We start from the raw sequence: 56,221 nt of genomic DNA on the forward strand, positions 1-56,221 counted from the left end.
TGAGGAGCATCGCTTTGCTGCAGCGGAGCAGTTGCGCGAGATTGGTCACGGTGCCCAATCTATTTTACTGGAGCCCTGTGCGCGCAATACGGCACCCGCTATCGCTCTGGCGGCCCTAGCAGCGCTTGAATCTGGTGAAGACCCCTTGCTACTGATACTGCCGGCGGACCACGCGGTGGCCGATGTGGCGGCCTTTCAGGAGGCACTCAAGCCTGCCCGGGCATTAGCTGAGCAGGGACATTTGGTGACTTTTGGTATTGTTCCGACAAGAGCTGAGACCGGTTACGGTTATATCCGCCGCGGAGAAGGGCTTTCTGCTGGTGCCTGGGCAGTCGCAGAATTTGTTGAAAAGCCTGATGCCGAGACAGCTGAGTCCTATCTGGCCGATGGCGGTTATTCCTGGAATAGCGGTATGTTCCTGTTCCGCGCTTCCCGTTATCTGGAGGAACTGGGCCAGCATCGAGAGGATATTCTCGGTGCCTGTCGCACAGCCTATGAGCAGGCCGCTCGAGATCTCGACTTTACCCGGGTGGATAGAGAGGCCTTCGCCGCTTGTGCCGATGAATCTGTGGATTATGCGGTTATGGAGCCTACGGAGTCGGCGGCTGTAGTGCCTATGGATGCTGGCTGGAGCGATGTGGGCTCCTGGCTGGGTTTGTGGGAGCTGGCCGAGCGGGATGGCGACGACAACCTGCTGCAAGGAGATGTGTTGCAGGAAGACAGCAGCGGTTGCCTGGTGCGTGCGGAGAGTCGCTTGGTCAGTTTACTCGGTGTAGAGGACCTGGTGGTGGTGGATACCGACGACGCCCTGCTGATTGCTGACAAACAGCGGGTTCAGGAGGTGAAAAAACTGGTGGGGAGCCTCAAGCGCTCCGGCCGCAGCGAGGCCCAGCGACACCGCAAGGTGTATAGACCTTGGGGCTACTACGACTCTATCGATGCGGGTCCGCGTTTTCAGGTAAAACGCATCGTGGTTAAGCCTGGACAACAGCTTTCACTGCAGATGCACCACCACCGCGCGGAGCACTGGATTGTAGTGCGTGGCACCGCAAGGGTGACCCGCGGTGATGAAGAGCTGCTGGTTACCGAGAATCAATCCACCTATATCCCCCTGGGGGTGACGCACCGGCTGGAAAATCCCGGCACCATCCCTCTGGAGCTGATCGAGGTGCAGTCCGGCAGCTACCTGGGTGAGGACGATATAGTCCGTTTCGATGACGACTATGGTCGAGGCTAGATCTCCGCGAAAGTTGTACTGCTCCCACTACAGCCCGGCGCTCACTCGCTGTACAATGCGCGCCCACTTTGACGCTGTTCCGGGAGCTGCATGAATTCTATTGAGCGCCGAGCCCTGGGTGGGCTGGCTTCCCTTTATGTGTTTCGCATGCTCGGCCTGTTTATGGTGCTGCCGGTGCTCACGGTGTACGGTGAAGGTTATCGTGATAGCACTCCGATGCTGCTGGGGTTGGCCATGGGTGCCTACGGTTTGAGTCAGGCCTTATTGCAGATTCCGCTGGGACTCCTGTCTGATCGCTGGGGCCGAAAACCCGTAATTTATACCGGCCTGGCGCTATTCGCCCTAGGCAGTATCGTCGCTGCTCAGACAGATTCCGTATATGGGCTGATTGTCGGCCGGGTGTTACAGGGGTGTGGAGCGATCGCTGCCGCAGTGATGGCGCTGGTGGCTGATTTGACCCGGGATGAGAAGCGCGGCATTGCCATGGCCGTGATCGGGGCCTCGATCGGTGTGGCCTTTATGTTGGCGGTAATACTGGGCCCGGCACTCGCGGGTGTTGGCGGACTGCCAGCCATTTTCTGGCTGACAGCAGTACTGGCCGTACTCGGCATGTTGCTGGTATGGCGGGTGGTGCCAACACCTCAAGTAGCAAAGCGCCCTGCGGTATTTAAGGGCGGTTTCCGCAAAGTATTGGGTAGTGGCCTGACTTGGCGCCTGGTCAGCGGGGCCTTCTTTTCTCACTTACTATTGACGGCGCTGTTTGTGGCATTGCCACTGGTGCTAGTCGATCGCCTGGATTGGCCGGCGGATGAGCACTGGAAACTTTATGGTCCACTAATGCTGGGCACCTTTATCATTATGCTGCCCTTAATGCGAATGGCCGAGCGCACTGGCAAAGTGCCGCTTGCGCTGAACCTGGCGGCGCTTGCTCTGGTTGCTGGCAGCGCGGCGTTACTGCCGATGAATGGAACAATAACAGTTGTACTGCTGCTGAGTATTTTCTTTGTGGGCTTCAATCTGTTGGAGGCCCTGCTGCCGGCCCAGTTGACTCGCAAAGCCCCGGAGGATGCCCGTGGGGCAGCTTCGGGCCTGTATGCGACGCTACAGTTTTTTGGCACCTTTGTCGGCGGCAGTCTGGGTGGATATCTGTATGGACTCGGTGGCACCAGTGCTGTAGCGGGGCTCGGTTTTGCTGTAGTGGCAATTTGGATACTGCTTTGGTGGGCTCTGCGCGAGCGGCTCTCCGACATCCGTGAGGGTAGCGCTTACTAACAGTGGGTGTCTGTTGTATGCTGCTGTATAAAAATACACTGTCTGCAGCTGTAAGTGGCTGCGTGCTTACATACTCAGAGTACGAGTGAAACCGTACCTGAAATTTAATATTGAATGATTAGTGCTCCGGGTGGGACCCGGGTCGAAGAGAGGAGAGGGCCATGGCCAGGGGTATCAACAAAGTAATCTTAATTGGCAATCTGGGTAATGACCCGGAAACCAAATATATGCCGAGCGGTGGTGCGGTTACCAATATCAGCTTAGCCACCAGCGAGAGCTGGAAGGATAAGCAGACTGGCCAGCAGCAGGAGCGCACTGAATGGCACCGCGTAGTATTTTTCAACCGCTTGGCAGAGATTGCCGGTGAGTATTTACGTAAAGGTGCAAAGGTCTATGTAGAAGGTTCGCTGCGCACGCGTAAATGGCAGGATAAGAATACTGGTCAGGATCGCTACACTACGGAGATTGTTGCCAGCGAAATGCAAATGCTGGATGGTCGCGGAGAGCAGGGCGGTTTCGGTCAGGGTATGGGCGGTGCCGCAATGGGTGCGGCAGGTGCAGCTATGGGGAGCCAGATGGGCGGTCAGCAAGGCGGTTACGAACAGCAGGGCGGTTTCCAGCAAGGTGGCTATCAGCAGGGTAATCAGGGGCGCCCGGCTCCCAGTAACCAACAGCAACCTGCGCAGCAGCAAAGCCAGGGCCCTGCCGGTGGTTTTGATAATAGCTTTGACGACGATATCCCCTTCTAAAACAGGCCTGTCCTGTGTCTGATCTACATACCGGATATAAGCCGGATCGGGTTGCGCTAATTCGCGCCGGAAACGATATCGATAGCGCGCTGCAGAAACGCCTGCAGCGTGCTGGTTTCCGTATACAGCTGCTTGCACCCGCAGAACTCGATAAGTTGCGCCCCGCCTCTATTGTCATTAATGCGTCGGCATGCGCGGATGACCAGGGTATGCCGGAAGCCCTAGAGATTGCTGAGTCATTGGCACAGTGCTCCTGTCAGCATGTTATTCACCTCTCTTCCTATGCGGTCTTTGCCGGTGGTGAACCGAGGAAATACGATGAGGATGAGGTAGCTGCACCTCAATCTCACAGTGGGCGGCAATGGCTGGCTTGTGAGGAAGCCTTATCAGAATTAGAGAATCTGACAGTTCTGCGTTTTGGCTGGATGGTGGATAGCAATCCTGATGCTCTGCTGGGGCGGGTGTTACGGGGTTTTGTGACGGGTGAGCCGGTCACACTGGATGGCTGTAATAGCGGTAACCCGGTCACGGCCCTGGATCTGGCTCGTGTTGCAGTTGCAGTGGCGCAGCAACTAGCCAGTGGTGCTGAGGCTAGAGGGATCTATCACTACGGCAGCTCGGATGACTGTACTGCGGTGGAGTTTGCCCTTGAGGTTGTGGAGCGAGCCCAGTCACTCTACGACGAGGGCAGGTTCGCACAATTCAGCGCACTGGAAACCGGGCCGGACCAGAACCGGGGGGTGGTGTTGGCCTGTGGTAAGTTGCGCGATGTCTTTGGCATACAGCAGCATAGCTGGCGTCAAGGTCTCACTAGGCAGGTGGAGCTGTGGCTGGAGCGTCTGGACGCGGAGATGCAGGAATAGCTCTATAAGCGATTATAAAAAGGGCGCCACATTGGCGCCCTTTTTATTTGGATCAAGATAACGGCTTTAAACTTTATCGAAAATTAGGCAAGCGTTGGTACCACCGAAACCAAAGCTGTTGGACATGGCACGCTTAATCTCGCACTCGCGCAATTCAGTAACTAGATCCATCCCTTCCGCTTCTGGGTCCCGGTGCTCCACATTGGCGGAAGCGGCAATAAAGTTATTTTGCATCATTAGCAGACTGTAGATGGCCTCCTGCACGCCGGCAGCGCCGAGGGAGTGTCCGGTTAGAGACTTGGTGGAGGCAAATGCGGGCACTTTGCCGGCAAAGACTTCGCTCATGGCTTTTAGCTCAGCGATATCGCCGACCGGGGTTGAGGTGCCGTGGGTGTTGATGTAGTCCACACCGCCTTGCAGCCCATTGCCATCCATGCCCGCTAGGGCTTGCTTCATGCAGCGCACTGCGCCTTCTCCACTCGGGGCCACCATATCGTATCCATCAGAAGTTGCGCCGTAGCCAGTGAGTTCGGCGTAAATGGTTGCGCCGCGGGCGAGTGCATGGTCCATTTCTTCCAGAATCAGACAGCCACCACCACCGGCGATAACAAAACCATCCCGATCGGCATCGTAGGGGCGTGAGGCCTTAGTGGGGTCGTCGTTAAACTTGCTCGATAGGGCGCCCATGGCGTCGAACAGGTGCGTGAGACTCCAGGCCAGTTCCTCACCGCCACCGGCGAAGACAATATCCTGTTTGCCCATCTGAATCAGTTCGGCACCGTTGCCGATGCAGTGGGCACTTGTGGCACAGGCGGAGGAGATGCTGTAGTTCACACCTTTGATTTTATAGGGTGTGGATAAGCAGGCTGAAACGGTGCTGTTCATCACCTGGGGAACTCGGTAGGCGCCGACACGGCGAACCCCCTTTTCCTTGAGCGTGTGTGCGGCATCAATAATATTTTGGGTGGAGGTGCCGCCGGAACCCATCACAATGCCGGTTCGAGGGTTGGAGATGTCTTTCTCCTCCAAGCCGGACATTTCGATTGCCTCTCGCATGGCGATGTAAGCATAGGCGGCAGCATCTCCCATAAAGCGCAGTTGCTTGCGGTCTATATGTTCTTTGAAATCGATATCCACAGGGCCTGCAACCTGGCTACGCAGGCCTAGCTCTTTGTACTCCTCCTGGAAGCGGATACCGCTGCGGCCTGCTCTTAGTGAATCGGTAACTTCTTTTGTATTGGTACCGATACAGGATGTGATGCCCATCCCGGTAATGACTACCCGACGCATAGTGATCTCCAACAGTACTTGGTAGTAAAGGCCTTTAAAGTTTTGCCCGCCTGAGCTTTATAAAGTTAAAAGTTATCAGTACGAGTAAATAAACCAACGCGAAGGTCTTTTGCAGTGTAGATTTCACGCCCATCCACTGACACAGTACCATCGCCAATACCCATAACCAGCTTTCGTTCAACAAGCCGACTCAATTGAATGTGGTAGGTTACCTTCTTGCTGGTAGGTAAAATTTGACCGGTAAACTTTACCTCCCCACAGCCGAGGGCACGGCCATGCCCGGGATTACCCTTCCAGGCCAAAAAGTAGCCTAGGAGCTGCCACATGGCATCGAGCCCCAAGCACCCGGGCATTACCGGGTCACCGGGAAAGTGGCAATCAAAAAACCAGAGGTCGGGGTGTATATCCAGCTCGGCGATGACTTCACCCTTATCATATGCTCCCCCCTCTTTTGATATATGGGTGATACGGTCCAACATCAGCATGTTGGGGGCGGGCAATTGTGCGTTGCCTGGACCAAACATCTCTCCGCTGGAGCAGGTCAGTAGCTCCTCTCTGTTGTAGCTACTTTTTTGAACAAAATTACTCATCTTCTCCCCGGCTTTGGGTGGTTACGCAACTCATGTTGAGCGTTTTTGTAAGAGCGGGCATTCTAAGCGCTGTGTGTCGCTTGTCCAGTCAGTCAAAATTATTTTTGTGACTGTCGTAGTAATTACCTTCACAACATCTTATATGATCATTTGTGTAGAGCGCTGACACATTGAGGGAATTTGACGCCATCCTTTGTAAGTGAACTCTCTTTTTAGCTATGTTAGGTTCCCGCCGGGAGCGGGGGAGCGCTCGTTTTAAGTTCATGGGGGAGCATAATGCTCAAAAAATGTTTATTCCCGGTTGCCGGTTACGGCACCCGTTTCCTGCCAGCCACCAAGGCGATGCCGAAGGAAATGTTGCCATTGGTGAACAAGCCGTTGGTGCAGTATGGGGTAGAAGAGGCCATCGAAGCCGGCCTGACAGAGATAGGTTTCGTTACTGGGCGCGGTAAGCGCGCTATTGAGGACCACTTCGATACCAATTACGAGCTGGAGCACCAAATTGCCGGGACAGGTAAAGAGCGTTATTTGGACTCTGTTCGGAAGGTGATTGACAGTGCCAGCTTTTCTTATACCCGCCAAGGTGAAATGCGTGGTTTGGGCGATGCGATATTACAGGGACGCCGCCTAGTAGGGGATGAGCCATTTGGGGTAGTTTTGGCGGATGACCTGTGTCTGAATAATGACCTTGGTGTACTTTCGCAGATGGTGCAGCTTTACAAGCAGTTTCGCTGCAGCATTGTGGCCGTCGAAGAAGTGCCTATGGAGCAGATTCATAAATTCGGTGTGATTGCCGGCAATGAAATCAAGCCGGGCCTATACCAGGTAACGGATATGGTGGAAAAGCCGGCCGCTGAAGATGCGCCAAGCAATAAGGCAATCATAGGCCGCTATATTCTCACTCCAGATATTTTTGATCTCATCCGCGATACCCCGCCGGGCAAAAATGGAGAAGTGCAAATTACCGATGCGTTGCTGACCCAGGCGCGCCAGGGCTGTGTTCTTGCTTACGCTTTTAAGGGGCGGCGCTTTGACTGTGGCTCTGTGGAAGGGTTTATTGAGGCCACTAACCACGTCTTTGAAAGTGTGTATCTGCCGGAACAGGCTGCCGAGGAGAAAAAATAAGTGTCAGAGCTGACCTGCTTTAAAGCCTATGATTTGCGTGGCCGCGTGCCTGATGAGCTGAATACCGAAGTGGCTTATCGGGTGGGGCGGGCATTTGCCCAATTTCTGGGGGCGAAACGTGTTGTGGTTGGTCATGATATTCGACTTACCAGTGGTGAGCTGACGGATGCCCTGGTGAACGGTTTGCGCGACGCTGGTACCGATGTCTTCCACATTGGTGAATGCGGCACCGAAGAAGTGTATTTCGCTACTTTCCATGGTGATTTTGATGGCGGTATCTGTGTTACCGCCAGCCATAACCCCATGAATTACAATGGCATGAAGTTTGTTCGCGCGGGTAGTAGGCCGATTAGTGGGGATACCGGGTTATTGGAAGTCAAGCGCCTGGCAGAGGAAAACCACTTTGCTCCTGTTGCAGAGCGCGGTGAACTGCAGAGCTTTGAACACAGGCCGGCTTTTGTTGAGCACTTACTGGGTTATGTTGATAGTAAAGCGCTGAAGCCTTTGAAGCTGGTAGTGAATGCGGGCAATGGTGGTGCAGGTGCAGTTGTCGATGCGCTAGCCCCTCACTTGCCTTTTGAGTTTGTGCGGGTTCACCATCAGCCAGATGGGAATTTCCCCAACGGTATCCCCAACCCAATCCTACCGGAAAACCGTGCCTCTACTGCAGAGGCGGTGCGTGAGAGTGGCGCCGACTTTGGTATTGCCTGGGATGGAGATTTTGACCGCTGTTTTTTCTTCGATGAAAACGGTGATTTTATCGAGGGCTACTATGTGGTCGGCCTGCTTGCCGAGGCCTTTCTGGTCAAGCACAAAGGCGCCAAAGTGGTCCACGATCCGCGCCTGCTGTGGAATACGGAAGCTATTGTGCGTGCTGCTGGGGGTGAGCCGGTTCAAAGTAAAACTGGCCATGCCTTTATCAAGGAGCGCATGCGCAAAGAAGATGCCATTTATGGTGGTGAGATGAGTGCACACCATTATTTCCGTGGCTTCGCCTACTGCGATAGTGGCATGATCCCCTGGTTGTTGGTGGCGGAGCTGGTCAGTCGAAGCGGTAAGACTCTGTCCCAGTTGGTCGGGGAGCGCATGGCGGCTTTCCCTTGCTCGGGTGAGATCAACTCCAAGGTGCAGGATGCGGCAGCGGTTATTAAAGCTGCAGAGGAAAAGTATGGTGCAGATGCACTCAGTGTCGAGCATGTGGATGGCCTGAGCGTGGCTTATGCCGAGTGGCGCTTTAATTTACGCATGTCCAATACTGAACCCGTGATTCGCCTCAATGTTGAGTCCCGCGGGGATAAGGCTTTGATGCGTGAGAAGACCGAAGAGCTACTAAAGCTGATTCGTTCGTGATTTCCTGATCAGCTCTGGATAGGCTTCATGAGCTGCCACCTTGAAATTAAAAAAGCCCCATTTTATGGGGCTTTTTTAATGGGTGCTGGTTTACGACATCTGGCCTTCTCGTATCTAGGGATAGGACGATACTCCGAGCTTGCTAGACATTTCTCTCCACGGCAAAGCTAGCTAGTTGTTGTAGTGCGGTTTTTTGATCACTCTCGGGTAGGAAATCCAACTGAGCTTTGGCATCCTCCACGGCAGCGCGGGCCCGCTCCATGGTGTAATCCAGTGCTCCGCAGGCCTCAATAGCCTCGACAATTTCTACCAGTTTTGCTGCACTGCGCTGTTCAATCGCCTCCTTTACCAGAGCCACCTGGTTTTGGCTGCCATTGGCCATGGTGTAGATCAGGGGAAGTGTGGGCTTGCCCTCCGCAAGATCGTCGCCGACATTTTTGCCTAGTTCTTCCGGGTTGCCTCGATAATCCAGGGCGTCATCCACCAGCTGGAATGCGAGGCCTAAATGGCGTCCATACAGTTTCAGGGCATTTTGTTCCTCGGCGGAACAGTCGGCCAAAACGGCGGCGGTCTCACAGGCCGCTTCGAACAACGCTCCGGTTTTCTTGTAAATTACACTGAAGTAGTTTTCTTCGCTGACCTCTGGGTCGCCGGCGTTTACCAGCTGCTGTACTTCACCTTCGGCAATGGTATTGGTGGTATCAGAAAGGATTGCCATGATGCGCATGTCCTGTAGGGCAATCATCATCTGGAAGGCACGGGAGTATAGAAAGTCTCCCACCAGGACGCTGGGTGCATTGCCCCATTTGGCATTGGCGGTAAGGCGGCCGCGGCGCATATCGGAGGTGTCCACCACATCATCGTGTAGCAGGGTGGCGGTGTGGATAAATTCGATAATGGTGGCCAGATCAATATGGCCCTCATCTTGGTAGTTGCAGGCCCTGGCACATAGCAGCACCAGCAGGGGTCGCAGGCGTTTGCCGCCGGCCTCAACCAAGTAGTGGCCTATATTTTCCACCAGGGGGACATCCGAGTGCAGTTGGTCGAGAATACGCTGGTTGACCGCGGCAAAGTCTTCGGCGGCGACCCGGTGAAAAGGCAGCATTTGAGAGTTCCTTAATACGACTAGACAGGCGCCCCCGAAGGCTCGGGCGGCAGAGGGCCGCTATTGTATCAACCCGGCGAATTGATTAGAATCTGCGCCCCGTCGATTGCGGGCTCCGCGGCTTTACTGTTGCTGGTGCCGCCGGCGAAATAGATGTTAAACAACACGGCGCAAGCTCCCGAAATGCGGAGCAGTGACTCGACAGTCCTCCCGCTGCTTCGTGTCGTCCATACCGGAGCATAGAAATATGTACGCTGTTATTGAGAGCGGTGGTAAGCAACACCGTGTAGAAGAAGGCGAAGTACTTCGCCTGGAAAAGCTGGAAGTAGCTACTGGCGAAACCATCGATTTCGACAAAGTGCTGATGGTCGTTGATGGCGACAAAATCAACATCGGCGCTCCCGTTGTAGACGGCGCTAAAGTATCTGCTGAAGTGGTAAGCCACGGCCGCGGCGAGAAAGTGAAGATCATCAAATTCCGCCGTCGTAAGCACTCCATGAAGCGCCAGGGCCACCGTCAGTGGTACACCGAAGTTAAAATCACTGGCATCAAGGCATAAGAGAGGAGTAACGACTCATGGCACATAAGAAAGCTGGCGGTAGTACGCGAAATGGTCGCGATTCCGAGAGTAAACGCCTGGGCGTGAAGCGCTTTGGCGGCCAAGCTGTAGCGGCAGGCAACATCATCGTTCGTCAACGTGGCACCAAGTTCCACGCTGGTGTTAACGTTGGTATGGGCAAAGATCACACCCTGTTCGCCACTGCGGACGGCGTTGTGAAGTTTGAAGTTAAAGGCCCCAACAACCGCAAGTTCGTTTCTATCGAAACTGCTTAAGCGGTCGCAAGCCCTAGCTTCATAAAAAGCCCCGCTATTGCGGGGCTTTTTTGTTGGGGCAGCCCTAATAGAGGGTGGTGGGAAGTTGGGGCGGCAGATGCCTGCGAGTGGCGGCTTGTCGGCTGGTATGATGAATATGATGGTAGGTGTGTGTATGTGCGCACCGGATGAGACAACCGCTGTGGCGGTGGAGTGATTATGAAGTTTGTCGATGAGGCGCCCATATTTGTGCAGGCGGGTAAAGGCGGCAATGGCTGCCTGAGTTTCCGCAGGGAAAAGTTTGTAGAGAAGGGTGGTCCGGACGGCGGTGACGGCGGTGATGGCGGTTCCGTCTACCTGGAGGCCGATGATTCCCTCAACACTCTGGTAGATTACCGCTACCAGCCCCGTTACGCCGCTGAGAGCGGCCAGCCTGGCCGCGGGCGTAACTGTACTGGGGCCAAAGGGGAAGACCTTGTTCTTAAAGTGCCTGTGGGCACCACAGTAATCGATGTGGATACCGGTGAAGCTGTTGGTGACATGACCCGAGCCGGTGAGCGTCTGCTGGTCGCCCAGGGGGGCTTTCACGGTTTGGGTAATACGCGCTTTAAATCGAGTACTAACCGAGCCCCTCGCCAGACCACCAATGGTAGCGAGGGTGAGCTTCGCAGCCTGAAGTTGGAGTTGAAGGTGCTTGCAGATGTGGGGATGTTGGGGCTGCCCAATGCTGGCAAGTCCACGTTTATTCGGGCGGTATCGGCGGCCAAGCCCAAGGTTGCCAACTATCCCTTCACGACCTTGGTGCCAAACCTAGGCGTGGTACAGGTACAGCGGCATCGCAGTTTTGTGATTGCCGATATTCCGGGTTTGATTGAGGGGGCGGCTGAAGGGGCAGGCCTGGGTATTCGTTTCCTCAAGCATTTGACTCGCTGCCGGGTGCTCCTGCATTTGGTAGACCTGGCGCCATTTGATAGTTCGGACCCAGTGGAGAACGCCCGCGCTATCGAGCGTGAACTGGCTAGTTTTAGCGATACTCTGGCGGGTCGAGAGCGCTGGTTGGTACTGAATAAGACTGACCTGGTGCCTGCTGCTGAACTGGAAGAGCGCTGTCAGTCGGTTGTGGATGCGCTGGGCTGGAAAGGGCCGGTGTTCCGGGTGGCGGCTATTCGCGGTGAGGGTACGGATGTGCTTAGCGGCCGCTTGATGGATTACCTGGAGGAGCGCCAAGAGCAGGAGAATCGCGATCCGGAATTGGCTGAGGCTGAACTGGAGGCGCAGCGTCAGATGCAGCGCGAAGCCCGCGAGCGTATCGAGGAGCTTCGGGATAGCCATCGCGCCAAACGCAGGGCTGCCAAGGGGCATGTCGATGATGACGAAGACTGGGATGATGACGATCACGATGTCGATATTGAGTATCGCTCCTGAATCGTATGTTTCCGGTGGCAAATCTGTGCTGCCGCGCAGAATTTCTGTCAGCTCGGCCCTTTACCGGCAATGTGATGATAATTCGATAGGCCCCTAGGGGCCGGTGTCCAGGGAGGAAGTATGGGCTCCGTATCAGTGTCCCGTAGAGGACTTTCTAAGGGGCAGCGCTGGGTGGTAAAAATTGGCAGTGCCCTGCTTACTGATAACGGTCGCGGCGTCAATAATTCGGCGATCTGCGCCTGGGTGGCACAGATCGCCGAATTGCGCCAGCAGGGTGTTGAAGTGGTGTTGGTTTCTTCTGGGGCAGTAGCCGCGGGTATGGATCGTCTCGGCTGGAACCGCAGGCCGGAGTCGATCCATCAGTTGCAGGCCGCAGCTGCGATAGGGCAGAGCCATTTGGTGCAGGTCTATGAGCAGGCTTTCGGTCTCTTCGATATACGCAGCGCGCAGATTTTGTTGGATCATGATGATCTCTCCAACCGCACTCGTTACCTCAATGCGCGCAGTACATTGCGAACACTACTCTCATTGGGAGCTGTGCCGATCGTCAATGAAAACGATACCGTCGTAACCGATGAAATACGTTTCGGTGATAACGACACCTTGGCGGCGTTGGTGGCTAACCTTGTCGAGGCGGATGCCTTGTTGATTTTGACTGATGCCGATGGGCTCTTTACCGAAGACCCTCGCGATAACCCCGATGCGGAGCTTGTTGGTGAGGCCTCGGCGCTGGATCCGAGGCTACTGGGGATGGCGGGGGACTCCCGCAGTGGTCTGGGACGAGGAGGTATGACCACCAAAGTGCGCGCGGCACAACTGGCGGCTCGTTCCGGTGCCTGCACTGTGATTGCTGGGGGTGCCAGAGAGGGAGTGGTAACGCGGGTATGGAGGGGCGAGGATTTGGGAACTCTCCTGCTTCCGGAGGCGGACCCCTTGGCGGCGAGGAAGCGCTGGCTAGCTGGGCAGCTACAGGTGCGCGGTAGTCTCACCCTCGATAGTGGTGCTGAGAGGGCATTGCGCGATGGTGGTAAGAGTTTGCTATCGGTGGGGGTGACTGCGGTGCAGGGGCGTTTTCACCGGGGAGACTTGGTTTCCTGTCTTGATGGTGCGGGTCATGAGATCGCCCGTGGTCTTGTAAATTATGACAGCAGCGAGAGTGCCAGGATTCTCGGGCAGTCATCGGAGCGCTTTGTTGAGTTGCTCGGCTATCGTGATGACGATGAGTTGATACACAGAGATAATCTTATCTTGCTCTAGCAGAAGCGCTGGCTTTCAGACATAAAAAAACCCCGCATTGCGGGGTTTTTTGTGTCTGCTACCTAAAGAATTAGGCGGCGAGAGTTTTAACCTGAGCGTTCAGGCGGCTCTTATGACGAGCGGCTTTATTCTTGTGAATAATACCTTTGTCTGCCATGCGGTCGATAACGGGAACCGCTTCTGCGTATGCAGTTTTTGCTTTTTCAGCGTCGCCTGCATCGATGGCCGCAACTACCTTCTTAATGTAGGTGCGCACCATGGAGCGCAGACTGGCGTTATGCATGCGGCGCTTGTCGTTCTGGCGCGCGCGTTTCTTCGCTTGAGGTGAGTTGGCCACCGGTTGCTCCTGTCTGGAATCTATAAATCTGTAACTAACAGGCCCTGGGGCCCGATCGGGACGCGACATTATCCCCACAGCTGGTTGTTTGTCAACCATCTGGGCAGATAGCTTGCGCTTTGTCTGCCTGTGCTGGTGCGTGATTAGCGGGTCGGCAGTTTTAGGTTGAACTCCACACCGCTATTATCTGTGCGATTTCGAGCCTCCAAACGGGCTCGGTGAAAGTCAGCAATCAATTTAGCGATATGCAATCCAAGGCCCAAATGCCCAGCGTTGTCACCTTCCTTACGCACAGATACCAGGGAATCGAACAGCTTGTGTGCATAGCCATTGGGTAGCAATGGACCGTCGTTACTCACACTAATTAGGTAGCCGTCCTTTTCGTTGTAGACTGCAAGCTGAATCTCACTGTGCTTTGGGGCGAAACTACAGGCATTGTCTACCAGCTTATCTAAAAGCTGTGCCAGTAGCTCCGGCGCGCCCTCACAGCGAAGCTCTCCATTTGGCTTTTTCAGAGAAAATTGGTGGCGGGGGTGGGCGTCGCCATAGCACTGCACCATAACTTCCAGCAGGTCCGCCAAGTCAAAGCGCTCGCGCTCTGCCTGATGAATGCTGGCTTCCAGGTTGCTGGCCGCAGAGAGGCTGTTGAGGATGCCGGATAGGCGGGCACTGCCATCCAGTGCGCGTTCGGCATAGCGGCGGCTGTCTTCATCCAGTTTGCCGGTGGAGAGGTTATCGAGTGAAGAGCGCACCACCGCGAGAGGCGTGCGCAACTCGTGGGACAATTTACTGGCGAGGGTTCGCAGGTATTGGTGATACTGATCTAGCTCGCCCAGCAGACTGGCAAAGGCACGGTTAAGTGCACCCAGTTCGTCTCTGGCAGAGGAGAGGGGAAAGTTGCCACGCAATTTGCCACTGCTGTCGACCGCATTGCGCGCAGCGCGGTGCAGCTTGCGAATGCGCCAAGATAGCCAGCTGGCGTAGCCGAGCAAAAACAGCAGTGCGGTTGCTGCTGCCGCACAGCTAATCAACCATAACCTGTGTGCGGCGCTATCGGTCATCGACTGCATAGCCTCAGCGGACTGCAACACAAGCACTCGTCCCAGTAGAGGCCTTTCTACGACTTCGTCAGCCCGAGTTATCACGGGCACACTGACTGCTCCTATACGCGACTGTAGTGGCCCGCCAAACCACTGCTCGGCTGTATCACGTCCAATGCCACTGCTTAGCGGCAGTTCATTTTGGGGTAGCTTTGGTAGCTCTTCCCTGGCAAGCAGTTTGCGATAAATCCAACTGCGCAGCCAGGGCCGCGGTGTGCTCTGCTCCTCAATGGCCACCTGTGATTGGTCGTTACTGGCGAGCAGGAATCCCTCGCTGTCTACGACTGCCAAGCGCAGGTCTGGGCGGGCAAAGTGGTCCAATTCCGCCTGCAGCTTGGGCAGTAGGGCAACTAAGTGCCCTGGCAGGCCATCGGCGGGAAGGGTGCTGGCACTGTGAACTGGTGGGGAACCGTTGCTACTGGTGCGGTCGAGTATTTGAATGGACAGGCTGTCACGTGTGAGTGTGTAGGGAAGGCTGAGCTCTAGTTGATACCCCTTCGGTGAAGTGGTCCAGCGCCCGCGCAGGCGCAATTCGCGTTGGTAGTTGCCTTCGCGTGGATTGTACCAAAAGGCCTCGACAGGCCCCCGGATCGCCACTGGCAACAGGTAATGGCGCCCATTGGTAAACAGTTCAACGGTATCCCCTCCGGCGAGCAGATTTGTGCGAGGGTCCCGGTAGGCTGGGGTCTCATCACTTACTGTTAGCAGTAGGTAGATCTGATCAGCATACTGCCCGAGTGTGATCCGGGCCTGGGGCATGTGCTGCTCATTGAGCAGTTCTCGGGGAGTAAGCTCCCAGGGACGCCAATCGTCCCCGTAACCATCTACAACTGGAGGGTGGGAGAGGGGGTTTAAGTAGAGCTGGCTGCCAGGCGGTCTAGCATGGCGTGCGGGATCGGGAGCGATTAACTCTGGTGCGCTGGCCAGGCGCGCGGCAATTGCAGCAGCTGTGGCCTCAAGGGCCTGTAGTTGGCCCTGCGCCAGTGCCGCATCCACCTGACGGAGATACTGACACCCAGCCCAGGGCAGGGCCAGCGCCACAAGGCTCACCAATAGGAGTTGTCGGCGAAGTTTCATCTACGGGTCCCCGAAAAGCTGTAGACCGGCTGCTATGTTGCCGAGGCAATCAGAGCTGCCAGCGATAGCCCATGCCATAGGCTGTACCTATAGCGTTGAATTCATTATCCAGGGCCTGAAATTTTTTGCGGATTCTCTTTACGTGGGAGGTGATGGTGTTGTCATCCAGAACTACCCGAGCGGCCTCCATCAACTGACTGCGGGACTTCACATGCCCGGGGCGCTTGGCTAGAGCGTGGACAATCCAGAATTCAGTGACAGTGAGATCAACTACCCTTCCGTCCCAGTGGCAATGCAACCGGGAAATATCCAATTCCAGCTTGCCCTGGGTTAGGCTTTCCCCTTCATCGCTCTGGTCGCGCAGTACGCTGACCCGTCGCAGCAGCGCATTGATACGCGCCTGCATATGGGGCAGGGAGATATCCTTAGTGAGATAGTCGTCTGCGCCGAGGCGTAGTCCCGAAATAATATCCAGTTCGGAATCTCTGGCGGTGAGAAACAGGATTGGCAGACTGGGGGCCATGGCGCGCAGCTCTCTGCAAAGCTCAAAACCGCCTTCCACTTCACTGCCGAGCCCGACGTCGATTACCGCCAGGTCTGGCAGTCGCTGCCGGAAAGCTTCCATGGCCTCAATTCTTGCGCTGTAGAGATCGACTCGATAACCGCTGCGGCGCAATGCATCGCGGTAATTTTCGGCGATGGCGCGCTCGTCTTCGACAATAGCGATAGTTGCACTCATGGCTGATTCCGGCTGCTTCCTTTGTGGCGGAGAATCATGCACGAAATAGCAGCTTATTGGCAAAAAGGCGGGCGCAAATGGCCCGCAAGCACAACAGGGTTTCTTTCACGGAGGAGAGTTTGTGGCCATATTTTTAATCAGTCCACAGGCGCAATAGCGATTTGAAGTCACCTTGCGCAGCCGAGAGGATTTGTAGTCCATCACGGCTGTTTAGCAGTTGTTAGAAGTGTCCGGCCATGGATTCCGGTAAGGAAAAGCGGATATCTACACGGCGCTCCATGGCGTAGGCGTCGACATCGCCCTTGGGGGCCTCCGAGTAGGTGGAGCCCATAGCGCGGCGGCTGATGCGGGAGGCGTCAATGCCCAGGGAGATCAGTGCCTGTTCAACACTTAGGGCACGTTGGTCAGAGAGCACGTTGTTGTAACCATCGCTGCCCCGTGGGTCCGCGTGTCCCTCTAGTTGTATTTGCAGGTGGGGATGGCGTTTCAGGAAGTCTGCCATGGCATTCAGCTGTTGAAGCTGGGTGGTCTGGAGTTCGTCTTCTCCGGTGGTGAATAGCATCTGGAACTGTAATGAATCCAGTGCCACTTGGCTGGCATCATTCGCGGACAGTCGAGCCGCATCCAGTTGCTGTGCCAGGTTGCTGAGCTCTGCACGGCTCTCTGTCAATTGTGTTGCCAGCATATCAGCCTCTTCTGCTTGCTTGACCTGTTCGCCGAGCCAGGCTCCACCGATTGCGCCGGCGATAAACCCGACAGGGCCCCCTACAGCGGCACCGGCAACGGCTGCCGTGGTAAAGACCGTGGCCTGCTTGGCCGGGGTCAGTTTTGATTCGTTGAGTTCATTCGCCTGGGTACCAGAGGCGATCAGGGAAGTCAGGGCTGCAACCATTAATGTTTTTTTCATTGCTTACTCTCCTTGGGGGCTTTCTTCTTACTCGGTGGGGCTGTGTGTGGCCCGTTTGAGTGCTATTAAAAAGCTCCAAGGAGGCACTGGCGTGGCGCAGTGGTGGCAAATCGCTGCGCAATTGTGGCGAAAGATGGCAACCGGTGTGTCCTGTTATTTCAGGCGGTGGTAGCGCCGGTCGCGGGGCGAATCTACGCGGACACGCACACGCTGGGGGCGGGGGCCACGCATTATCGCAATGTAAAGCACAATCGCCAGTGCCAGGGCAATAATCAAAGCGTTAATGGTCATCCTGTCTTCTCCCCGCGCCACCGATTCCGTGGGACGCGTCACTAATTCACAGCTAGTATAGGCTCGTGGGCTCCAGGTCGTAGGAGCATTAAGATATCCATCCCTCAATGACTTTTGTGGAATTGCGGTAGACTTGCCGGCCAGCAGATATCGCCCAAATCCAGGAGTCACAGCGTTGCCCCAGTCGCCGCCCACCCAAGACCAGCCCGTCGAAAAAACCGGTACATCCAGACTCCTGCGCGGCAGCTCGGTGGTGGGGGCCGCAACGATGTTGTCCCGGGTTGCCGGCCTGGCCAGGGATATGGCCCTGGCGCGCTTTGCCGGGGCTGGGGATGCCGCCGATGCTTTTTTCGTGGCGTTTAAAATCCCTAACTTTTTCCGCCGCTTGTTTGCTGAGGGCGCCTTTGCCCAAGCATTTGTGCCGGTGTTGGCGGAGTACCGCCAAAAGGGGGGCATTGCTGCAGCACGAGAGCTCAATGATCGCGTCGCGGGAGCACTCGGCGGTGTTTTGTTGTTGGTTACTTTATTTGGCGTATTGTGCGCGCCTCTGGTGACAGGGATCTTTGCATTTGGCTGGTGGTGGGATGGGAGCGAAAGGGAAAAGTTTGAGCTCGCCACCGGCATGCTGCAAATTACCTTCCCCTACCTGATGTTGATCTCCCTGGCGGGTTTCACCGGCGCTATTCTGAACAGCTTTGATCGCTTTGCGATCCCGGCACTGACGCCAATTATGTTGAATCTGGTGTTGATTGGTGCGGCAACTATAGGTACGGCTTGGTTCGATCCGGAGATACTGGCCTTGGCTTGGGGTGTGCTTTTGGCCGGAGTGGTGCAATTGCTGTTTCAGCTGCCTTTTCTGGCGCGTGAGGGGTTATTGCCAAGGCCCAAGTGGGATTGGAGCCACCCGGGGGTGCGCAAAATTCTGCGCCTGATGGCTCCGGCAATTTTTGGAGTATCGGTCACTCAAATCAGTTTGGTATTGGATACGCTGCTGGCTTCATTCCTGCCCAGTGGCAGTGTCTCCTGGTTGTATTTTTCCGATCGCCTGACCGAATTACCGCTAGGGGTGTTTGGTGTGGCTGTGGCAACGGTGATATTGCCGAGCTTGTCTCGTCTGCACAGCGATGGAGACCCGCGCCGCTTTCGCCATACCCTCGACTGGGCGCTGCGCAGCGTTACCCTTATCTCCCTGCCTGCGGCGGTAGCCCTTGTGGTATTAGCTGAGCCGCTGTTGACCACGCTATTCCAATACGGCCAGATGCAGCCCAGAGATATGCAGATGGCGGCCTGGTCCCTACGAGCTTACGCCTTGGGGTTGTTGGCTTTTATGTTGATCAAAGTGCTAGCGCCGGGCTATTTTGCCCGTCAGGATACCTATACACCGGTGCGTTTCGGCTTGATCGCAATTTCGGCCAAGATGGTGCTGAGCCTTCTGTTTGTTATCCCGCTGAATCATTATTTTAAACTCGGCCATATGGGACTGGCGCTGGCTACCGCCTGCCAGGCGGCAATCAACGCCTGGTTACTGTACAAGGGTTTGCGCCGGGATGACGTTTACATGCCTGAGGCTGGTTGGGGGCGATTCCTATTGCGGTTGATAGCGGCGAATTTGGCGATGGTCGCTGTGCTGATGGGGCTCCTTCACGTCTGGGAAAGTTGGAGTGCCTGGGGCTGGTTTGAACGGGCCTGGCGTATGGGTGTAATAGTAGCCGCAGGGGGCTTGGCCTACCTGTTTACCCTGTTTGTGTCAGGCCTGCGCCCACGTCACTTCCGCGCCACCAGTTAACTTTGAACAGAAGCCAATATGGCATGAATTGTATGCGGCCAGTCGCTACTGGCCGCCCTGTGGGAATCCGCTATACTGTGCGGCTCGATTTTATGAGGATGGGAAGATCGTTTTGGCCCAGGAACGCGAACTAATTCGCGGGTTGCACAACCTGCGCCCCCGCCACCGAGGATGCGTGGCAACGATCGGCTCGTTCGACGGCGTACATTTTGGTCATCAGGCGATCATTGCCCAGTTGCAACAGCGTGCGCTTGAGCAGGGCCTTCCTTCGGTAGCCATTATATTTGAACCCCAGCCCCACGAGTTCTTCTCTGGCGAGCAGGCTCCCGCGAGGCTGATGCGTTTTAAGGAAAAAGTGCTGGCGCTGTTCGATGTGGGTGTGGAGCGAGTCTTGTGCCTGCAGTTTAACGATACCCTGCGCGGCCTCAGTGCTGAGGCATTTATCCAGCGGATACTGCTTGATGGCCTGGGCATTCGCCATCTGGTGGTGGGCGATGATTTTCGTTTTGGCTGCGACCGCAGTGGAGACTATAGCCTCCTGCAAACGATGGGCGCCCAGCATGGCTTTACCGTGGAAGATACCGCGACTATGGAGATACGCGGCTCCAGGGTGAGCAGTACCCGTATTCGCGAAGCCCTGCAGGGTGGTGATTTTGAGCTGGCTGAAACCCTCTTGGGGCGGCCCTACAAGATTACCGGCAGGGTGGCGCCTGGGCGCTCACTCGGTCGTCAGCTGGGTGCGCCCACGGCCAATGTGCGCCTGCAGCGTTACCGCTCCCCGCTAGTTGGCGTTTATACGGTGCGCACCACTGCCACAGATGGTTCTGAGCTTGCTACGGGGCGCCAAGACATAGATGGCGTGGCCAATGTGGGATTTCGTCCCACTGTAGAGGGCGAGGGCGCGCGCCCCCTGCTGGAGGTGAACCTGTTTGATTTCAATGGCAATCTCTATGGGCGAGAGCTCGCCGTGGAGTTCTGCCACAAGTTGCGCAACGAGGAGAAGTTTGCCTCGTTGGATATTCTCAAGGCTCGTATCGCCGAAGATATTGAAAATGCCCGGCAGTGGTTTAAACAAAATCCTAGACCGCACCAATAAACTGAGACGACCTAATTTATTTTTCTACTAGAGCTGAAGTAGACACCCAATGACTGATTATAAAGCGACCCTGAATCTGCCTGAGACCGATTTTCCCATGCGCGGCAATTTGCCGCAGCGTGAGCCGGCAATTCTGAAAAAATGGCAGGACAACAAGCTCTACGAAAAAATTCGCGAGGCGCGTGCCGGGTGCGAGCAATTTATCCTGCACGACGGCCCTCCCTATGCGAATGGCGATATTCATATTGGTCACTCAGTTAACAAGATTCTCAAAGACATCATTATCAAGTCGAAAACCCTGAGTGGTTTCGATGCTCCCTACGTACCTGGCTGGGACTGCCACGGCCTGCCGATTGAGCACCGCGTAGAGAAGAAAGTTGGCAAAGCTGGCAGCAAGGTGGACCACAAGACTTTCCGTCAGAAGTGCCGTGAATATGCCGCCAAGCAGGTGGATGGGCAGAAGAAAGATTTTGTACGCCTGGGAGTGTTTGGCGAATGGGACAACCCCTACCGCACCATGGATTTCCAGTTTGAGGGCGATATTATTCGCGCCCTCGGCCGTGTGGTGAAAAATGGCCATCTTGCACGCGGCTTCAAACCGGTCTACTGGAGTGTGGTGGGTGGTTCTGCGCTGGCGGAAGCGGAAGTGGAGTATCAAGATAAAGTCTCCTATTCCATTGACGTTTGCTACCCGGTGAGTGAAGAGGCGGACCTGGCCATAGCCGATGCCTCTGGTGGCCACGCCGGAGAAGGCCCACTGTCGGTGGTGATCTGGACTACAACACCCTGGACCTTGCCTTCGAGCCAAGCGGTCTCCGTAAACGGTGAACTGGAATATGTGGTGGTGCAGGCAGGCAAGCGCCGCCTGTTGATCGCAGAAGCCTTAAAGGATGCAGTACTGGCCCGCGCAGGCTTCGAAGGAGAAGTTGTGGGTCGCATTCGCGGCGCGGCTCTGGAGCACTTGAAAGTGCATCACCCCTTCTACGACAAGTTGCTGCCCATTGTCCTGGGTGATCATGTCACTACCGATGCTGGAACCGGCTGTGTACATACAGCCCCAGACCACGGTCCGGACGATTTCCTGGTAGGCAAACGTTACGGTATCGAGACCCTCAATTACATTGATAATAATGGTGTTTATCGCGACAGCGTGCCGCTATTTGCTGGCGAGCATGTCTACAAAGTAGACGACAAGATTGTTGCATTACTTGAGGAACGCGGTGTGCTGCTGCATAAGGGCAAGCTGGAGCACAGCTACCCGCATTGCTGGCGAACAAAGACACCGCTGATCTACCGTGCGACTCCTCAGTGGTTTATCAGCATGCGGCAAAATGACCTGCTGGATCAGGCGCAAAAAGCCGCCGATGACGTATTGTGGATCCCCGGCTGGGGTAAGGCACGAATCGACTCCATGCTCAATGGCAGCCCGGACTGGTGTATTTCCCGCCAGCGCACCTGGGGGGTGCCTATCGCTTTGTTCGTGAACAAAGAGACCCACGAGCTGCATCCGGAATCTCCTGCGTTGATGGATAAAGTGGCGGCCCTGGTTGACGAAAAGGGTATGGATGTCTGGTTTGATCTGGATGCTCGGGATCTTCTGGGTGATGAGGCGGAACATTACGAGAAGGTTACCGACACCCTCGATGTCTGGTTCGACTCAGGTGTGACCCATTACGCGGTGTTGGAGCGCCGCGCAGGGCTGCGCTTCCCCGCCGATCTATATCTGGAAGGGTCCGACCAGCATCGCGGCTGGTTCCAATCTTCCCTGAAGACTTCTATCGCCATTAATGGTTGCGCGCCTTATAGACAGGTACTCACCCACGGTTTCACCGTGGATGCGCAGGGGCGCAAGATGTCGAAGTCTATTGGCAATACCGTTGCTCCCCTGGATGTAATTAATAAGTTGGGTGCAGATGTACTGCGCCTGTGGGTATCGGCCACCGACTTCAGTGGTGAAATGGCCGTTTCCGACGAAATCCTTAAACGCACCGCCGATTCTTATCGCCGCCTACGCAATACCGCCCGTTTCTTCCTATCTAATCTGGCCGGTTTCGATCCGCAAAAAGACCTGTTGCCGGAGGAAGAGTTGCTGGCACTAGATCGCTGGGCGCTGGATAAGGCTGCACACCTGCAGGATGAGATCCTGGCAGCCTACGATAATTACCAGTTCCACCAGATTTACCAGAAACTGCATAACTTCTGCGTGGTTGAAATGGGTGGTTTCTACCTGGATATCATCAAGGACCGCCAGTACACCACCAAGGAAGATAGTGTCGCGCGTCGCTCTGCACAGAGCGCGCTCTACCATATTGTGCAGGCATTTGTGCGCTGGATTGCCCCAATCCTCAGCTTCACTGCGGAAGAGTTGTGGCAGTTTATTCCTGGTAATAATGCCGATAGCGTGTTTATCGAAGAGTGGTATCCGCTGCCCAAACTGTCAGCCGAAGCTGATAAAGGTGCGGACTATTGGGCTGTAATGGCCGAAGTGAAAACGGCGGTAAACAAGGTATTGGAGGAGCAGCGCGCTGCTGGAGCAATTGGTGGGTCTCTGCAGGCGGCAGTTACTCTGTATGCCAATGATGATCTGCGCGAGAAATTGCTCGAGTTGGAGAATGAACTGCGTTTTGTATTGATTTGCTCTTCCACTTCAGTGCAGCCTCTCAGCGATGCGGCGGGTGCTGAAAGCACCGAGCTTGAAGGTCTTAAAATTGGTGTGAGCAAAGTGGATCACCCCAAATGTGAGCGTTGCTGGCACTATCGTGCAGATGTGGGTGAAAACAGTGATTACCCAGATATTTGCGGCCGCTGTGTAGAGAATGTGGCTGGTGACGGCGAGGTAAGGCGCTATGCCTAAGACTAATCTGCTATTCGGCCACCCCTGGCGCTGGTATTGGCTGGCACTGGCTGTGGTGGTTCTGGATGTTGCCACTAAAGTCTGGGCTGTGGGCGAATTTATGTACGGCCCATCGGTGCAAATTATTCCGGGCTTTCTGCAGTTCACCTATGCGGAAAACTACGGTGCAGCTTTCAGCTTCCTGTCTGATGCGGGTGGTTGGCAGCGCTGGTTTTTTGGTGTGATCGCAATGGTGTTTAGCATTGTTGTGATTATCTGGTTGTGGCGTTTGCCAGCGCTAAAGCGCTGGGAGCCCTGTGCCCTGGCCCTGATTTTGGGTGGTGCTCTCGGAAATCTGTGGGATCGCATTCTGCTGGGATATGTGCGGGACTTTATTTCCGTGTACTACGGCAGTTGGCATTTCCCAGTGTTTAATGTGGCGGATATGGGTATCAGTATCGGCGCGGCCATGCTGGTTATAGAGTTGCTTTTCTTTGCAGAAAAAGACGGCGACAAGACAAAAAATAACGCGGAAGTTTAACGAACCATGAGTAATAGCGTTATCGGCGAGCACAGCCGCGTAACTCTGCACTTCAGCCTTAAGCTGGATGACGGTACCGAGGTGGACTCCACTTTCAAAGGCGATCCCGCTTCTTTTAGTGTGGGGGATGGCAGCCTGCTGCCAGGCTTTGAAAAAGCCCTCTTCGGTCTCAAAGCTGGCGATGAGGCGGAAATCGAAATCCCCCCTGAGCTGGGCTTCGGTCAGCGTAATCCGGCCAATATGCAAAAGGTGCGCCGCGACAGCTTCGCTCCGGATATTGAACTGGAGCCTGGCTTGGTAGTTTCCTTTGATAATGGAAGTGGTGAATTACCCGGTGTAGTTCGCGAGATTGAGGAAGATGAAGTAACCGTTGACTTCAACCACCCCCTGGCAGGGCAGACACTGAGCTTCCACGTAAAAATTATCGCAGTGGATTCGATTCAATAAGGGCAATTTTTCACCCGTTGAATAGATTATCGAAAGAGTGCTGAAGTAAAAATGCAAATCCGACTGGCTAATCCCCGTGGCTTCTGTGCCGGTGTCGACCGCGCGATTGATATTGTTAACCGTGCCTTAGATGTCTTTGGTGCGCCCATCTATGTACGTCACGAGGTGGTACATAATAAGTTTGTGGTGGAAAGCCTGCGCGAACGCGGTGCCGTGTTTGTGGACGAGCTGTCGGAAGTGCCCGATGATGTTATCGTTATTTTCAGTGCCCACGGTGTATCCAAAGCTGTGCAAAGGGAAGCAGAAGATCGCAACCTGCGTGTATTCGATGCCACCTGCCCACTGGTTACCAAGGTGCATATCGAAGTCAGCAAATTCAGCAGTGATGGCGCCGAGTGCATACTAATCGGCCACGCCGGACACCCGGAAGTAGAGGGCACTATGGGTCAGTATGATGGCACTGCTGGTGGTGCTATCTACTTGGTCGAAGACGAGGAGGATGTGGCCAAGCTAAAGGTGAATGACGAGAATAATCTCGCATATGTTACCCAGACCACCTTATCCATGGACGATACTGCCCGGGTAATCGATGCCTTGCGACAGCGCTTTCCCAACATCCGCGGTCCGCGCAAGGATGATATCTGCTACGCCACCCAAAACCGCCAGGACGCTGTCCGCCAACTTTCTCTGGAGAGCGACCTGGTGTTGGTTGTGGGCAGCCCTAATAGCTCCAACTCCAACCGCCTGCGTGAACTGGCCGAGCGCTGTGGTGCCGATGCCAAATTAATCGACGGCGCTGTTGATATTGATGCCGATTGGCTCACAGGCAAAAAATCCATTGGCATCACCGCCGGTGCCTCGGCTCCAGAGGTACTGGTGCAAGAGGTGATTGGCAAATTGCAACGGCTTGGTGCCACAGTGCCAGAAGAGATGGATGGGCGTGAGGAAAATATTCGCTTTTCTTTGCCCAAGGAGCTGCGCTAGCGCCTTTCTAAATGTTGATAATTGCAACTTCTTTACTAGGGGCAGTTGCCGATATCCGCCTTTTCAATCCGCATTCGCCCACTTCTAGATAGGATTAGAGCCTGTGCGGCCTGAACTTCCTGAGCGCAGACATGTAGTGTTCCAGCCTGGAATGCCCCCATTGGCGAGCCTGTTTTCCGGCTTTCACCTGAGCTTATAAAAGAAATATAGTCCTTTACTGGCGAGTTAGGTGTTATTTGCACTTCCTTCAGGGCTTCTCTTTTGAGAATTAAGTGTTCATCGTTACTGCGTAAACCGTCATTATCAGGATCCAGAAAAATCTCCCAGCCTAACTCCCAACTTCCGAGGTTTCTCATGGTTACTCTTTGATTGTGGGTAATAGCATTTGTACGAGTCAATTGAACAGCATTAAACAGCTCTTCGGTTACTGCTTTTAGGCGAGTCTCTTGAATCATTGGAATAAAGCTTGATGTTGCGATCAGCACTAGTACTGCCAATACATTGAGTACTATCAGTAATTCAAGCAATGTGAACCCTTGTTTATTCTTCATACATATCTCTACTCTTTGAAGTAGTTCCCCTAATGAAGACCATTAAGCCCTCAGAAAAAGCCGCTTGTCGGTCGCTAATAGAGATAAGAAAGTGAGAATGCTAAATTGTTAACTATACCGTTGGGTGACTTTTAACTGCTAGATGTTTGGCGGATGAGTGAACGTAAGTTATGAGTAAATTGAGGAAATAATGCATCGTAAGCGATTTATAAGTACTCATGGGAAAAAGCGGACTCAAAGCGGCTTTACTTTAATTGAGTTGTTGGTAGCTATGACAGTATTCGCGATTGTAGTTTCGGTCGCTATCCCAAGCTTTACAGATATGATTAATAATTACAGGTCATCTGCATTAGCCGATGATTTTATTAATGCGCTTCATTATTCTCGTAGTGAGGCGGTAAAGCGCGGTACTAATGTATCAATTTGTGCAAGTAGTAATGGCTCTAGTTGTGCAGGAGAAAATAAATGGTCTGATGGTTGGATAGTTTTTGTTGATGGAGCCTTGACAGAAAAGGCTATTGACCCTGTTGTTGATAGTGTTTTGCGCAGTTGGGATTTTAAGGGTGAGGAAGCTGTTATTGGTGTTACGCAAAATGCGGCAACAAAGTTTGTGCGGTTTACGGGTATGGGTACACTAGGTCGGTTTGTCCAGACGAATATCAGTGTAAAAACATCTGGCTGTACAGGAGATAGCGCAAATAATATTGTGCTCGCTAACTCCGGTGTTATTTCAATATCTAAAACAAGCTGTGAATAATATGAAAAAATTTAATGCACAGTATGGTGTTGGTTTAATTGAAGTGATGGTAACCGTATTGATCTTATCAACATCTTTACTTGGTTTGGCCGCACTACAGAGCAGGGCACTTCAGTACAATCATAGTGCCTACATGCGATCTCAAGCAAATATCCTTGCTTACGATTTATTAGATCGAATGAGAGCGAGCCGTGGCAGATTAGCTGATTATAATTTAGGTATTAATGATGCTCCTCCGATGGCAAGTGGTAATCAGGCACAATCTGACCTGATCGAGTGGCGACAAGCTCTTAATGAGCTATTACCAGAGGGCTCTGGTGGTATTTCATGTGATACAAATAATGTTTGTACTGTGGTCATCCAATGGGCTGAACATGATGCCACTGGATCAGATGGTAATGCGGATAAAAGTAACTTCCAGTATATGACGAGAATTTAGAGGGATGTATATGCGTGAACAATCGGGGATCTCCCTGGTGGAACTTATGGTATCAATTACCGTAGGTCTAGTGCTTCTAGCTGGTGTCACCCAACTATTTTTATCGAGTAACCTAACTTTTAGTACGCAAAATGCAATGTCGCGAGTTCAGGAAACTGGGCGTTTGGCGATAGAGTTTTTGAGTGAAGATATTCGAATGGCTGGCTATGTTGGATGTGCAAACCCTTCGCGTCATTCAGGTAGCGGAGATATGAAAAATTTCCTTAATGACAGCGACTTGATTAGTTATCGATATGATGTTGCTGTAGAAGGTGAGGATTCTTCCAAGGATGTCGCTGGATTTCCAAATGCCGCACTGGCAGGCACTGATGCGATTTTAATTCGTAGTGCCTTTGGTAGTGGCGTTGGAGTAGCTGATATGAGTAATCCGACCCAGATATTTGTAGAGAATACTGGGGTGGAAAGTGGAGAGTGTGATGAAGGTAAAGATAAATATAGTGGATTTTGTGAAGGTGATATCGTTGTAGTATCAAGTTGTAGCTATGTGAGAGTTTTTCAGGCAACCGGTTTTGTTGGTGCCAGCACCAGTGAAACTATTGGAATACAACATTCGGATATTGCCTCCTTTGAGCCAGGTAACAAAGTAGCAGTTTGGGGCGCTGAGACTACTGACGGACATAATTCTTTTGGAAAAGATGCTCAAGTAATTAATTTGGAATCAACTTTTTACTATATTGCCAATGGAACTTCCGGGCGCCCTAGCTTATTTAGGGAAGTAAATGGAGAGCAACAAGAGTTGCTCGAAGGTGTTGAAGATATGCAGATCACTTATGGTTTGGATATCAATGATGATGATGTTATTGATGCCTATCAAACGGCAGAAAAAATCGGTTCTATTCTTGATTGGAAGAAAGTTTCAACTGTTCGCTTAGATTTGCTAGTGGCTAGTATTGAAGACAGTGTTTTACAAGAAGCCCAGCCATACACTTTTGACGGTAAAGTTATAAATAACCCAGGGGATCGTCGTCTTCGGCAGGTGTTTACCAGTGTTGTAACGATAAGAAGCCGTGTGCCCTAATTATAATAAGGTCTCCTATGTATAAAGAAATCAGTACTTTCAAGCAGGAGCGAGGAGCCACTTTGTTAGTTGGCTTGGTCATGTTGTTGCTAATGACATTTATTGGCCTTGCGGCTATCCGTGGGAGTGGTATGCAGGAACTTATGGCAGGCAATATGCGGGATCGTCAATTGGCGTTTCAGGCCGCAGAGTCTGCTCTTCGAGTTGCTGAAGAAAATATAATAACTGAGCTTAATAAACCTATTAGTACAATTTTTGATGGCGATACTGTTGGATACGGTGATGAGTTAGATGGTTCGAAAAATAGTGGATTCTGGCTGGATTTTAGCTGGTCTGGTGTGTCGGTAAAGGCTGATCTTGATCTAGAGAGTATAGCCAGCCAGCCAATTTATATTGTGGAGAAGGTGACGACTGAAGCAAGTAATACAGGTGAAACTGGAGGTGCTATTGATCTTGAGTCTGTGGATAAAGGTGTCCCTCCCAATTATTACCGAATAACCAGTAGAGGTGTCGGCGGTACTGAAAATACGGTTGTGATTTTGCAATCTACTATGAAAGATTGAGTAGTGATGAGAAAAATAGCTATGTCATTTATATCTAGAAAAATTAAAAGTTTCTCTGCTGTAATTGCCGCATCACTAACGCTTGGAATTGCCCATAGTGCTGCGTCCCTAACGCTATCTCAACAGCCTTTATTTTTAAAGCAGGGTACTGATCCGAATATTATGTTTGTTCTTGATGACTCAGGTTCAATGCAGTTCGAGGTTACTCCTTCTGAAGTGGCTAATTACTTTAATAAGCTGGATCGGGTCGTCTATGTTTTTCCAAATACGGAAACAAATAGTTCCTCTGTAAAATTTGTACCCTGTCCATATGCAGATGGGAATACATCAAGTTGTGATTACTGGGCTAATGGTGATCAGGCGATTCCTAGATTTGAAGCTGATAATAAGTGGGCGGCTTATTTCCGTTCCGCTTATAATAATAAGACTTATTATAATCCAGAAATTCGTTACGAACCGTGGTCGAAAGAGGATGGATCTCTTTGGCCGGCGGCAAATCCGGAGGCGGCTTACCATAACCCTGCAAATACTTCAAAAGGTTGGAGAAATCTAACGGTTGATAATTATCAGCGTGCAAAGTGCTGGCTATGGGATTCTGCGAATAAGAACTCCCATAAAAGTGATGCTTGTGGTAATGGCTATTTGTATTTTTATCCGGCTACTTACTTCCAATATAGCGGTAATGGTAGTCTTTTTGATTCGTCAAACTATACCCGCAAAGAGATTCGATCCGGCCTAACTTTCCCTCGTAGCGAAGATCGAACGGATTGTAAACTATCGACTACTTCTTGTAGTTATGAGGAGGAGATCCAGAATTTTGCTAATTGGTATTCATATTACCGTTCCCGGGTATTACTTTCCCGTGCTGGAATTGGCAAAGCATTTTCTTCTCAAACAGAAGGTCTCAGAGTGGGTTTTGGAACCCTAAATAAAGGAACCAGCAATGTAGATCAGGTTAGTACGGGTACCATTATTAGTGGTGTACGCGCTTTTTCTGGAGATGATCGTGAAGATTTTTTTGAAAATCTTTACGGTGTAGATATTCCTCAGGCAGGTACTCCACTCTTAAGTGCCTTAAAGCGAGTTGGTGACTATTACAGTCGAACGGATAGGAATGGTCCTTGGGCAGGGGAACCTGGAACTAATGACTCCAGTGCTCAAGTTGCGTGTAGGGCGAGCTATACCATTTTGATGACAGATGGTTATGGTAATGATTACAGCAGTATATCTAGCTTTGGTAATGTAGATGGTAATGATGGAAATCCATTTCAGGATTCTCGTTCGAATACTCTTGCAGATATAGCCAGGTACTACTGGGAAAATGATTTACATGGCAGTCTCGATAATAAAGTCGATAGTGGGGAAGCTGATCCGGCAGACTGGCAACATATGGTAACCTTTGGTGTAGGTTTAGGAGTGACAGGTAGTGTTGACTCTGATACCGCTTTTAATGCTATTGAATCTGGTGCGGCAATTTCCTGGCCAAACCCTAATAATAGTGATGCGGCAAAGCTAGATGATTTACTCCACGCTGGGGTTAACAGCAGGGGTGGGTTTTACAATGCAGCAAATGCGACTGTATTTGCATCTCAGCTTTCCGATCTACTTACCAGAATAAATGAGAGAGAGGCTTCCTCTTCATCTGTTGCAGCCAATTCAACGAGGTTGAGCACAGACAGTGCAATCTTTCAGGCTATTTTCAACTCGGGTGACTGGAGTGGCGAAATAAAATCTATTAGGCTGGAGAGTGATGGAACACTTTCTGATACGACTCTTTGGAGTACCTCAACAGCGGGAAAAATTCCAACGAATAATCGAGATATCATAACTTTTGATGGTTCAGATACAGTTAATTTTTCTTGGTCAAATTTAACCAGTAGTCAGAAGGCTGCCTTAATTAGTACTGACGATGAAGATTTGGCAAAGCAAAGATTGAATTGGGTACGTGGTGAAGACGTCGATGGTCTACGTGACAGGGCTGTTTTACTAGGGGATGTTGTAAATGCAAGCCCTGTATTGGCGAGTAATAAAGATCAAAAATTTAAAACACTTCCAGACAATCTTGGGGGGGATAGCTATCAGGACTACCTTGAAGGTCGAAAAAATAACCGCAGTGAAATTCTCTATGTAAGTTCGAATGATGGCATGCTGCATGCCTTTGACTCGTCTGATGGATCAGAAAAGTTTGCATATGTTCCCAGTGCTATATATTCAAAATTAAAGAATGTTGCAGCGCTGGATTATGGTACTGAGGATAACCCGCATCAATATCTTGTTGATGGTCCTTTGTTTGTCAGTGATGCCTACTTTGCCAAGAATAAAAGTGGTAGCCCAAAGTGGATGAATGTTCTCGTTGGAACTTATGGCGCAGGGGCTAAAGGATTATTTGCCTTAGATATTACTGATCCTGAGAATCCTGACATACTATTTGAGATTGATGGTTCTAATCCTGATATTGGCAATATTCTTGGGCGACCAATAATTGCCCCTACAGAGGATGGTTGGAAAGTTATATTTGGTAATGGTTATAATTCAGCCAGTGATAAAGCTAAGTTGCTAGTGATTGATTTAGCTGACCCAGCTGATATCCAGGTAATTGCCACAAATACTAATACGGATAATGGATTGGCCGGTCCCTCATTACTGATTGACTCAAATAGAGTGGTGCATGCTGCTTATGCTGGGGACTTGATGGGTAATATGTGGAAGTTCGACATTTCCGGCAGCAAATGGCAGTTAGCTTTTTCAGGTAATGCTCCCTTATTTACTGCCAGGGACCCAAATGGAAAGGTTCAACCAATAACTTCTACCCCGGTACTTGGTTCTAATGCGGAAGTAGACGGGGCGATTATGGTTTACTTTGGTACAGGGAAATATGTAAGCCAAACAGATCAAACCGCTGGCAGCATTATTCATAGTTTTTATGGAATAGTGGATAAAGGGGTGGTTTTGTCAGGCACCGACCGTTCTGATTTGATGCAAAAAAGCATAGTTGAAACTGGTAATTCTAGGAGCGTTACCAACGATGGGGACACTAGTTGGTGGCCGACAAAAAGTGGATGGTATTTGGATTTTAATTCTACTGGTTCTTCAATAAGCGGAGAGAGAGTAATTAGTAAACCCCTGCTGATTAATGACCGCTTGATTTTCCCAACTTTGATCCCTTCGGATGATCCTTGTGTTGCCGGTGCCTCAGGCTGGATTATGGAATTAGTAGCATTGGGTGATCCTAGATTTTCTGGAGAGTCGATCATTGGTGGATCTAAAAAAGTTGACGAGGCTATTATCGGTTTTTCCGATGTAATTATTGCGGGAAGAAAAATTATTGCTCCATACATAGATGTTGGTGGAAATGCTGGAACTACTGGCGGTTTTCGGATTGGGGGTATTGAAAGGATCTCTTGGAGACGGATACGTTAGGTGAAAGTAGCATATGAAAATGAATGTTAAAAAACTAAATTCAGGTTTTACTCTAGTGGAATTGATGGTTGTTGTTCTGATTATTGGGGTCATCAGTGCTGTAGCCATCCCCTCGTATATGGAAATGATAAGAGAGGGAAATCGAACTGATGCGCAAACCGTATTAAATGACGTTGCACATAGGTTACAGCGCTGCTTTACAACTTATAGCACTTACAATAATGATAATTGTGCCGTCGCAGCATCAATCACAGAGGGAAACAGTATTGAATCTGAAAAAGGTTACTACACAGTCACAGGTATTTTAGCGGCAGCAACTTTTGATCTTACTGCGCAACCTGTTGCAGGAAAGAGCCAAAGTAAAGACAGTGAATGCACTGCGCTAAAGTTGGATGAAGCAGGGGCTAGGACGGCAACTGGATCAAATACTTCAGAGTGCTGGTGAGACTCTTCTTTTTTACTCTTTACTTTGTTAATGGCTCAAAAGAGTGTCTAAGGGATATCACACGGATCAGTGTGATATCCCTTGACCACCTTAAGTCTCCAGCCCCAATTTCTTCAACCGGTAACGCAGTGAGCGAAAACTGATACCAAGTTTCTGAGCTGCAGCGGTACGGTTCCAGCGAGTCTTGGTGAGTGCGCTCTCAATTGCTTCTTTTTCAATATTCTGCAGAAATTCATCTAGGGAGTTGTACTGGCTGGGATCAAAGCGATTGTTTTCTTCCGATTGGTTTCTATTTAAGGCTTCACCTTTAGTGCTAGTAGAGGAAGCCTCTCGATCTTGCGATTGCTCATCCTTCTCCAGTAGCAGGTCATCAAGGCAAATTTCCTGATGATCGCATAGGGTAAAGGCGCGTTCGAGGATATTTTCGAGTTGGCGAACATTACCGGGAAAGGGGAAAGCCTGTAGGGCTTGCATGGCATCGGTAGATATGCCAGGGGGTATTGTCCCTGAATTTTGGGCAATACGCTGCATAATGGCATCGACCAATAAAGGTATATCTTCACTGCGCTCGCGTAGAGGGGGTGTGGATATTTCGATTACATTGATGCGGTAATAGAGGTCGTTGCGAAAGCGCCCTTCGGTGACCTCTTTGGCTAGGTCCTTGTGAGTAGCGCTGAGGATACGTACATCGATAGGAGTTTCCTGACTTGCGCCTATAGCCCGAATGCGTTTTTCCTGTATTGTACGCAAAAGCTTGACCTGCATATCCAGGGGTAGGTCGGCAACTTCGTCGAGAAATAGAGTACCGCCCTGAGCACTCTGTAGTAGGCCCGCTTTGTCTTTATGTGCGCCGGTAAAACTGCCTTTTTTATGCCCAAAAAACTCGCTCTCCATAAGGTCAGTGGGAATGGCTCCACAGTTAATGGGTACGAAAGGTTTGTCGGCACGGGCTCCCTGGGAATGAATGGACCGGGCAGCCAGTTCTTTACCTGAGCCCGATTCGCCACTGATATAAACCGGGGCATCACTGCGCGCAACTTTGGCTATCTGTTCGCGCAGCTTGCGCATATTGGGGGCTTCCCCTAAGAGCAGCTGCTTCGCGCTCTTGCTCTGTTGTGGATCTCGCTCCCTATTCACGCGTAGGGCCAGCTGAGCGAGGTTGCGAAGCCGTTCTAAATCGACCGGTTTACTGACAAAGTCAAATGCGCCGAGCTTTAGCGCCTTAATGGCAGTATCCATATTGCCGTGCGCGGTAATCACTGCGATGGGCAAGTCTCGAAGAACACCACTCTGGATATGCTCGACTAGTTGTAGACCATCGCCATCTGGCAGACGCAGGTCGGTCAGGCAAAAATCATAGTGGTTCTCTTTAAGCAGGCGTGTTGCCTCCGCTAAGCTGGCGGCGGTGTGACAGTTCACATCCATGCGCTGCAGAGTGAGTGTGATTAGTTTGCAGATATCCGGTTCGTCATCGACAACCAGGGCCAGAGGTAGCATCAATTCTCTGTCTTTTCTTGTTTTGTGGAGATTGTGGGCAAAGGTGCCGATTCTGATTATGTCAGAAATTCTTTACGAATATTCTCATACATTTTGGGAAATATTCCTGAGCAGAATCAAGTCACATTCTTTTAGTGAGCAAATTCAACTCTAAAGCAACTCATATCATCCTTGCTACGGCAGTGGTAGAGATTGGCCTGATTGGTTTCACAGAGTTCTCGGGCAATATAAAGACCCAGACCACTGCCGCGGCTGCCGGTGGTGAAAAAGGGCTCAAAAATCTTATCTTGGTGTGCCTGTGGAACCCCTGGCCCTTGGTCTTTCACATCCAATTGAGTACAACCGCGCTCAGAATTGTAGTACACACTAATTGAGGCATGTCTCTTGCCGGAGGCCACTTGAGAGTGGTGCAGGGCATTGTCGGTTAAATTGGTGACCACCTGGGCCATTTGTGCCGAGTCAAACCTGGCTTTGAGGGGGTTCTCAGGTAAGTCGAGCTCAACTTGACCTGCCCCAATGGATCCGGCGTTATAGTCTTGGATCAACTGTTGTAGCCAACTACTGATGTCATGTTCCTGCGGATCGCCAGCTTGGCGCCGCGAGAGTTGCATAACATTTTCGACGATCTGATTAACCCGCTGGCTCTGCCTACAGATGATTTCGGTGAGATAGTGATCTTCCTCAGCCAATTGGGAGGACTCAGACAACAGTTGGGCAGCATGGCTGATAGCCGAGAGAGGGTTGCGAATCTCATGAGCGATGGAGGCGGTGAGATGTCCGAGAGAGGCAAGTTTCAATTTCTGTGCAGCTACGGCTAGCTTGCGATTATCTTCTACGAATACCAGTGTACTGTTGCCGCTTTCATGCTCGAGCTTCGCGAAGTTTAGGTGCAGTTCTCTACCATTGCCCCCTTGTAACAGTGAAGTATCGGGTCCTTTAGTATCGCGCCACTGGCGAATCGACTGGAGTAGTGAGCTCCCTGCGAGGCTCTCAGCGTGTAACTGCTCTCCCAAGAGCCGTCGGGCTGCCTGATTTATCAGCTCGGGCTGGCCAGAAGGGCCCATTACCAGTACTCCGGTGCCCATACGCTCAATAATCTGCTGTGCCAGCCGCTGAAGGTGTGCAGCTTGGCGGCTTTGCTGGTCGGCGCGAATATTGGCACTACGAATACGTACAGACAAATACTGTAATGCGCTCACCGTGGCGAATAGCAATAGGCCTAAGCTTCCTGCGGCGACAATATCCTGACTAGTGCCTTTGCCTGAGATCAAATTGTACAACTCTAGGCCGATGACCCCGAGACTTGCCAGCGCCGCGAAGAAGGCACTCATTCGGCGGTCTAAAAGAATAGATCCGATTGAACAATTGATTAGCAATAGATAGCCGAGACCGGAGTTCAAGCCACCACTGGATTCAATTAAAAGAAGGAAAACCAGAATATCGCAGGCCAGAATGATACCAATTTGCCCTGTGCCTACTTGATAGGCCTGCTGGCGTAAAAAAATTAACCAGCCAAAGTTAAGTAGGGAATACACCACGCTTGTATACAAGAAAAGTAGCGGTGCAGTATCTCCAAGGGCGCCGGCTCCTATATCCGAATAGAAAATTCCAAGTAACACTAGGGCGATAGATAGCCGATAAATTGCGCAAATTCGCAATAGCTCATGGTGTTGAAAAGAGGGGGTTGTACTGGTGTCGTTGGCACTACTCAAGGTGGTTTCCCGGTATGTTGTTATGGTGACCGCTGCCGTTAGAGCCCACAGGGGTTACAATGGCGGCCTGTCTTGTCCGAGGTTTAACCATGTCTACTTTGCAGCTAGTGCTGGCACAAATCAATTCTCTCGTAGGAGATATCCCAGGTAACACCGCTCGAGTGATTGAGGTGGCTAACAGGGCCCACCGTGAATTGGGTGCCGATCTGGTCCTTTTTCCCGAGTTGACTTTGTGTGGCTATTCTCCAGAGGATTTACTGCTGCGTCCCAGTATGCAAACTCGCGTTGAGGCTGCACTGGAAGCATTGAAAGCTGTTCAACTGCCCTGTGCAATTCTGATCGGCTATCCCCGTCATCTAAACGGCAAGCTGTTTAATATGGCGGGCCTGATTGCCAACGGAGAGTTGGTGGCGGAGTATGCCAAGCAAAAATTGCCAAACTATCAAGTATTCGATGAGAAACGTTATTTCACCAAAGGTGATCAACCTTGTGTCGTGGATATCAAGGGTATTTCGGTAGGCTTTAGCATTTGCGAGGATATCTGGCATCGGGAACCCATACAGCAGACCGTAGAGGCAGGGGCCAAATTGATTCTGAATATCAATGCCTCTCCCTTTCATCGCGGTAAATCTCTTCAGCGACAGGAGTTGATATCCACTCAGGCACGTGTAGCGGAAACACCAATTGTGTACGTGAATTGGTGTGGTGGTCAGGATGAGCTGGTCTTCGATGGGGGTTCAATGGTTGTGGATGCCGATGGACAGATCTGCGCCAGGGCAGAAGAATTTGCCGAGCAGTTACTGCCCGTATCGGTTTCCCAGCAGAGTGGAAGAGTAACCCTATTACCCGGTGAGGTGGCGCCTCTTATGGGGGATCTGGCATCGGTTTATCAGGCGCTGGTACTGGGAGTACGCGATTATGTTAATAAAAATGGTTTTAACGGTGTGGTACTGGGACTCTCAGGTGGCATTGACTCGGCTTTGACCCTGGCGATTGCCGTGGATGCACTGGGCAAAGATCGGGTGGAAGCAGTGATGATGCCTTTCCATTACACTTCAGATCTGAGTAAGACCGATGCCGCCGATCAGGCACAGCGCCTTGGCGTCGATTACCGGGAAATTGGAATCGAGCCCGTTTTCGATGCCTTCATGGGGGCATTGGCGGAAGAATTTGCTGGTAGTGCGAGAGATACCACCGAGGAAAATCTGCAGGCGCGAACTCGCGGAGTATTGCTGATGGCGATCTCCAATAAGAAGGGGGCCATGGTACTGACCACCGGTAATAAGAGTGAAATGGCAGTCGGTTATGCGACTCTTTACGGAGATATGGTTGGGGGCTTCAACGCGCTAAAAGATGTGCCCAAGGTACTGGTGTTTGAATTGGCGCGCTATCGAAATACGGTCTCGGAAGTCATTCCTGAAACTGTTATCACACGACCGCCAAGTGCTGAGTTGGCCCCAGATCAGGCGGATACCGACAGTCTGCCTCCCTACGAAGTGTTGGATGAGATTCTGAATCTCTACGTCGACAGAGACTTCAGTGCCGAGCAAATTGTTAAGCAGGGATTTGAGCGCAGCATTGTTGAGCGTGTGGTGCGCCTGGTATCACGCAATGAGTACAAGCGTCGCCAGGCTGCCGTGGGTGTGCGGATTTCAGAGCGGGGTTTTGGCCGAGATCGGCGCTACCCGATAACCAATGGTTGGAAGGCTGGCGAGTAAGCTGGACTAGAACATAAAACGGCGCCGAAAGGCGCCGTTTTATGTTCAGCAAGGGGTGTTACATCAGCTCCGGAGGGAGAGGGGCTTCATTGCGGTTGTACTCGGGGTTATACAGCTCGCGGCTATCGAAACCTTCGGGATCAGACTTTTCAAACAACCCGAGGGTAACACGGTGTACCAGGCTGCGGCCGCTGGCGCCTTTGAAGAAGTCATAGTTGAAGGTGCCATCTTCATTGAACGCTGGATGCTTGGGATAGTTGTTGCGCAGCACGCTCAGGGCGTTGGCTTCCAGCTCCGGCATCTCCATCATGTGGTAGCCCTGTACCATCACTGCGAGTGCATCGGGTACGGCCGGAGTCTGCTGGAAGTTTTCCACAACATAGCGGCCACGGTTGGCGGCGGCGAGGTAGGCGCCGCGCTTGAAGTAGTAGTTGGCCACATGGATCTCATAGCGAGCCAGCAGGTTACGCAGGTGAATCATGCGTTTCTGCGCATCTGCAGCGTAGCGGCTTTCCGGATAGCGGGCCATCAACTGAGAGAAGTAGGCGAAGGATTCGCGAGCAGCGCCTGGATCTCGGTTGGTGAGGTCGGTAGGCATAAAGCGCTCAAACAGGCCGGCGCCCTCGGTGAAGGAGGATAGTCCCTTCATGTAGTAGGCGTAATCGACGTTGCGGTGTTGCGGATGCAACCGGATAAAACGGTCCGCTGCGGCGATGGCGGCATCGTTTTCATAGTTGCGGTAATAGGCGTAGATCAGCTCCAGCTGGGCCTGTTCTGCATAGTTGCCGAAGGGGAAGTTGTCTTCCAGGGCGCGCAGGTTCTTGATCGCCAGATCCCACTGGCTAGTGCGAAGTTGCCGCTGGGCAGCCTCGTAGAAGGCTTGTTCAGTGCGGTTGCCAGTGGGCAGGCCCTCTTCTGAGTCATCGGTGTTGGCACAGGCAACCAATAATACCGACACCAAGGCCAGCGACAGCATTTTCCAGGCTTGCATAGCCCCTCGCTCTATCATTCTCACACTCTACCTTATTAAACTATCCGCCAAGATTAATCTGGCGCTCCAGACATTTAAACACAGTCCCGGAGCTGCCCAAAGTATTTGCAATTGTTTGATGAATGACCACCTAAAACTCGATATTGAAGTTCCGGCCAGTATGGCTGGTCGAAGATTAGACCAGGCAGCAGCCGAATTAATTCCCGATTACTCCCGCGCTCGCCTGCAATCCTGGATCAAAGGCGGCCAGCTCACCTTGAATGGTGCTGTTGCCAAGCCTAAGGATAAGCTATTTGGCGGTGAGCAGCTCAGTCTACGCGCGGAATTGGAGGCTCAGGGAAGCTGGAGCGCCCAGGCCCTGGACCTGACTATTGTCTATGAAGACGATAGTCTCATTGTGATCAATAAGCCTGCAGGCTTAGTGGTTCACCCGGCTGCGGGTAATCCTGATGGCACTTTGCTAAACGGCTTGCTGCACCACTGCCCAAATCAGGAGATGATTCCCCGTGCTGGCATTGTGCACCGCTTGGACAAGGATACCAGTGGCCTGATGGTTGTCGCCAAGACTTTACCGGCACAGGTACACCTTGTAGACCAATTGAAGAAGCGGACGGTCAGTCGGCAGTATGACGCTTTAGTACAAGGCTTTATCACCGGCCCCGGTCGCGTTGACGCACCTATCGGTCGGCATCGCCAGAATCGACTGAAAATGGCGGTACTCGATTTTGGTGGTAAAGAAGCCATCACGCATTATCAAGTGCAGCAGCGTTTCCGTGCCCACACCCTGTTGCGCTGCAAGCTGGAAACCGGGCGTACCCACCAGATTCGAGTACATATGGCCCATATTCGTCATGCATTGGTCGGCGACCCGCTTTATGGTGGTAGGCCTAAATTGCCCGCCGAGGCTAACAGGGAGCTGGTTGAGGCACTACAGGGGTTTTCCCGTCAGGCCCTACACGCTGCAGAGTTGGCCCTGGTTCACCCGCGCACCGGGGAAAATATGCACTGGTGTGCTCCTATGCCAACGGATATGCTTCAGTTACTCGAGCTCCTCAATAGGGATCGGAGTGAGTGAAATCTGTGACTATATCTTCACTTGAGGTGGAGTGTGCAGTCACGGCCCGCTCCGCAACATCGATATAAAGCAGAAAAACTATGTCCCTCGATCATTACCTAACTCCCTCTTGGCCGGCGCCAGCCAGGGTGCGTGCCGTCACTACCTTGCGCAATGGCGGTGTTAGCACCGGAGCTTTTAGCAGCTTCAATCTCGGCGCCCATGTGGGGGATGAGGAGCCTGCAGTAATGGCCAATCGGCAGCAGTTGTCGGAGGAATTGAAGCTGCCGGCGGTGCCTCAGTGGCTGGAGCAGATTCATAGTGACAAGGTCATTGAGGCACAGAGCGATGGGCTTGTGCGTACCGCTGATGCCAGCTTTAACCTTGGCGGTGGCACTGCTTGCGCGGTTCTCACAGCCGACTGTCTGCCGGTGCTTATCTGCGACAAGACGGGCACCAGGGTAGCTGCAGCACATGGGGGGTGGCGCGGTTTGGCCGAGGGCATTTTGCGTAACACGGTTACTGCGCTTGATTGCGACCCAAAAGAATTACTAGTCTGGCTGGGGCCTGCGATTGGCCCCGAAGCTTTTGAAACGGGCGTCGATGTGTTAGAAGCCTTTTTCGAGCATGCGCAAAGTGGCACGCATACCGAGGCGATTGCTCAGTGTTTTCGTCCCCACAGTAAGAAACCTCTGCACTTTCTTGCTGATATCTATGCCCTGGCGCGAGCTGAATTGGCTGAACTTGGCATAGAAAATATTTATGGGGGAGAATATTGTACAGTGAATGAAGCCGAACGTTTTTTTTCTTACCGCAGGGAAAGAACTACCGGACGAATGGCTTCATTAATCTGGTTGGCGGATGATGAAAGCTGAGAACACAGTAAAGGAAGGCGAGTGATTTTTGCTGTGCTTTCTATGTCTTACGTCGCTTTCGCTTCCTTTGCCTGAGGTGGGGTAAGGCTATGGCAGAGTGAACCACTTTTTCCTTTGATTTCTATTGGGGCCTTACTTGCAAAAATCAAGCTTCAGGTGTGGATTTAAAACTAGATTTAAGAAAAAATATTTTGCGCATTAATGATTTACGTCAGGAATTCCCACCAATTGATTTAAATCATTGAAAACCTTCCTCCCGCCCCTATTTTATTTCCCAACACTACACTGAAGCGTGGCGCCGCTTGGCTGCTATCGACCCAGTACTACACAAAATCCCCGAGTAGGAGAGGTTGCATTCATGCGTATAGACAGAATGACAAACCCGCTGCAGGCAGCTTTTGCCGATGCACAATCTCTGGCCGTTGGCAGAGATCACAACCAAATTTATCCAGAGCACCTATTGCTTGCGCTGCTCAACCAAAATAACGGCAGTGTGCCTGCATTTTTGTCGCAGGCCGGATTTAATCTAAATGGTCTGCGCAATGACCTGGCTAAAAGGCTGGATAACCTGCCAACTATCAGTTCCCCCACTGGGGACGTGGGTATGTCGCAGGAGCTGATGCGCCTGATGAACCTCACGGATAAGAAAGCGCAAAAAAATGGTGATAGTTTTATTTCCAGTGAGACAGTTTTACTCGCTGCGTTTGATTCTGCTGCAGGGGAAATTGCCAAAATACTCAATGCCAATGGCGACTTAAAACAATTAGAGGCAGCGATACAAAAAGTGCGTGGTGATGAAAAAATTGACGATCCCAATGCGGAAGAGGCACGTCAGGCATTGGATAAGTACACCTTGGATCTGACCGAACGCGCGATAGCCGGCAAGCTGGATCCGGTGATTGGTCGCGACGATGAAATTCGTCGTACGATACAGGTATTGCAGCGCCGCACTAAAAACAACCCGGTACTGATCGGTGAACCCGGTGTGGGAAAAACCGCGATTGTCGAGGGGCTCGCTCAGAGAATTGTGAACGGTGAGGTTCCCGAGGGCCTCAAAGACAAGCGTCTGTTGTCATTGGACTTGGGCGCTCTGCTAGCCGGCGCCAAGTTCCGTGGAGAATTTGAAGAGCGCTTAAAAGCTGTTCTCAATGAGCTCTCCAAGCAGGAAGGGCGGATCATTCTGTTTATTGATGAGCTGCATACCATGGTGGGGGCGGGCAAAGCCGAGGGCGCTATGGATGCCGGTAATATGCTTAAACCGGCTCTAGCGCGCGGTGAGTTGCACTGTGTTGGCGCCACAACCCTGGATGAATATCGCCAGTACATCGAGAAAGATGCGGCCCTTGAACGTCGCTTCCAAAAGGTACTGGTGGATGAGCCCACCGAGGAAGATACCATTGCCATATTGCGGGGATTAAAAGAACGCTACGAAGTGCACCACGGCGTGGATATCACCGACTCGGCCATCATTGCTGCCACCAAATTGTCCCAGCGTTATATTACCGATCGTCAGCTGCCGGACAAAGCGATCGACCTGATCGATGAAGCGGCCAGTCGTATCCGCATGGAAATAGATTCCAAGCCGGAATCGATGGATAAACTGGAACGCCGTTTAATCCAACTTAAAATCGAACGCGAGGCAGTCAAAAAAGATAAAGATGACGAGGCCACACAAAAGCGGTTAGCCAAGTTGGAGGAGGAAATTCACCAGTTGGAAAAGGAATACTCCGATCTCGAGGAAGTTTGGAAAGCGGAGAAATCCCAGCTTGCGGGTAGCCACGACCTGAAAGAGAAACTGGAACAGGCCAAGTTGGATATGGAATCGGCGCGTCGCGCCGGTGATTTAACCCGAATGTCGGAGCTGCAGTACGGTGTTATCCCACAGCTGGAACAACAGTTGAAGTCTGCTGCAACCCATGAGGCAAGTGAAGAGCCGCGCCTGTTGCGCAATCGGGTAACCGATGAAGAAGTGGCCGAAGTTGTTTCTCGCTGGACAGGTATCCCGGTTTCCAAAATGCTGGAGGGCGAGCGGGAAAAATTACTGCGTATGGAAGACGAGCTTCACAAACGTGTTATAGGCCAGGGTGAAGCGGTGGAAGCTGTCGCCAATGCGGTGCGGCGCTCCCGCGCGGGTCTCGCCGATCCTAATCGCCCCAACGGCTCTTTCCTATTTCTGGGCCCCACCGGGGTTGGTAAAACTGAGCTCTGTAAGGCGCTGGCACAATTTCTCTTCGACACCGAAGATGCCATGGTGCGCATCGATATGTCGGAATTTATGGAAAAGCACTCAGTGGCCCGCCTGATAGGCGCACCTCCGGGGTATGTGGGTTACGAGGAGGGCGGCTATCTGACTGAGGCGGTGCGTCGTAAACCCTACTCAGTGGTGTTGCTCGATGAAGTGGAAAAGGCACATCCGGATGTATTCAATATCCTGCTGCAGGTGCTGGATGATGGTCGCTTGACCGATGGCCAGGGTCGCACCGTGGACTTTCGCAATACTGTTGTAGTGATGACTTCCAACTTGGGGTCGGACCTGATCCAAAAGTTTGCCAGCGCCGAGAGTGGAGATGACTTGGATGCCGAAATTCGTTATCGACAGATGAAAAATGCGGTGATGGAAGTGGTGGGCAATCACTTCCGCCCAGAATTTATTAACCGTATTGATGAGGTAGTGGTATTCCACCCGCTGGATAAGGCAGAAGTGCGCTCCATTGCGGAAATTCAGTTGCGACAATTGTGCCGCCGTCTGAGCGAGCGTGATCTGAAGCTGGAGGTTTCCGAGGGCCTGTTGAATAAGCTTGCTGAGGTGGGCTTTGATCCGGTCTATGGCGCGCGGCCACTGAAAAGGGCAATACAAATCTGGCTGGAAAACCCACTGGCGCAAGATGTGCTCGCAGGTAAATTTACTCCCGGCACCACTATCCACGCGGATGTCGAAGGTGATCGGGCGGTATTCCGCTAGTCGGTATTATTCGTTTGTCTGTCGATGAAACAGGTAGTTATACATCTGTTTCATCGACTCTTAGAGTAGAATATTTCGTTTTCTTCCTCCTTCTTTATCTCGCTCAAAAATTGGGTGCAGGTACCTATCTTTCCACCATTATCGTCACTTCCGTCACTTCCGTCACTTCCGTCCCTTCCATGGCGTTCAAATATCATTTCAGGCTAATCCAATGAGAGTCTAACAATACGCACGGGATTTTCTTTATAAACTAAATCTGGTGGTCTGTTCAGTTGTTGGCTCCCAGAGTCAGACTTCCCGTCTTGTTGATCCGCGGCATTGTTGTGAATGATCGGGGGTAAATTATCAGTAAACGTATGGTGCTAATGCTGCTCGGGTGCCTGGTACTTTTTGGCGGTATTTTTGCGTATAAATTTATTGCCCAGCGCATGGTGAACCAATTTCTGGACAATATGCGTTTGCCGGCTCCTACAGTGACCTCGGCGAAGGCGCAGGTGCAAAATTGGCCAGAGGATTTAAGCGGGGTTGGTACAGTCCGTGCCGTCAATGGTGTTGAGGTTACGACAGAGGCCGAGGGTGTGGTTAGTGCTATCCACTTCAAGTCCGGCCAGTATGTACACAAAGGCGACCTTCTCGTGGAAATATTCGCCGAGCCGGAGAAAGCACAGCTGCAGGTTCTGGATGCTGAGCTGCGTTTGGCAAGGCGCAATTATGCACGAATTAAAACGCTTACCGCGCGTGGTGTGACCACCGAAGCAGAGCTCGATAGTGCACGTAGCACCTTGGATCAGGTAGTGGCCAATATCGAGGTACAGCGCGCCAGGGTGGATCAGCGTAGAGTGCTGGCGCCTTTTAATGGTGTTCTAGGAATACGCCGTATTGATCTTGGGCAGAATGTCAGCCCGGGGGACGCGGTAGTCACTCTTCAACAGCTCACGCCTATCTTTGTCGACTTTTCACTGCCAGAGCAGAAATACTCTCTGGTTAAGGAGGGGATGCCAATCAGCCTGACTACCGATGCTTTTCCCGGTAAAACCTATCTGGGGAGAATTACCGCGGTAGACCCCAGAGTAGATAGGGCCAGCCGCAATTTCCTGATACAGGCTACGCTCGAAAACCCCAAGAAGCACCTGCGTCCAGGTATGTTTGCCCAGGTTTCTGTAAAAATTGAAGCCAGCCGTCGAGTACTTTCGGTCCCCCGAACGGCCCTGTTGTTTGCTCCCTATGGCGTATCGGTCTTTGTGTTGGAAACGGATGCCTCTGATAACAGTGTCACCGCAAACAAGCGTTTTGTTAAAACCGGGGAGGAGCGCGGTGATCTGGTGGAAATTGTAGAAGGATTGCTACAGGGCGATGAGGTGGCCAGCAGCGGCTTGCTCAAATTGCGCAACGGTGAGGCTGCGGTAATCAACAATGAGAACAAGCCGCCAGAGGACCCATCTCCCACTCCTGAAAACAGTTAATTTCTACTGGGTGTTGCGGTGAATTTTACAGAGATATTTATTCGTAAACCGGTATTAGCTTCAGTAGTCAGTTTATTTATTTTTCTACTGGGCTTGCGCTCAATAACTGAATTAAATATTCGCCAGTATCCGGAACTGGAGAATGCAGTTATTACAGTCACTACTGTCTATGTGGGAGCAGACTCCGATCTTGTACAGGGATTTATTACCACGCCGCTTGAACAGGAGATTGCAACGGCAGATGGCATAGATTACATGGTATCTACCAGCGTACAGGGGCTCTCGACCATCAATGCCTATGTGCGATTTGATTACGACCCCAACGAGGTGCTGACTCAAATTGTTGCCAAGGTAAATAAATTGCGCAGCGACTTGCCCGAAGAGTCTGAGGATTCCAGTGTGGAGATGCAGCAGGGGGAAACAACCGCTGCCATGTACCTTTCTTTTTCCTCGGAGATCCTCGCTAACAATCAAATTACCGATTACTTAGTTCGGGTTGTGCAGCCCAAGCTGGCCACTATAGCCGGGGTACAGCGTGCACGTTTGCTTGGGGACAGTACTTTTGCTATGCGTGCCTGGTTGAAGCCTAAAGAAATGGCTGCGTTGGAGGTGACACCTGAAGACGTAGCCAATGCCCTGCGCAATAACAATATCCTTTCTGCAGCGGGGGCTACCAAGGGCTCTAGAGTAGCAATAGAAATACGTGCAGACACGGATATTTCCCGCCAAGTGGATTTTCAAAATCTGGTGGTGCGTGCGAGCGGCGATCAATTGGTAAGACTTAGAGATGTAGCGGATATTGAGTTGGGAGCGGAGACTTACGATAGCTCGGTGACATTTAACGGGCAGTCTGCAACTTTTATTGCTATTGAAGTCGCCCCCAATGCAAACTCCTTGGATGTTATCAAACATGTACGGGAAAAGCTGGAGAGTGAAATTTTTCCCCAGCTACCGGAGGGGATGCAGGGAGAAATTCCCTATGACAGTACTGAGTATATTCAGGACTCTATTTCTGAGGTGGTGCGTACCATTGTCGAGGCAGTGATCATCGTTATCGTGGTCATCTACCTGTTTCTGGGGTCTTTGCGCAGTGTTTTGATTCCTGCCATCGCGCTTCCTCTCTCCCTAGTGGGTGCAATGTTTCTGATGCTGTTGATGGGCTTTTCCATCAACTTGCTAACTCTATTAAGTATGGTGCTGGCTATTGGCATAGTCGTGGATGATGCGATTATCGTTTTGGAAAATGTGCACCGCCATATTGAAGAGGGGCTCACGCCGCGTGAAGCAGCCATTGTAGGGGCTCGAGAACTTGCATGGCCAGTAGTAGCCATGACTACCACTTTGATCGCCGTGTATATTCCTATTGGCTTTCTCGGTGGCCTTACCGGAACTCTGTTTATCGAGTTTGCGTTTTCTCTCGCCGGTGCCGTGCTGCTATCGGGAGTGGTCGCGCTAACACTTTCACCAATGATGGCTTCTAGGATACTGAAGCCGCGTGACGGTGGAGGGACACGCTTGGAGGCCTGGTTAGAGCGGCGCTTTGCGAATTTACAGAAGGGTTTTGAAAAGCGCTTGCACAACGCATTAGAGGAACGCAGCGTTATTTTGCTTTTCGGCTTGATTGTTTTGGTGAGCTGTTATTTTCTTTTTATTACTTCACCGCAGGAGCTGGAGCCTACAGAGGATCGGGGTTTGGTCCTCACTATATCCACAGCAGATGCTTATGCCACACTGGATTATGTTGAGCAATATACAGGGGAGTTGGTGGATATTGCTGATCTCTATACTGAGGTGGAAAATATTTTCTTGCTCAATGGCGCCGGTACTTTTAGCAGTGGTGTCAATAATGCTACGGCGGGTTTTGTATTAGGGCCCTGGGAAAAGCGCAAACGTGACACTGCACAAATGCAGGAACTAATCAGTGAGGATGTGCGCAAAATCGCTGGTCTTAAAGTGGCTGTGGTTGTGCCGCCGAGTTTGCCCACTGCAGGTGGTCAACTGCCGGTGGAATTTGTTATCGGGGCAACAGAGCCAGTGGAGAATCTCGCCGATGTTGCCAGTGAAATCATGGCAAAGGCCTTGCAAAGCAGGAAGTTCATTTTTCTGGACTCCGATCTGAAAATTGATAAGCCTAAGGTCGTTATTGAAATAGACCGAGAGAAGGCTGCGACTATGGGGGTGGATATGGTGAACCTTAGTCGTGACCTGGGGGCAATGCTTTCCGGTGCTTATGTTAATCGCTTTTCACTCGATAATCGTAGTTATAAGGTGATCCCCCAGGTCGAGCGAGTTGATCGCCTGACTCCTGCTCAGTTGAAGCAATATTATATCCGGGCGATTAACGGGGACCTGGTTCCTATTAATACCCTGATTAATCTGCGCCAAATCGTTGAACCACAGCAATTAAAACGCTTCCAGCAACTTAATGCGGTTACGATATCCGGGGTGCCGCGCCCGGGTGTCACCCTAGGTGAAGCGTTGGACGTTTTGGAAAATGCGGCGAGGCAAATACTGCCAGCCGAGTATTCTGTGGACTACTCCGGTCAATCCCGTCAATTCAAAACGGAAGGTTCTGAATTAGTCATAACTTTTTTCTTCGCACTGATAGTAATTTATCTGGTGCTGGCGGCCCAGTTTGAGTCCTGGCGCGACCCTCTCATTATGTTAGTGACTGTCCCAATGAGTGTGTGCGGCGCTATGATCTTTGTAAGCCTGGGTCTAACCACACTTAATATCTACACCCAGGTGGGACTGGTGACTCTAATCGGCGTTATCTCCAAGCATGGAATTCTAATTGTGGAGTTTGCCAATAAATTACAAATGGGGGGAGTGGATAAGCGTACCGCTATAGAGGAGGCTACTTCTATTCGTCTGCGGCCTGTATTGATGACAACGGCATCACTGGTGCTGGCAATGGTGCCACTGTTGATTGCTTCAGGGCCCGGTGGTGGGGCCCGTTTTGCCATGGGGCTGGTCGTCGCCTCGGGTATGACGATTGGCACATTGTTTACCCTTTTTGTGGTGCCTGCCATGTATCTTTATTTGGGGCGGGATTACGAAAAGATAAGGGCACAAGTGCAGGGCAATTAATAGCCTCGTGCATGATACTTTTAAGCGTCGAGGATACCCCTTGTGGTGTTACTACGGCGGAACTCACTGGGAGTAACCCCCTCGTGTTTTTTAAAGAAGCGGGTAAATACCGCGCGCTCGGCAAAGTGCAGCTTTATTGCAATACTCTCGACAGATTCACTGGAGGACAGCAGTAGGCGTTTGGTCAGGGCCAGGGTGACACTGTCTTTTAGCTCCTGAAAAGTAACTCCCTGTTCTTTCAATCTCCTTTGCAGGGTGCGGCCGCTGGTGCGAAAGTGAGCGGCGGCCTGTTTAATGGTGACTTCTTCGCGGAGAATGTGTTTTTCCAGCCATGAGCGCAGGCTCGCGGCTAAGTTGTAACTCGATAGCGTATTGTGTAGGACAGTTTTTAAAACATTTCGGCTCTGGCTACGCAGTAACTTGTGGTAGCTGGGGATAGGAAAATCCAGTGTTTCAGAGCCAAGAATAATGGCGTTGGTATCACAGTCAAATTCTACTGGGCTTTGGAATATACGGGCATAAATAGAATCATCCTCAGGTTTTGGCCTGCGCAACTTAACACCGCATACCTCAGTAAACTGGGGATTCAGCGTACGCAATAATTCTGCGATTCGGGCCATTAACATTTCGGCAAAGAAATGATTTACCGGTTCGCTAAATAATTCTAAGCGCCATTGCAGAGTGAGGACTTCAAATTCTTTTTCTTGTCTTGTTTCGAATCTTAGTAGCGGTGCCAGGGTTTGCGATAAAACAATTTCCGCAGGGCGCAGTATTTCCCGTGGCCGCCGCAGAGAGGGTTGCGCCTCGATAATGGTTTCTTCCAGCCACAAGATAATAGGAAAGCGACTGAAACTGAGTCCCGGCGAAGAAACTGGGGAAAGTGCTACCAGATTTTCAATCAGTGCATTGAACTCGCTGTAACTCAGTCGCTCGTTCTCGCGGGGATTCCAGCTAAATGCGAAAGGCAGCCGCTCAATTAGAGTGCCAATAGGAATACCCAGCCGCGCAGCAGCTGTAACGAAATAGGGTGCAAATATTTTAGGCACGCCGGCATGGCCGGACATATTTTTATTCTGGTCTCTCATGACTCTTTGCCGTCCGGGTGGCGTTAATTCGATCATAGCAAAGGCGTATCAATCTAAGAAAACAATAATGTGAATTATGACGAACCGGTCGCCTCATGTGGCGCACTTGATCATCCTGTGGCGCCATAAATCCTATTGCGGCACCCACCTCAGCAGATAAGTTGCAGGGGTCTGCAGTGTGTTGCGAAACGGATACCTCGAGACTCTGCGGTCAGTAAATATCCACTTATAAAATTATAAAGGTCAATAACCATGACACTGTCTAAACGACTGGGCGCAGGCCTGTCTGTTTTTTTTGCTGCGATGGTAGGCACTTCTGCAGCGGTAGCGGAGAACTGCTACATCCTGGTCCATGGACATGGAGTCGAGGGGCATACAACCAGTACAGCGAGCGATGGGAGTTTAGTGCAACCGGCACTGGACTATTGGAGCGAAACCTATTTCGATGAATATAAAAACAGCAGTTTTATCGACCAGCTGCTAATCAGCGGCGGTAATTACGGAGTAGTGGGGTACAACTCTACCGATGAGGGTGAGCTGCCCTACTGGCACGATAAAACCTCCGGTGAAATTGCACGGCAAATTATTCAGATCCGCAGTGGAGCCGGAGACAGGTTCGAACACGAAAACCAGTGTTCTGCCGATGATACCTTCTGGATTATTTCCCACAGCCAGGGCGCTGCGCAGATGATGTATATCGCTGGCAACGCTGTTGAAGGATCACCTTACTACAACCGTGCTTACAATCAGTACGACACAGATACTGAAGTACAGGATGTTAAAAAGTGCTCGACAACTTGGTGGGGCAGCAAGAGCTGTAAAACCGTTTCTGAGGAAGTGCAGGTTGCCAGCCTGAGTGATACCAACGCGGTTACTGTGGATTTTGATAGTGCGATTAGCGGAGTGGCTGCGATCTTCACCACTGGTGGAGCAATCACCGGTACCGAGGGCGTGGATCGTATCTGTAATGGCACTTGGTATGACGAGGTGATCAATGACCTCTTCTTTGGTAGGGAGTGTGCCGCGGTGCGCTATATGCAGACCAACGATATTTATACCGTGCGTAATTACGTGGGCACTAATCTGGGTGCGCCTGTCTACACCATTGGCGGCTACGCGGGCTTTCCCGGTGCAGAAAGCGTTTCCTCGGCACTGCTGAATGGTGAAGATGATGGTTATATTAATCTCGCCTCCCAGATGAACTGCTCTGGTTCCGGTAAACGAAGCCTCTGGTCAAACCTCAAGCAGTACGACACCTTCATGGGTATTGCCTACGGCAGTGCCACCTTCTCCTGTGACAACGACAATAAGGGTACGGCTCGTTCCTACAATCTGGCCAGCATTTATACCGATCACGATGCTCAGCGCAATGGCGGTATTTTGTCTCCGGATTACGATGGCATTCCCGATGGTTTGAATTGTGGGGTTGGTAAAAACAGCGCTGGCCGAATTGCCGCCTGTACTCAGTAATTTTTGCGGGAGCTAGCCCATGTCCGTCAGCAACAATCGCCTCAAGGGGCGCTTAGCCATCCTGGGATCCATTGTCTTTATCGCCGCAGCCGTGGCTTATTGGTTCGCTGGTGAGGGTGGGGAAGTATCCACAGCGGTTGTTGCCAAGGCGGAAGCTGGCGGGCTCCATGCCCCACAGCCACAGAGGGCCGAGCTTCAAGAGGTAGCGCTGGTTGAAGAGAAACCGGTCGAGGATAAATCTGTTCAGGTTTGGCAGGAGATCCAGGCGCGGCCGGTCAAGACCGAATTGCACCAGTCACTGCTCTCTGATCTGGCAAAATTTCACCGCTATCCACCGGAAAATCGCGCGATCAAGAGCGCTTCGCAGGATCCGATTTCCCAGACCCATGCCCCAGACCAGCGCACTACCTACAGTGACAATGGGGACACCTTGACCCTGTGGACTGATCAGAAGTTCTATCTGTATGGTGATACCGTGCGTGTCTTCGCCTTTCAGACTGATAGCGATGGTGCCAAGGTACCAGCGGACCTGACCGCCCTGATGGTGTTGGATGACCAACATGTGCTGGGTTCACTGACCTTTGAAGATGGCAACGGGGACTTGGTTTACGAGGCGGAGATAGAGGCGGGAGCTTACCAAGGGCAGTCGCTGCCAACGGGTATTTATAAGATTATCGTGGATACGGATATCGATGGCCTGCGCGACGCAGCGGCATTTACACTGTCAGAGGATACGGGCAGCTATACCGGCAACTTGCGGGACTCGCTTACCGGTGAGGGTAATTTACTAGTGGAAGCCGAAGTGGAAATATTGCAACAGGGCCGTTTTTACTTCCGTGGTTCCCTCTACAACGATGAGCAGACGCCCATTGGTAGCACCCAATATGCGGTTGAGCTTTCTCCAGGGCGCCACTGGATCCCCTTCGAATTTTACGGTCTGATGATCCGCGATGCCGATCAGGATGGCCCCTATCTGGTTAAGCAGCTGAGTATTGCGCGGGTGACGGTGCCCAGGGCAGATAGGCTGTTTGAACCCGGCTATTACACCGAGCGTTACAGCCTGGAGCAGTTTAACGAAACGCCTTATAAAGAGCTTTAAAAGCTAGGGCTTAGCAGTTATCGCGAATACTCTGTTTTTCCTTGGTAATGCGTTCCTGGCGTTCATCTTCTCCCAGCATACGGTGATTACCCTCTTCGTCGATTTCACGTACCCGAGCGTGGGTAGTCAGGGCTTTTAGGTTTTTCTGGGAGGACTCACAGCGTTGTGCGCGTGCAGCTGCTTGGGCGCGGGCTACTTGCTCATCCACTTTTGAGGGGCCTTGAGCTTCTTGTTTTGTGGTATTTTTTCTCTCGGGAGTGGGCTTGGCAGCCACTTGTTTGGCTTTTTCTGCAGCTATCGCAGCCTGTTGTTCCGCTTCCCATTGTTTGTAGCGCTCCGACTTCGGCTTCTTTATAACTTCAACTTCAGTGCTACTGGGTGGCTGCTCCCCAAAGTGCACTACGCCGTTCTCATCCACCCACTTGTAGATGCCGTTGGCTTGAGCGGCCAGTGCCAGGCCGGAGAATAGCATTGCGAGTGCGATGCGCATCGGATTACCCCTCATCGTTGTATCTTTCCTTACCCGACATATTGTACCGGTAACGGTGGACTTTCCTGTAACTCTCTTAACACTTTCAGTCATGTCTATTGACAGTCAATGTTGGATTGGCAAAATCGACTGTTTCCTCGGCGAGTAGTCGTCTCCGCACACCCGCGGCCAGGACACTAGCACAGGTGGACCACCCCTCCGCCGCAATTCCGCCGAGAGGCTCTCCCTACCCCTGGAGGCCTGCTAGCCTGCAATTCGGACACCGCCGTGTCGGTTTCAGGCTGGGTGTTTTACTGCGCGCGATGATCTCATCCTAAAAATCGGCATGTAAACACGCAACAGGCTGATATCTGTCATCATTTTCCTTTACAATTGCCGTTCAACATTCTTGTTGTTCGTTCGGTTAGCGGTTCTTTGGTGATGGCTATCCTACCAACTAGGTGAATTGAGGAGACTCAAGTGGAATTACTTTCCGGCGGCGATATGTTGGTTCGCGCGCTGCAGGATGAAGGGGTAGATCTGATTTTTGGCTACCCGGGCGGTTCGGCACTGCATATCTATGACGCCATCTTTAGGCAGAAGTCCATCAAACACATTTTGGTGCGGCATGAACAGGGTGCTACTCACGCTGCAGACGGCTATGCCCGCTCAACAGGCAAGGCGGGTGTTGTACTTGTGACCTCGGGTCCAGGGGCCACGAATGCGATTACCGGAATTGCTACCGCCTATATGGATTCGATTCCTATGGTGGTGATTTCGGGTCAGGTGCCCAGCGATAAGATCGGTGAAGATGCCTTTCAGGAAACCGATATGGTTGGTTGCTCGCGGCCAATCGTAAAGCACAGTTTCCTAGTGAAGAACGCCGAGGATATTCCCGAGATCGTTAAGAAAGCTTTCTATATAGCCACGACTGGTCGCCCTGGCCCTGTGGTGATTGATGTACCCAAGGATGTAACCAACCCCGCCGAGCGCTTTCCCTATCGCTACCCGGATAAGCTGCGCATGCGCTCCTATACTCCGGCGGGCAAGGGCCACAGCGGACAAATACGCAAGGCGGTGGCGTTGTTGCTATCGGCGCGGCGACCGGTAATTTACGCTGGTGGTGGTGTGGTTCAGGGGGATGGCTCCGAACTGCTCACCGAGTTGGCTCGCCATTTGAATTATCCCGTGACTAATACCTTGATGGGACTCGGCGCTTTTCCCGGTAGCGATAAACGTTTTCTCGGTATGCTCGGTATGCATGGCACCTTCGAGGCTAATACCGCTATGCATCATGCAGATGTCATTCTGGCGGTGGGAGCGCGTTTCGATGACCGCGTTACCAATACACCCAGCAAATTTTGTCCGGGAGCCAAGATTATTCATGTTGATGTGGACCCGGCTTCTATTTCCAAAACCATCGTCGCCGATATTCCCATCGTTGGTACTGTGCAGTCAGTACTGGCTGATATGCTGGAAGCCTTTAAATCCAGTGAGGAACAGCCGGACCAGTCAGCAATCGTTGACTGGTGGCGTCAGATAGACGACTGGCGTGAACGTCACGGCCTCTATACCGCTCCGCGATACAAAACTGACGGCGCCCTGATCATGCCGCAGGAAGTCATTCGTGCGGTTTACGATATCACCGAGGGCGATGCTTTCGTGACCTCTGATGTTGGACAACACCAGATGTTTGCCGCCCAGTATTACCACTTCGACAAGCCGCGCCGTTGGATTAACTCAGGCGGGCTCGGCACCATGGGTTTTGGTCTGCCTTCTGCCCTGGGGGTGAAGATTGCCCATCCAGATAAAGAAGTTGTCTGTGTGACCGGTGAGGGCAGTATCCAGATGTGTATTCAGGAATTGTCCACTGCTACTCAATACCATCTGCCGGTTAAGATTCTGTGTCTCAATAACCAGGCACTAGGCATGGTGAAGCAGTGGCAGGAAATGCAGTACGAAGGGCGCCTTTCCAACAGTGTCTACGAAGAGTCCCTGCCGGACTTTGTCAAGCTTGCAGAAGCCTATGGCCACCTGGGTGTGAAGATTGAGCGAAGAGAAGACTTGCATGAAAAACTGCAAGAGGCCTTTGCGCATAAAGACCGCACGGTGTTTATCGATGTCTATGTCGATCCCTCTGAGCATGTCTACCCGATGCAAGTCATGCCGAGTGGCTCCATGCGTGATATGTGGCTGAGCAAAACCGAACGGACATAGGGGTTAGGGAAATGCGGAGAATTATTTCGGTTTTGATGGAGAACGAGCCGGGAGCGCTATCCCGAGTTGTGGGATTGTTTTCCCAGCGCGGCTACAACATTGAGAGCTTGACTGTGGCGCCTACAGAAGACGCTACTTTGTCACGTCTCACCATGGTGACCATAGGTGATGATCACAAGATCGAGCAGATAACAAAAAACCTCAACAAATTAATTGATGTGGTGAAGCTGGTTGACCTTACGGAAGGCTCTCACATTGAGCGGGAATTATTGCTGGTGAAGGTGCGCGCCAATGGAGCCCAGCGCGATGAGGTCAAACGAAGTGTAGATATTTTTCGTGGGCAGATAGTGGATGTTACCAGCAGTATGTACACGGTTCAGGTTGCCGGCACCGGTCAAAAACTCGATGCATTTTTACAGGCATTGGGAGAGCACACCATTATGGAAGTCGTGCGCTCCGGGGTTTCTGGAATCGCCCGCGGTGAAAAAGTATTAAGTGTTTAGATAGCAGGAAATAGGAATTTAGTCATGCAAGTTTATTACGATAAAGATTGTGAACTGTCTTTAATCCGCGGGAAAAATGTTGCGATTATCGGTTACGGTTCTCAGGGGCATGCCCACGCCAATAACCTCAAGGATTCCGGTGTAGAAAATATTGTTGTCGGTTTGCGCAAAGGCTCTGGCTCCTGGAGCAAAGCGGAGAGTGCCGGCCTGCGTGTTGCCGAGGTAGAGAGTGCGGTCAAAGATGCTGATGTGGTAATGATTCTGGCACCGGATGAGTACCAAGCCAATATTTACAAAGAGCAAGTGGCCCCCAATTTAAAATCTGGTGCGGCGCTCGCCTTTGCTCACGGGTTCAATGTGCATTTCGAACTGATTGAGCCGCCGGCAGATATAGATGTCATTATGATTGCGCCAAAAGGTCCCGGGCATACTGTACGCTCCACTTATCTTGAAGGGGGCGGTGTGCCAACTCTGATTGCGGTTTACCAGAATGCTTCCGGCAATGCGAAAGAACTGGCACTTTCCTACGCCAGTGCAAATGGTGGCGGCCGCTCTGGAATTATTGAAACCAATTTCCGTGAGGAGACTGAGACAGATCTTTTTGGAGAGCAGGCTGTATTGTGCGGGGGGGTTTCCGCTCTGGTGACCGCTGGTTTCGAAACTCTGGTTGAGGCCGGTTACGCGCCTGAGATGGCCTATTTCGAGTGCCTGCATGAGCTGAAGTTGATTGTCGACCTGATGTATCAGGGCGGTATTGCTGACATGCGCTATTCTATTTCCAATACTGCAGAGTACGGTGATTATGTCACTGGGCCGCGGATTGTTACCGATGAGACTAAAGCAGAAATGCAGCGCGTTTTGAAGGATATTCAGACCGGGAAATTCGCAAAGGACTTTATGTTGGAATCTCTCGCTGGACAGCCGCGCTTAAAGGCTGAGCGCCGCATTGGTGCAGAACATCAAATTGAGCAGGTGGGTGCCAAGCTTCGTGCCATGATGCCCTGGATCAAAGCGAATAAAATTATTGATCGGACAGAAGGCAACGGTTGATAACTGTTTAACTAAAAAAACGGCGGGATACCCCGCCGTTTTTTTTTGCCCTGTGCCCACACAGGGCAATGGCGTACACTCGCTGGCTGCAAAATGCATTAACGGAGAGTCTATGAGCGTTCAAGGGGATGATAAGCAGCCCGAAGACCCAATTAGTGGTCTGAATGAGGAAATTCGTCTGCCCGTCGACGAGCACATTGAGGAAGAGGTTGCAGAGAATGGCAAAAAGGTGCGCGCGCGCGGTGTCTATCTCTTGCCCAACCTAATCACCACCGGAGCCCTTTTTAGCGGTTTCTACGCAATTATTGCCGGTATGAGCGGAAACTTTGAGGCTGCCGCGATCGCAATTTTTGTGGCTATGGTTTTGGATGGCCTGGATGGGCGGGTTGCACGTCTGACCGACACTCAAAGTGCCTTTGGTGTGCAATATGATTCCCTCTCTGACATGGTTTCTTTTGGCCTTGCTCCAGCTCTGGTAGCTTTTAGCTGGGGGTTGGAT

At 51.8% G+C, this 56,221-nt stretch carries 48 protein-coding genes (2 of these 48 only partly in view); 34 read left to right on the forward strand and 14 right to left on the reverse strand.

Annotation, left to right across the window (positions count from 1 at the left end):
* The 4 genes from MJO52_RS02710 to MJO52_RS02725 all read left to right on the forward strand — a co-directional run.
* Positions 1 to 1,237 carry the 3' portion of a mannose-1-phosphate guanylyltransferase/mannose-6-phosphate isomerase gene (locus MJO52_RS02710; protein ID WP_252084429.1) on the forward strand. Its footprint begins 170 nt before the window's first position, so 1,237 of the gene's 1,407 nt are visible here — the last part of the coding sequence; its start codon lies off the left edge, out of view; its stop codon occupies positions 1,235 to 1,237.
* Positions 1,238 to 1,327: 90 nt separating this feature from the next.
* Complete coding sequence (locus tag MJO52_RS02715; RefSeq protein WP_252084430.1) at positions 1,328 to 2,509, forward strand: MFS transporter; 1,182 nt, start codon at positions 1,328 to 1,330, stop codon at positions 2,507 to 2,509.
* A 161-nt stretch (positions 2,510 to 2,670) separates the two neighbouring features.
* Positions 2,671 to 3,258, forward strand: a complete 588-nt coding sequence (gene ssb, locus MJO52_RS02720; RefSeq protein WP_252084431.1) for a single-stranded DNA-binding protein — start codon at positions 2,671 to 2,673, stop codon at positions 3,256 to 3,258.
* A gap of 14 nt (positions 3,259 to 3,272) precedes the next feature.
* Positions 3,273 to 4,121, forward strand: coding sequence for a sugar nucleotide-binding protein (locus tag MJO52_RS02725; RefSeq protein WP_252084432.1), 849 nt, complete (start codon positions 3,273 to 3,275; stop codon positions 4,119 to 4,121).
* Between the two features lie 66 nt (positions 4,122 to 4,187).
* Here MJO52_RS02725 and fabB read toward each other — a convergent pair whose 3' ends face one another.
* Positions 4,188 to 5,411 carry a beta-ketoacyl-ACP synthase I gene (gene fabB, locus MJO52_RS02730; RefSeq protein WP_252084433.1) on the reverse strand — a complete coding sequence of 408 codons (1,224 nt, stop codon included), beginning with the start codon at positions 5,409 to 5,411 and terminating at the stop codon, positions 4,188 to 4,190.
* Positions 5,412 to 5,476: 65 nt separating this feature from the next.
* Positions 5,477 to 6,001, reverse strand: a complete 525-nt coding sequence (fabA, locus tag MJO52_RS02735) for a 3-hydroxyacyl-[acyl-carrier-protein] dehydratase FabA (RefSeq protein ID WP_252084434.1) — start codon at positions 5,999 to 6,001, stop codon at positions 5,477 to 5,479.
* Between the two features lie 276 nt (positions 6,002 to 6,277).
* Here fabA and galU point away from each other — a divergent pair, with 276 nt between their 5' ends.
* Complete coding sequence (gene galU, locus MJO52_RS02740; RefSeq protein WP_252084435.1) at positions 6,278 to 7,126, forward strand: UTP--glucose-1-phosphate uridylyltransferase GalU; 849 nt, start codon at positions 6,278 to 6,280, stop codon at positions 7,124 to 7,126.
* Positions 7,127 to 8,476 carry a phosphomannomutase gene (locus MJO52_RS02745; RefSeq protein WP_252084436.1) on the forward strand — a complete coding sequence of 450 codons (1,350 nt, stop codon included), beginning with the start codon at positions 7,127 to 7,129 and terminating at the stop codon, positions 8,474 to 8,476.
* Positions 8,477 to 8,618: 142 nt separating this feature from the next.
* Here the strand turns inward: MJO52_RS02745 and ispB are convergent, their stop codons facing one another.
* On the reverse strand, positions 8,619 to 9,581 hold the full coding sequence (gene ispB / locus MJO52_RS02750) for an octaprenyl diphosphate synthase (RefSeq protein WP_252084437.1): 963 nt from the start codon (positions 9,579 to 9,581) through the stop codon (positions 8,619 to 8,621).
* A 247-nt stretch (positions 9,582 to 9,828) separates the two neighbouring features.
* Here ispB and rplU point away from each other — a divergent pair, with 247 nt between their 5' ends.
* The 4 genes from rplU (at position 9,829) to proB (ending at position 13,076) form a co-directional block, all read left to right on the forward strand.
* On the forward strand, positions 9,829 to 10,140 hold the full coding sequence (rplU, locus tag MJO52_RS02755; protein ID WP_252084438.1) for a 50S ribosomal protein L21: 312 nt from the start codon (positions 9,829 to 9,831) through the stop codon (positions 10,138 to 10,140).
* Between the two features lie 17 nt (positions 10,141 to 10,157).
* A complete protein-coding gene (gene rpmA, locus MJO52_RS02760) occupies positions 10,158 to 10,415 on the forward strand; it encodes a 50S ribosomal protein L27 (protein WP_067086922.1) in 258 nt (85 codons plus the stop codon).
* A gap of 198 nt (positions 10,416 to 10,613) precedes the next feature.
* A complete protein-coding gene (cgtA, locus tag MJO52_RS02765) occupies positions 10,614 to 11,819 on the forward strand; it encodes an Obg family GTPase CgtA (protein ID WP_252084439.1) in 1,206 nt (401 codons plus the stop codon).
* 120 nt (positions 11,820 to 11,939) lie between these two features.
* Positions 11,940 to 13,076 carry a glutamate 5-kinase gene (proB, locus tag MJO52_RS02770; RefSeq protein ID WP_252084440.1) on the forward strand — a complete coding sequence of 379 codons (1,137 nt, stop codon included), beginning with the start codon at positions 11,940 to 11,942 and terminating at the stop codon, positions 13,074 to 13,076.
* A gap of 70 nt (positions 13,077 to 13,146) precedes the next feature.
* Here proB and rpsT read toward each other — a convergent pair whose 3' ends face one another.
* From rpsT to MJO52_RS02795, 5 genes are all read right to left on the reverse strand, one after another.
* Positions 13,147 to 13,413, reverse strand: coding sequence for a 30S ribosomal protein S20 (gene rpsT / locus MJO52_RS02775; protein WP_252084441.1), 267 nt, complete (start codon positions 13,411 to 13,413; stop codon positions 13,147 to 13,149).
* A 143-nt stretch (positions 13,414 to 13,556) separates the two neighbouring features.
* Positions 13,557 to 15,590 carry an ATP-binding protein gene (locus MJO52_RS02780; protein WP_252084442.1) on the reverse strand — a complete coding sequence of 678 codons (2,034 nt, stop codon included), beginning with the start codon at positions 15,588 to 15,590 and terminating at the stop codon, positions 13,557 to 13,559.
* 49 nt (positions 15,591 to 15,639) lie between these two features.
* Positions 15,640 to 16,329, reverse strand: a complete 690-nt coding sequence (pdsR, locus tag MJO52_RS02785; protein ID WP_252084443.1) for a proteobacterial dedicated sortase system response regulator — start codon at positions 16,327 to 16,329, stop codon at positions 15,640 to 15,642.
* A 220-nt stretch (positions 16,330 to 16,549) separates the two neighbouring features.
* Positions 16,550 to 17,236 carry an OmpA family protein gene (locus MJO52_RS02790; protein WP_252084444.1) on the reverse strand — a complete coding sequence of 229 codons (687 nt, stop codon included), beginning with the start codon at positions 17,234 to 17,236 and terminating at the stop codon, positions 16,550 to 16,552.
* A gap of 153 nt (positions 17,237 to 17,389) precedes the next feature.
* Complete coding sequence (locus MJO52_RS02795) at positions 17,390 to 17,698, reverse strand: hypothetical protein (RefSeq protein WP_252084445.1); 309 nt, start codon at positions 17,696 to 17,698, stop codon at positions 17,390 to 17,392.
* A 4-nt stretch (positions 17,699 to 17,702) separates the two neighbouring features.
* On the opposite strand from MJO52_RS02795, the gene murJ reads away from it, so the two are divergent.
* The 6 genes from murJ (at position 17,703) to ispH (ending at position 25,214) form a co-directional block, all read left to right on the forward strand.
* Positions 17,703 to 19,313, forward strand: a complete 1,611-nt coding sequence (murJ, locus tag MJO52_RS02800; protein ID WP_286036999.1) for a murein biosynthesis integral membrane protein MurJ — start codon at positions 17,703 to 17,705, stop codon at positions 19,311 to 19,313.
* A 112-nt stretch (positions 19,314 to 19,425) separates the two neighbouring features.
* On the forward strand, positions 19,426 to 20,409 hold the full coding sequence (gene ribF, locus MJO52_RS02805; protein WP_252084446.1) for a bifunctional riboflavin kinase/FAD synthetase: 984 nt from the start codon (positions 19,426 to 19,428) through the stop codon (positions 20,407 to 20,409).
* A 49-nt stretch (positions 20,410 to 20,458) separates the two neighbouring features.
* The gene (gene ileS / locus MJO52_RS02810) at positions 20,459 to 23,263 is read left to right on the forward strand and encodes an isoleucine--tRNA ligase (protein ID WP_252084447.1); all 2,805 of its coding nucleotides are present in this window, start codon (positions 20,459 to 20,461) and stop codon (positions 23,261 to 23,263) included.
* Positions 23,256 to 23,783 (forward strand): signal peptidase II, encoded by a 528-nt coding sequence (gene lspA, locus MJO52_RS02815; protein WP_252084448.1) that lies wholly within the window; start codon positions 23,256 to 23,258, stop codon positions 23,781 to 23,783. Before ileS ends, lspA begins: the two co-directional genes overlap by 8 nt.
* Positions 23,784 to 23,789: 6 nt before the next feature.
* Positions 23,790 to 24,230: an FKBP-type peptidyl-prolyl cis-trans isomerase gene (locus MJO52_RS02820; protein ID WP_252084449.1), complete on the forward strand. Its 441-nt coding sequence runs from the start codon at positions 23,790 to 23,792 to the stop codon at positions 24,228 to 24,230.
* 51 nt (positions 24,231 to 24,281) lie between these two features.
* Complete coding sequence (gene ispH / locus MJO52_RS02825) at positions 24,282 to 25,214, forward strand: 4-hydroxy-3-methylbut-2-enyl diphosphate reductase (RefSeq protein WP_252084450.1); 933 nt, start codon at positions 24,282 to 24,284, stop codon at positions 25,212 to 25,214.
* Between the two features lie 35 nt (positions 25,215 to 25,249).
* On the opposite strand, the gene MJO52_RS02830 is transcribed toward ispH, so the two are convergent.
* Complete coding sequence (locus MJO52_RS02830) at positions 25,250 to 25,765, reverse strand: GspH/FimT family pseudopilin (RefSeq protein WP_252084451.1); 516 nt, start codon at positions 25,763 to 25,765, stop codon at positions 25,250 to 25,252.
* 190 nt (positions 25,766 to 25,955) lie between these two features.
* Here MJO52_RS02830 and MJO52_RS02835 point away from each other — a divergent pair, with 190 nt between their 5' ends.
* From MJO52_RS02835 to MJO52_RS02860, 6 genes are read left to right on the forward strand one after another with little or no spacing between them, the layout of a single operon-like run.
* On the forward strand, positions 25,956 to 26,522 hold the full coding sequence (locus tag MJO52_RS02835; protein WP_252084452.1) for a GspH/FimT family pseudopilin: 567 nt from the start codon (positions 25,956 to 25,958) through the stop codon (positions 26,520 to 26,522).
* Between the two features lies 1 nt (position 26,523).
* Positions 26,524 to 26,961 (forward strand): type IV pilus modification protein PilV, encoded by a 438-nt coding sequence (gene pilV, locus MJO52_RS02840; protein ID WP_252084453.1) that lies wholly within the window; start codon positions 26,524 to 26,526, stop codon positions 26,959 to 26,961.
* 10 nt (positions 26,962 to 26,971) lie between these two features.
* Complete coding sequence (locus MJO52_RS02845) at positions 26,972 to 28,039, forward strand: PilW family protein (protein ID WP_252084454.1); 1,068 nt, start codon at positions 26,972 to 26,974, stop codon at positions 28,037 to 28,039.
* A gap of 17 nt (positions 28,040 to 28,056) precedes the next feature.
* Complete coding sequence (locus MJO52_RS02850; protein ID WP_252084455.1) at positions 28,057 to 28,602, forward strand: pilus assembly PilX family protein; 546 nt, start codon at positions 28,057 to 28,059, stop codon at positions 28,600 to 28,602.
* A 6-nt stretch (positions 28,603 to 28,608) separates the two neighbouring features.
* Positions 28,609 to 32,022: a pilus assembly protein gene (locus MJO52_RS02855; RefSeq protein WP_252085956.1), complete on the forward strand. Its 3,414-nt coding sequence runs from the start codon at positions 28,609 to 28,611 to the stop codon at positions 32,020 to 32,022.
* Positions 32,023 to 32,035: 13 nt separating this feature from the next.
* Positions 32,036 to 32,467: a type IV pilin protein gene (locus MJO52_RS02860; protein WP_252084456.1), complete on the forward strand. Its 432-nt coding sequence runs from the start codon at positions 32,036 to 32,038 to the stop codon at positions 32,465 to 32,467.
* Positions 32,468 to 32,557: 90 nt separating this feature from the next.
* On the opposite strand, the gene MJO52_RS02865 is transcribed toward MJO52_RS02860, so the two are convergent.
* Positions 32,558 to 33,964 carry a sigma-54-dependent transcriptional regulator gene (locus MJO52_RS02865; protein ID WP_252084457.1) on the reverse strand — a complete coding sequence of 469 codons (1,407 nt, stop codon included), beginning with the start codon at positions 33,962 to 33,964 and terminating at the stop codon, positions 32,558 to 32,560.
* 131 nt (positions 33,965 to 34,095) lie between these two features.
* Entirely contained in the window at positions 34,096 to 35,676 is a 1,581-nt protein-coding gene (locus MJO52_RS02870) for a sensor histidine kinase (RefSeq protein WP_252084458.1), read from the reverse strand.
* A gap of 89 nt (positions 35,677 to 35,765) precedes the next feature.
* Between MJO52_RS02870 and MJO52_RS02875 the strand changes: the two genes are divergently transcribed.
* Complete coding sequence (locus MJO52_RS02875; protein ID WP_252084459.1) at positions 35,766 to 37,394, forward strand: NAD+ synthase; 1,629 nt, start codon at positions 35,766 to 35,768, stop codon at positions 37,392 to 37,394.
* Positions 37,395 to 37,452: 58 nt separating this feature from the next.
* On the opposite strand, the gene MJO52_RS02880 is transcribed toward MJO52_RS02875, so the two are convergent.
* A complete protein-coding gene (locus tag MJO52_RS02880) occupies positions 37,453 to 38,385 on the reverse strand; it encodes an outer membrane protein assembly factor BamD (RefSeq protein WP_252084460.1) in 933 nt (310 codons plus the stop codon).
* Positions 38,386 to 38,503: 118 nt separating this feature from the next.
* Here MJO52_RS02880 and rluD point away from each other — a divergent pair, with 118 nt between their 5' ends.
* From rluD to MJO52_RS02905, 5 genes are all read left to right on the forward strand, one after another.
* Positions 38,504 to 39,460, forward strand: coding sequence for a 23S rRNA pseudouridine(1911/1915/1917) synthase RluD (gene rluD, locus MJO52_RS02885; protein ID WP_252084461.1), 957 nt, complete (start codon positions 38,504 to 38,506; stop codon positions 39,458 to 39,460).
* An 80-nt stretch (positions 39,461 to 39,540) separates the two neighbouring features.
* Complete coding sequence (gene pgeF / locus MJO52_RS02890; protein WP_252084462.1) at positions 39,541 to 40,314, forward strand: peptidoglycan editing factor PgeF; 774 nt, start codon at positions 39,541 to 39,543, stop codon at positions 40,312 to 40,314.
* A 358-nt stretch (positions 40,315 to 40,672) separates the two neighbouring features.
* Positions 40,673 to 43,276 (forward strand): ATP-dependent chaperone ClpB, encoded by a 2,604-nt coding sequence (gene clpB / locus MJO52_RS02895; protein WP_252084463.1) that lies wholly within the window; start codon positions 40,673 to 40,675, stop codon positions 43,274 to 43,276.
* A gap of 356 nt (positions 43,277 to 43,632) precedes the next feature.
* A complete protein-coding gene (locus MJO52_RS02900; protein ID WP_252084464.1) occupies positions 43,633 to 44,739 on the forward strand; it encodes an efflux RND transporter periplasmic adaptor subunit in 1,107 nt (368 codons plus the stop codon).
* A gap of 18 nt (positions 44,740 to 44,757) precedes the next feature.
* The gene (locus MJO52_RS02905; protein ID WP_252084465.1) at positions 44,758 to 47,829 is read left to right on the forward strand and encodes an efflux RND transporter permease subunit; all 3,072 of its coding nucleotides are present in this window, start codon (positions 44,758 to 44,760) and stop codon (positions 47,827 to 47,829) included.
* Between the two features lie 20 nt (positions 47,830 to 47,849).
* Here the strand turns inward: MJO52_RS02905 and MJO52_RS02910 are convergent, their stop codons facing one another.
* A complete protein-coding gene (locus tag MJO52_RS02910; RefSeq protein ID WP_252084466.1) occupies positions 47,850 to 48,914 on the reverse strand; it encodes an AraC family transcriptional regulator in 1,065 nt (354 codons plus the stop codon).
* A gap of 252 nt (positions 48,915 to 49,166) precedes the next feature.
* On the opposite strand from MJO52_RS02910, the gene MJO52_RS02915 reads away from it, so the two are divergent.
* Complete coding sequence (locus MJO52_RS02915) at positions 49,167 to 50,384, forward strand: hypothetical protein (RefSeq protein WP_252084467.1); 1,218 nt, start codon at positions 49,167 to 49,169, stop codon at positions 50,382 to 50,384.
* A 19-nt stretch (positions 50,385 to 50,403) separates the two neighbouring features.
* Positions 50,404 to 51,483, forward strand: coding sequence for a hypothetical protein (locus MJO52_RS02920; protein WP_252084468.1), 1,080 nt, complete (start codon positions 50,404 to 50,406; stop codon positions 51,481 to 51,483).
* Positions 51,484 to 51,493: 10 nt separating this feature from the next.
* Here the strand turns inward: MJO52_RS02920 and MJO52_RS02925 are convergent, their stop codons facing one another.
* Positions 51,494 to 51,973 (reverse strand): DUF4124 domain-containing protein, encoded by a 480-nt coding sequence (locus MJO52_RS02925; RefSeq protein WP_252084469.1) that lies wholly within the window; start codon positions 51,971 to 51,973, stop codon positions 51,494 to 51,496.
* Positions 51,974 to 52,432: 459 nt separating this feature from the next.
* Between MJO52_RS02925 and MJO52_RS02930 the strand changes: the two genes are divergently transcribed.
* The 4 genes from MJO52_RS02930 to pssA form a co-directional block, all read left to right on the forward strand.
* Positions 52,433 to 54,169 carry an acetolactate synthase 3 large subunit gene (locus tag MJO52_RS02930; protein WP_252084470.1) on the forward strand — a complete coding sequence of 579 codons (1,737 nt, stop codon included), beginning with the start codon at positions 52,433 to 52,435 and terminating at the stop codon, positions 54,167 to 54,169.
* A gap of 11 nt (positions 54,170 to 54,180) precedes the next feature.
* A complete protein-coding gene (gene ilvN / locus MJO52_RS02935; protein WP_252084471.1) occupies positions 54,181 to 54,672 on the forward strand; it encodes an acetolactate synthase small subunit in 492 nt (163 codons plus the stop codon).
* Between the two features lie 24 nt (positions 54,673 to 54,696).
* On the forward strand, positions 54,697 to 55,722 hold the full coding sequence (ilvC, locus tag MJO52_RS02940; protein ID WP_252084472.1) for a ketol-acid reductoisomerase: 1,026 nt from the start codon (positions 54,697 to 54,699) through the stop codon (positions 55,720 to 55,722).
* A gap of 112 nt (positions 55,723 to 55,834) precedes the next feature.
* On the forward strand, positions 55,835 to 56,221 hold the beginning of the coding sequence (pssA, locus tag MJO52_RS02945; protein ID WP_252084473.1) for a CDP-diacylglycerol--serine O-phosphatidyltransferase. Its footprint extends 489 nt past the window's final position; only the first 387 of its 876 coding nucleotides appear in the window; the start codon lies at positions 55,835 to 55,837; its stop codon lies off the right edge, out of view.

Origin of the sequence: Microbulbifer variabilis (assembly GCF_023716485.1) — a bacterium.
GTDB classification, from domain to species: domain Bacteria; phylum Pseudomonadota; class Gammaproteobacteria; order Pseudomonadales; family Cellvibrionaceae; genus Microbulbifer; species Microbulbifer variabilis_B.

What these genes read in the sequence shown, in the direction of transcription:
- ileS (WP_252084447.1), top strand. Translation starts at nt 20,459, where the DNA reads ATGACTGATTATAAAGCGACCCTGAATCTGCCTGAGACCGATTTTCCC.
- MJO52_RS02835 (WP_252084452.1), top strand. Translation starts at nt 25,956, where the DNA reads ATGCATCGTAAGCGATTTATAAGTACTCATGGGAAAAAGCGGACTCAA.
- MJO52_RS02920 (WP_252084468.1), top strand. Translation starts at nt 50,404, where the DNA reads ATGTCCGTCAGCAACAATCGCCTCAAGGGGCGCTTAGCCATCCTGGGA.
- cgtA (WP_252084439.1), top strand. Translation starts at nt 10,614, where the DNA reads ATGAAGTTTGTCGATGAGGCGCCCATATTTGTGCAGGCGGGTAAAGGC.
- ispH (WP_252084450.1), top strand. Translation starts at nt 24,282, where the DNA reads ATGCAAATCCGACTGGCTAATCCCCGTGGCTTCTGTGCCGGTGTCGAC.
- galU (WP_252084435.1), top strand. Translation starts at nt 6,278, where the DNA reads ATGCTCAAAAAATGTTTATTCCCGGTTGCCGGTTACGGCACCCGTTTC.
- MJO52_RS02780 (WP_252084442.1), bottom strand. Translation starts at nt 15,590, where the DNA reads ATGAAACTTCGCCGACAACTCCTATTGGTGAGCCTTGTGGCGCTGGCC.
- pgeF (WP_252084462.1), top strand. Translation starts at nt 39,541, where the DNA reads ATGTCCCTCGATCATTACCTAACTCCCTCTTGGCCGGCGCCAGCCAGG.
- proB (WP_252084440.1), top strand. Translation starts at nt 11,940, where the DNA reads ATGGGCTCCGTATCAGTGTCCCGTAGAGGACTTTCTAAGGGGCAGCGC.
- lspA (WP_252084448.1), top strand. Translation starts at nt 23,256, where the DNA reads ATGCCTAAGACTAATCTGCTATTCGGCCACCCCTGGCGCTGGTATTGG.
- MJO52_RS02915 (WP_252084467.1), top strand. Translation starts at nt 49,167, where the DNA reads ATGACACTGTCTAAACGACTGGGCGCAGGCCTGTCTGTTTTTTTTGCT.
- MJO52_RS02860 (WP_252084456.1), top strand. Translation starts at nt 32,036, where the DNA reads ATGAAAATGAATGTTAAAAAACTAAATTCAGGTTTTACTCTAGTGGAA.
- MJO52_RS02910 (WP_252084466.1), bottom strand. Translation starts at nt 48,914, where the DNA reads ATGAGAGACCAGAATAAAAATATGTCCGGCCATGCCGGCGTGCCTAAA.
- MJO52_RS02900 (WP_252084464.1), top strand. Translation starts at nt 43,633, where the DNA reads ATGGTGCTAATGCTGCTCGGGTGCCTGGTACTTTTTGGCGGTATTTTT.
- MJO52_RS02875 (WP_252084459.1), top strand. Translation starts at nt 35,766, where the DNA reads ATGTCTACTTTGCAGCTAGTGCTGGCACAAATCAATTCTCTCGTAGGA.
- MJO52_RS02715 (WP_252084430.1), top strand. Translation starts at nt 1,328, where the DNA reads ATGAATTCTATTGAGCGCCGAGCCCTGGGTGGGCTGGCTTCCCTTTAT.
- fabA (WP_252084434.1), bottom strand. Translation starts at nt 6,001, where the DNA reads ATGAGTAATTTTGTTCAAAAAAGTAGCTACAACAGAGAGGAGCTACTG.
- rplU (WP_252084438.1), top strand. Translation starts at nt 9,829, where the DNA reads ATGTACGCTGTTATTGAGAGCGGTGGTAAGCAACACCGTGTAGAAGAA.
- fabB (WP_252084433.1), bottom strand. Translation starts at nt 5,411, where the DNA reads ATGCGTCGGGTAGTCATTACCGGGATGGGCATCACATCCTGTATCGGT.
- MJO52_RS02865 (WP_252084457.1), bottom strand. Translation starts at nt 33,964, where the DNA reads ATGCTACCTCTGGCCCTGGTTGTCGATGACGAACCGGATATCTGCAAA.
- pdsR (WP_252084443.1), bottom strand. Translation starts at nt 16,329, where the DNA reads ATGAGTGCAACTATCGCTATTGTCGAAGACGAGCGCGCCATCGCCGAA.
- MJO52_RS02855 (WP_252085956.1), top strand. Translation starts at nt 28,609, where the DNA reads ATGAGAAAAATAGCTATGTCATTTATATCTAGAAAAATTAAAAGTTTC.
- rluD (WP_252084461.1), top strand. Translation starts at nt 38,504, where the DNA reads ATGAATGACCACCTAAAACTCGATATTGAAGTTCCGGCCAGTATGGCT.
- ispB (WP_252084437.1), bottom strand. Translation starts at nt 9,581, where the DNA reads ATGCTGCCTTTTCACCGGGTCGCCGCCGAAGACTTTGCCGCGGTCAAC.
- MJO52_RS02845 (WP_252084454.1), top strand. Translation starts at nt 26,972, where the DNA reads ATGCGTGAACAATCGGGGATCTCCCTGGTGGAACTTATGGTATCAATT.
- MJO52_RS02925 (WP_252084469.1), bottom strand. Translation starts at nt 51,973, where the DNA reads ATGCGCATCGCACTCGCAATGCTATTCTCCGGCCTGGCACTGGCCGCT.
- rpmA (WP_067086922.1), top strand. Translation starts at nt 10,158, where the DNA reads ATGGCACATAAGAAAGCTGGCGGTAGTACGCGAAATGGTCGCGATTCC.
- MJO52_RS02820 (WP_252084449.1), top strand. Translation starts at nt 23,790, where the DNA reads ATGAGTAATAGCGTTATCGGCGAGCACAGCCGCGTAACTCTGCACTTC.
- clpB (WP_252084463.1), top strand. Translation starts at nt 40,673, where the DNA reads ATGCGTATAGACAGAATGACAAACCCGCTGCAGGCAGCTTTTGCCGAT.
- ssb (WP_252084431.1), top strand. Translation starts at nt 2,671, where the DNA reads ATGGCCAGGGGTATCAACAAAGTAATCTTAATTGGCAATCTGGGTAAT.
- pilV (WP_252084453.1), top strand. Translation starts at nt 26,524, where the DNA reads ATGAAAAAATTTAATGCACAGTATGGTGTTGGTTTAATTGAAGTGATG.
- MJO52_RS02850 (WP_252084455.1), top strand. Translation starts at nt 28,057, where the DNA reads ATGTATAAAGAAATCAGTACTTTCAAGCAGGAGCGAGGAGCCACTTTG.
- MJO52_RS02880 (WP_252084460.1), bottom strand. Translation starts at nt 38,385, where the DNA reads ATGCAAGCCTGGAAAATGCTGTCGCTGGCCTTGGTGTCGGTATTATTG.
- MJO52_RS02830 (WP_252084451.1), bottom strand. Translation starts at nt 25,765, where the DNA reads ATGAAGAATAAACAAGGGTTCACATTGCTTGAATTACTGATAGTACTC.
- ilvN (WP_252084471.1), top strand. Translation starts at nt 54,181, where the DNA reads ATGCGGAGAATTATTTCGGTTTTGATGGAGAACGAGCCGGGAGCGCTA.
- MJO52_RS02790 (WP_252084444.1), bottom strand. Translation starts at nt 17,236, where the DNA reads ATGAAAAAAACATTAATGGTTGCAGCCCTGACTTCCCTGATCGCCTCT.
- ilvC (WP_252084472.1), top strand. Translation starts at nt 54,697, where the DNA reads ATGCAAGTTTATTACGATAAAGATTGTGAACTGTCTTTAATCCGCGGG.